We start from the raw sequence: 48,496 nt of genomic DNA, 5'->3' as shown, positions 1-48,496 counted from the left end.
TTGATCATTTGGCGAGTTTAAAAGTTGCGCTAGGTGGTATGCCGGGGAAATACATGGCTACTTCAGACCATCCCTAGCCCCATTAGTCTTGCTCCTCCAGCGAAGCGAGCTCGATGATGCTCTTGGCTTTGGTTCGATAGTAGGGACCCTGGCGCATTCTTGAAGATACGGGGTAGGAAACCCTCGTGATCGTGTTAGCGGATGGATTTTTTAAGTTGGTTGACAGGTTGACGTGGTTGACACCCATCACCATGGTTGACGCCATGCAGGTGTTCACTATCCGCAACAGATACAGCCACCTTTACCGAAGCTGTAACGATGGCCCTTTTTCTTCAAGATCCTTTCAATTTCAACGATTGAAATTTCAGTAACTTCCGGCACCTCCCACTAACTCGATCCCGCGGGTTTCATGCCCCGTACTGGAAGAAAAGCCTCAGGGTCCCCAGCAGCTTTTCAGCCCCGCCCACCTTCTGCACGAACGTAATGACACCGCCGAACGAGACACCGACTAGTATCAGAACCCAGAACGTTACTAACCAGAGGTAGGGAAAGCGCTATGGATATGGTTCGTGTCAACTCGTCGGCGATCACAGCTGTCGGCTACGACCCAGCTACAGGCAGGATGAAAATCACGTTCAAGCAAGGCCGTACTTACGACTACTGCCGCGTCCCGCCTAACATCCATCAAGGGTTGATGGGAGCGGGCTCGAAAGGCAGTTATTTCGATAGGATGATCAAGGATCGGTACCAGTGCTAAGCATGGGCATACAGGCGTATTTCAAGCCTAATGCACACCCAGCACTGGGGGCCGTGTATGCCCCTGTGTATGCCTAACCGACACACCACCACCATAACCCTTATAAACCGGGCACCTTACAGCCCAGTTCAAACGACGCCGGGGCACCATATAAAGATGAAAAAGCCCCAGGTCGAAAGATCTGGGGCTTTTTTGTGGCTGATTGGTTGATGGTTTTTTTGATGGGGGCAGCTCGCCGTGAGCATTGGGTTTGAACTGTCCGGAATTTCTGGATAGCTGTCTCTGGCAGAGCCAACCTCACAGATCATCTACCTGCCATCAGCTTAGGTTGAGCCTAACCACCTTCTCGTACCTCAGGCATGGGCACGAAAAAGAACTGATGACACACCCCCCCGGCGTGGACCTGGCGATTCAAACCAGAGCCCAGCACAACGTTAATAACCACCCCGATCCCCGAACACTGGGCTTACCGTATCTGGTACAGCACAGCAGCCCCTGGTTTGGGTTCGAAAGCCGGTACAGTGCGCTGCTGCAGTGGCATGCCCTTGGCATCCCAAACCAAGGTGTCCGATGGGTACTCGTCCTTGCGGGTCATGGCGTCGATTTGCTTGGCGATCACCTCCGAGCTTGCAGGCACTTCCGGGTTCCATTCGAATACGCCAACTCTGCCGTAGAACACAGCCGGCGCGTCGTTATCGAGGCGCCGGTCGGGGCACATGACCAAACCGCGGTCAAGCATAACCCGCAACGCGCCAACAGGTACCGCCTTCACCGTGGGCGTGGTGCGTTCGGTGCTGTGGCCTGGGCAGACATTGGCCGAGCGAGTAACCATCGCCTCGACCACTTCAAGATCGGATTGGGCCTGCGCCGAAACGGCAACGGCAGATAGGGCGAGCACTACCAGATTTGACTTCCAGGGCACGCTAAACCTCCTATGGAAAAAATACCCCAACGTTGCGGACTGCCCCCCACGTAAGAACAGTTCGTTGCCAGGAGGCACACTTGAGACCAACACGACATTTAGTTTGTTCCAGTTGCTGATTGATAGCCCTGGCTCTGACCGCGCAGAGCGCCTTTGCTCCTCATAACACAGGCAGCTATCGGCCAAAAATCGGACGCTTGTAAAGGGCAGACTCCAACTCAAGTTGCTGATCACCAGTGCCGGGCTGACCCAGGTTTGAAAGAAGCGCTCGGGACGGCATGGGCTAAGGGCCGGAGATGCCTTGCCGTCGATTATCTCCTCGCTGCCCATGACAACTTACCGCTACCGCCGCCGCCCCATCTTCTCTCCACGAATCCCCTGCCCCCGCCCTATAAAACGCAATCCCGGTAGTGCTGCTGGAACTCCCCCCTTGACCCAAGATGATCCGTCCACTGCCGGACAGGTTCGGCCTCTTGCTCGGTGAGTTTCATCTGCTGCAATTCATCATGAAGAAGGAACACAAAATCCTCTTCGTCCTGTATTCGCCGCACGTCCTGTAGGGTCCAGTGATGCTCGCTGATCAAATGGAGCCGAAGGTCGTCCATGGCTTCCAGTCTGGTCCAGATTGCCGTGCTGTCCTTGCGCATGCGCTCGGCGAAACACTTGAGTTTGTATAGCCCGAGTGCCATGCGGGTGTGTTGATCGCGCGGCTGCCCTTCCCAGCGGAGGTCGGGGTTTTCAATCAGGCGTTTCTCGTACTTATCAAGCGCCGCTACCCATTCACGATGGTGATTGAATTCTTGAACCATAGGCCGGGTCTCCACGACAGTCCTTTCGAGTGAAATCAAAACGATGTTACGGCTTGGCCTGACAGCTATTGGCGGCCAGGGTCAATTCCAGGCAGCAAAAAAGCCCGCATTCCAGGCTGTGTGGAACGCGCTCGGGCGCAGCTCAAAGTAAGTGCCCGACTCGTCGGGGTATTCGCTTTTCGGGGTGGCCGAGGGGCCTCCCCGAATAGCGGGCATCCGTCCTGTTTTCAGGTGGGAAGACAGCCCCTTGGGCTGTTGGGGAGCTTGACGGTGCAAGCTTCAGAATCGCCCACTGATGCCCAGCAAAGGCCCCTTCTGGACGATGTCGTAGACGAAGCCATCATGGCGATAATTCACCCCCATCGCCCGGTAACCGGCCACTGCTGAAAACCCGGGCCAAAACTCCCAGCCGGCCAGCGCTGCCAGGTCCCAGTCTTCCCGAGACTGCCCGGCACCCGCCATCCCCCAGGATGACAGCCAGAATCGATCGTTCACGGCATAGTGCCCACGCAGGCCTGCCATGGCGTCTGCCCATGTGGCGTTGTCAGAGCCGGATAAGCCACCGAGTGGTCCGCCATGGAAGGTGAGGGTGGTGCCGCTGTACCAGACACGTACGCCGCCGGCGACATCCAGTCGGCGGTTTTCATCACCCAGCACCGTGTAGCCGCCCCCCAGGAACCCGGAGGCTGTCTTGCTTTCGACCTCAAGCTTGGCGCCCCCCGGCAGGCGGTTGCGGGTGTCGGTGTCGATGTACATCAGGTCGGCGAGCACGCTGTAGGGGCCCCGACGCGCCTCCCCCATCAGCATCACCGACATATCGACCGTCTTGGCGATGTCGGAGAAGTCGGACTTTATGAACTGGGTGCCCGTGCTGCTATGACCCACGTGCCCACGAATGCCGGCGCCCCATACGTAAGGGCCGCCGTTGAACGTCCAGTCATCGTTGTCTGCCGCCATGGCGGGCCCGGCGGCGACAAAGGCGCCAGCCAGCAGCGCCAGATGGGCGTGCTTGCGCCACAAGGCCGAGCGGGGGTTGTCACTGTGCATGATGGTGTGTCCCTGATCAGTGCTGAGTCAGCGAGAGCGCCACGCCCTCGGCCGCACAGTCCTGTGTGGGCTTCAAGCCAGCTTTTTGTGCGGCCTTGACCTCTTCCTTCGCCGCCGCCAGATCCGCCAGGAACGCCGGATTGCTATGCAAGCTCGCAACCGTCGCAGCGCCCATGATGCGGCCCGCATCGACGTCGCTCTGCCAGTGGGCATCGCAGATGACGCGGCTCTGGCCGAATGACAACCCGCGGGTCATCAACTCGGTTGCACGGGCAGGCTGAATCTCGGCCAGCAACAGCCCCCAGGCCCAACCGGCGGCGGAGTGGCCGGAAGGCCAGGAACCATCCGTGCGCAGCAGCGGTTCCATGTCTTTGCGACAGGTCCCTTCGTTATGTGCCACGAAGGGTCGAGTGCGGTTGTAGGCATTCTTCCCGGCATAGGTGGAACCGCCCGCATCCGACAGGGTGCGCTGCATCAAGGTATAAAGATGCGGTGTATTTTTCTCGGTGATCGGCGTGCCCAGCGCACAGGCGAATGCGTTGGCCGGGCCTGGGAATGCCAGCTCCGCATCCGCCGCGGCGAGTTTCTCCCGAGCCGTACCGCGTAGCGACAGCGCTGCTCGCCGTGCCTCCTCATCCCGTGCCAGCGCCGCAGAGTCAGGCTTTGGTGGGGCGCCCAGCAACGCCAGGCGCAATGGCAGGTCTGCCGAGTTCAGATAGCCGGGGGCCAGCTTGAAGTGAGGGTCCGTGACCTTGGGCGCAGCATCGTCGGCAAGCACCAGCCCCGACCAGAGCAGGCCCGCCAGCCCCAACTGCTTATGTACTGTTTTCATCGGGTGTTCCCTTATCAAAACCGGTAAAGGGCATTCAGATAGGCGCCTGCGCCCACGTTCTCACCCGTCAGCGGGCTGTTGCGGGCGTCGGAGACCAGGGCGTAGGTCTTGATGCCGCCTTCCAACGCCAGCTGTGGCTGCCATTGCCAGGTGAGGCCCAGCTTCAGGGTCACGTCGCGCATCCCGCCACCTGGGTGATATTCCTCGAAGCCGGTACGCGCGGCTTGTTGGGCGGTGACGCCGAAGCGCGCCATCATGTCTTTCTCATTGCTCCAGGTGCCGTACAGGGTCGAGTCCAGGGTCAAGGTGGAAGACAGCGCGTAGGCTGTGGCGAAACCGGCTTCCAGGAATGCGGTACGCCCCAGGCTCTCGCCACCGTAATCCCGGCTCTGGCTGGCTTGCAGCCCACGAACAAACAGGCGGCCGGCCGGCAGCACCCAGTACGCTTCCGCCCCGACCAGGGCAGTGCTGTCCAGGTTACCCATGCCTTTGAGGTAGTCATCACGACCGCCCAGGGTGTGGATTCTTTCCTTGCGGCCCTGGTCGTAGCCCATCAGCAGGGCCACTCCAAAAGGTGACAGCCCCGGCAAGTCCCAACGCAGACCGTCGGGGAACGCGGCAGTAAACTTGCCCCAGTTTTCGGTAGGCAAAACCGCTTTGAGTTTCAGTGACGGGAACGCGGCGTAGTGTGAAGAACCTTCATACAAGGGGCCGACGGCGAGTCCGCCACCGACGGTCACCGAGGGCTCACTTGAGTCGTCTGCGTGCGCAGGCAACGCCATCGCAAAGGCGAGGGTCGCACTGGTCATGAGCGCCGCTTTATATTTGAAAGAGTTTGAACCACCGATGGTTGTCATTGCTTCTTTCCTTGGGTGTAAAACCAAACTTATTGGCGTGGGTGCCCAGTTATAAAAGTCGAACGTTATGAGTTAGAGCTCGACGGCCTGCGGCTTCGGGAAACTCCACTTTCCATTCAGAATTTGTTCTTTCGGCTGATAAAGCCTGACCGTGTAGTTCCAGCCAGGTGTGGTAGGCAGGCAATTAGCAATCTTCCCGTCGCAACCGCCGAACTGGATGACAATCGAGCCATCCTCACTTTTCCTCGCGGTGAGGTTGTTCAACGAATAGGCGTCATAGGGGTTCTTCTGGAAATAACCGTCGGCGTTATAAACACTGACAGACCAAAAACTATTGACCGGGACCTCTCCGACCTTGAGTCGGTAAATGGTTTTCCCATCGTTCTCAGGCATCACGCCGCCGAGGTAGATAGCGTCCTTGGCGGGGTTCCCACCCCAGCCCGTCGCGGTACCGATCAAGTGATGGATGGGATTGACCGCGCCCTTGGGGCCAAAGGACTGGTTGTAGTCAGGAATCGTCGAACCCAGGACCTCCAGCGCCTCACGCACCTTGGCCTGGCTCGCCGGGTCCCACTTAGGTACTACAAACTCGCCAACCTTGGCCTGGCTGACCGCGATGGAGTCCTGCAGTGCATGGACCTTTTCAAGGTCTTTGCGATCCGCGGGATCGAAGAACGTGCGCACAGCGACAAACACATAGCGTGTGCCGATGGCCTCTTTCGTCAGTGTCTGGCGGCCGGCGCCATAAGTGACGAGGGGCACGTAGTGGTCTTCATTGATCACCGCCATGGACATGAACCGCCCACCGGCCTCAGGCAAGGTGATCGTGACGGGGCCTGCATCGAGATCGAACACGGCTGACGAATAGAGCGTGTCGCGATTCATCCGGACCACATTCTGGGCGTCAATGGCCACCGCTTCGCGGCTATGAACAAAGCGGCCCAAACTGCCACTTGCGACCATTTTTCCCAAGTAGAGGTCGGACTCGGCACGGACAAAGTTATCTACACCTACCGGTATCGCCGCCTCCGGGGATGACTGAGCGTTCGCACTTCCAAAAACCACCAGCGCCATCGCAAGCGCACAGGCCGTGGATGAATGGGACATTTAAACCTCTTGGTTTTATTAGTTGGCGTTAATTTTTTGACTGTATAAGAACGCCTTGGCGCAAACTTGCCATTTGGTGCCAAAAGCAAGGTGAGCGCGTACGCGAAGGCCGCCCCGGAAAGGGGTGAAGTGTTTGAGGGGATGGGTGTTAGAAGAGGGGGTTAACGATCCTGTTTCAAGAGCGCGCGATAGTGCGACGGCGGGCTCCCGGTCCAACGCTTGAAGGCGCGGGTAAAGTGCGCTGGGTCGCTGTAGCCGACCATATAGGCAATTTCGGTCGCGCTGTATCTGCCGCTGGCAATCAACTGAAGGGCTTCACTGCGACGTGTCTCGTCACGTAAAGCGTCGAAGTCTATGCCGCAATGTTCGAGACGCCGCTGTAGCGTTCGAGCAGACAGCCCAATTTTTCTTGAAATAGAGGCAAGTTTGGAAAGCTCCTGATCGGCTATCTGCTGGGCGAGCACGTCAGCTGCGTCAGCGGTCGACTTCAAGGCTTGGGTGGTTTTCCAGGCAACATCTCGGAAAGGCTGCAGGGGGATCTCGAGCAACTCACGATCAAATTCGATCATGTTGTGCTCAGCGTTCATTACGAGGTTCGGCCCCAGGTGCTCTTCAAGCGCCTCGTCGCCTCGTTCTCGCGGATTTTTTAAATGTACGCGTATAGCGCCTGGCGCGCCGGACATGAGCGGCACTTTTCTAAGCACCGCCAGGGTACCGAAAATGACCTGCTTCGGATCAGCCCCGTGGTGCCCGGTAAAGTGTTGGATCAGTTTCGTCGTGCGCCCTTCGGTGACGATCTTTACTTCGCTTCCCTGATGCAGCAAATCCGTGTGCACCGCCGCCGCCGCACACGCCTGAGCGAGGTTCGTCGAGCCCAATATCAATTCGCCCCACATGCCGGTTGAGCGCATATCGGTGAGGTGCCCTATCATCGCCCCGCCGAAGGGGTCCTGTGCGATAGCGGCCATTTCATTGGCGATATGAAAGCAGGCCGCTCGCGGTACCCAAGCTTCTGGGTTTTGAAAAACATGCGGGGAAATACCGAACCGTCGAAAGAACTCCAGTGGCGACACCCCCCGCATACTCAGATAGGGGGCGACTTGCCTGAGTGTGCTGAGTCTGATGGCGGGCGCAGCATTCGTCATGGGTGTCCGTTCCTGGTTCTAAAGGCAATGCATTTGAAAACCGTCTTGGCATGCTGGCATAGCATAGGCAAATTGTTTGCCAAAATCGCGCGATCGACAGCACTGTCACCCTGAGCATCGATTCAGCGGCAAGCTCATCACTTACACACGAAAAAGCCCCAGGTCAAAGAACCTGGGGCTTTTGTAGAGGCGGGGCAAAGACCGCAACGCTCATCCTTCGCTTCAGACCCGAGCGGGTGACACGATGATTTTCACGTTGTGCTCCTTGTTTTTGACCAGTTCCTCGAAGCCCTGGCCCACGATCTGTTCCAACTGAATGCGCCCCGTCACCAGTGGCGTGATGTCCAGCCGACCATCGGCGATAAAAGCGATCACGTCAGCGAATTCACCGTTATAGGCCAGCGCGCCGAGTACCTGTTTTTCCGTCGCCACCAACTCGAAAAAGTTGAACTCACTGGGCTCCTCGAAGATGCCCACCAGTACGCACTTGCCGGCCTTGCGGATCAGGTCAATCGCGAGCTTGGCCGTGTGTTTGTTGCCGATGCATTCGAAACTGACATCCGCGCCGAGCCCGCCCGTCAGGCGTCGTACCTCGGCCAGGGCATCGCATTGATTGGGATCGAGCACATGGGTCGCCCCCACTTCCCGGGCCTTGGCCTTGCGCGCTCCGGACATCTCCAGGGCGATCACCTGAGCCGCACCCGCCGCCTTGGCGCACATGATGGTGCACAGGCCAATGGTGCCCGCGCCGACCACCACCACGTTTTGCCCCAGCAGGCTTCCGGCCTTTTTCACCGCGTGCATGCCCACCGCCAGAGGCTCGATCAGTGCGCCGGCTTCAGCCGGAAAGTTCGCCGGCAACTTGTACAGCAGGTTGGCTGGCACGTTGACCAGTTCGGCGAAGGCGCCGTTGTTCATCAGGCCGGTGAAAGCCAGGTTCTCGCAAATGTTGTATAGCCCGTGGGTGCAGTAGTAGCAGGTGCCGCAATGTTGGCATGCATCGGCCGCCACCGGCTCGCCGACGCTGAAGCCTTGCACGCCGGCACCGAGTTCGACGATCTCGCCACAAAACTCGTGACCGAGAATGCACTGGCCTTTTATCCCGGTCAGCGGGTGCGGGGCGTCAACCGGTATGAACACCGGGCCGGCCACGTACTCATGCAAATCCGAGCCGCAAATGCCGCACCATTGCACTCGGATCTGCACCCAACCGGCAGGCGGCGAAACGGGCAGTGGAACGTCTTCGACGCGGATATCGTTACGACCGTGCCAGACAGCGGCACGCATGCTGCGTTGCGAGTTGAGCGAAAGGGTCATAGCGAAGGCTCCTTGATACGGTTGGCACTGACGCGCCGGACGGTTTGCCAGAGCCAGAGCAAGGCCGGTGCCAGCTCCGCAAGAACGCCCGCACAGCCCTTTTTTAGAGCGGCCCAATGGAAACCACGGAGGGCCGCCATCGCGTTCAAATGAGACGCGCCATGCCAGACGGCACGCGATAGCGACGAGACCGTGAGACGTTGCGTCTCATCGCCAGCCCCGTTACCCACGATCGGCGCTCGATCAGGCCAAGCCACCGCTATGACGTTGTGTCAGCCCCCCGTTCCACCGCGCGCCCTGCTCCCGCCCGATCATCAGGCGCAGCCAACCAGCGCAACGACGCGCTCACCCGGTTGGCGTGTCCTGCAATGTCGCGCGCAGCACCTGCTCAAGCTGGGTAAAGAATGCGTGGATATGCGCCTGTTTCAACGCCTGGGGCCGGGTGACCAGGTAGACCTCCATCGGCGGCAGTTGAATCTCCTGGAACACTTCGCTCAGGCCCTCGGCCAGGATACGCGGCAGCACCGCCACGCCCATGCCGCGCCTCACCGATTCCAGCTGCACGGCAAATGAGTTCACGCGGATCGGCGCATGGTCCAGGCCGGCGGCCTTTGCCGCGCGCATTTGCGGCAGCAGGTCCAACGGCGGGAGCAAGGCGATACAGGCCGCCGTGGCCGGCGTCATCGCCGGAAAACGTTGCAGGTAACCGGCATCGGCGAAGACGCCATAGGCCAGCGTGCCCAGCGCTCGATAAATCAGCGAGGGCTCACCCAGATGCGCTGTGCGCACGGCGATGTCGGCCACGCCACGTACGATCTTGTGAAAGTCGGTGGTGATCTGCAGTTCCACCGAGCAGCCAGGGTGCAACGCGGTAAAACGATTCGCGGCCTCCAGTATGCAGGTCGCAAACCCTTCTCCCGCACTGATCAGCACGGTGCCGCTTAGCGCTGCCTGCGCCCCGCCCCCTGCCACCGTCGTCTGGCGGCGCAGGCCGGCTTCGGCCGCCAACGCCACGTCCACCAGGGATTGCCCCCGCGAGGTCAGCCAGCAGCCCTCGACCCCGCGCTCGACCAATGGCTCACCCAAGGCCGCTTCCAGTTGGCTCAGGCGTCGGGAAACGGTCGACGCAGCGACGCCGAGCAACTGGCCTGCCTGCAGAAAGCTGCCCCGCCGCGAGACCGCCAACAGCAGGCGCAGATCATCCCAATTTGCTTGCAGCGCCATATCCGTGTTCTTCCCTGGTCTGCAAATGTGCAAAGCCATTATGCAGCAGTCGCCGTTTTCCGAGCGCGGTCTCAGCGGTATATCTAGCGGCCTTTCAAACCATGGATATGGCCTGTATGAACACGAACCCCAACCGCTTGCGCAGCACCTTTGTGACAGGTGCCACCGGCTTGCTGGGCAACAACCTGGTCAGGGAGCTGGTCGCACGCGGCTATGCGGTCAAGGCGCTAGTGCGCTCGCAGGCCAAGGGCGAACAGCAGTTCAACGACCTGCCGAGCGTGGAACGGGTGGTGGGTGACATGGCTGACGTCGATACGTTTGCGGCGGCCCTGCAAGGCTGCGACACGGTGTTCCATTGCGCGGCGTTCTTTCGCGATAACTACAAGGGCGGCAGCCATTGGCAAGCCCTCGAAAGGATCAACGTAGTCGGCACCCGAGCGCTGCTCCAGCACGCCTATGACGCGGGTGTCAGAAGGTTTGTGCATACCTCTTCGATTGCCGTGCTCGACGGTGCGCCGGATACGCCTATCGATGAGACGTGCCTGCGGGCCGAAGCCAATGCGGACGACTACTACCGCAGCAAGATCCTCGCTGACCGTGAGGTGCTGGCGTTTCTTCAAACCCATCCGCAGATGCACGCGTGCATGGTGCTGCCCGGCTGGATGTGGGGGCCTGGCGACCGCGGGCCGACGTCCTCGGGACAATTGGTCAAGGACGTCATCAACGGCAAGCTTCCGGGGCTGATCCCCGGCACTTTTTCGCTGGTCGACGCCCGCGATGTGGCCTGGGCACTCATTGCCGCCGCCCAGAACGGGCGACGCGGCGAACGTTATCTCGCGGCTGGCCGCAACTTGACCATGCGCCAATTAATCCCGCTGCTGGGGCGTATCGCGGGCGTCAAGACACCTTCCCGGCAACTGCCCCTGCCGGCGCTTTACCTGTTGGCCGCCGTGCAAGAGACCTATGCCTACCTGACCGGCAAGCCCATTTTGCTGAGCATGGCGACCTTGCGACTATTGATACGAGAAGAGCACCGCACCTGCTTTAACCACCGCAAGAGTGAAGACGAGCTGGGCCTGAGTTTTCGTACCTTGGAACAGACCCTCACCGACACGGTGGCTTGGTACCAGCAACACGGCAGGGGGTAAAAACCAGGCCAAAAAGCCCAACGCCAGTCAGTTAAAGCTTTTCTGTAGGAGCGAGCTTGCTCGCTCCTACAGAAGACGATGTACGCTTAACTGGCTGGCATTATTTTTGGATCAACGCTTGCGCAACGCCTCCAACCGCGCCGGCAGGTCTTCCTCGGGGAATCGCTCATGCAAGGCCAGCAGCTTCTCATCCGCCGCCTTGGTTTCCCCTGCCAGACGCAGGTTCACAATCTCCTGCAACCCTTCCTCCAACGAAGGCACTGCCACCGGCGCGCGCTTGCTCAGCTTCACCGCCGATTGATCCGCCAGCGCTCCGGCAATCTCAGCCTGAACCGGCGCACGCTCAGCCTGGGGGGCGGCGGCGATTCGAGCCATCGGCGCAGGTGCAGGCAACGCTTGCGGCGCAGGGCGGGCAGCTTCTTCGTGCAGGGCGGAAAAGGTCGCCGTGGAGATTTCGGGTTGCGGCACTGGCGAGCGCATCACCACACCGATCATCAGCGCCAGGCCGGCCACGGTGGCGAATGCCATCTGCCAGCGCGGGCGTTGGCAGGCTTGCAACCAACGTTGCCACAAGCTCGGTTGCGGCGCTGGGGCCTCGCGGCGCGCGGCGTTGAGGATGAAGGCGTCGATGGACGCTGGCGGTTCGCCGCCGCTGTGCTGACGAAAATGCTGGAGCAGCAAGTCGTCGGGATCCGGGGTGTGTCGGGAGTCGGTCATGCGGGTATCTCCTCGGCCAGCAGGCGCCGGAGTTTCTGCTGGGCGTAACGCAGGCGGCTTTTTACGGTTTCCAGCGGGGCTTTGGTGAGGGCAGCGATTTGCGGCACTTCGAGGTCGCCATGCAAGCGCAGCAGGAAGACTTCGCGCTGGTCTTCGGGCAGGTCTTGCAGCGCGGCTTCGAGGCGCGCCTGGTCGCGGCTCAGGCTCAGTTGCTGCTCGGGGCCGGCCGTGTCGTCGGGCTGAGCATGCAACTGCTCATCGTAGCTGTCGTGCAACGGGTTGTGGATGCCGTGCTTGCGCCAATGGTCAATGAGGCGGTTGCGGGCGATCTGAAACAGCCATGTACGAAAACTCGCCCGGCCTTGTGGCTGGGTGGTGCTGCGGATCAGGCTGAGCCAGGTGTCCTGATAGATTTCCTCGGCCAGCTCGGCCTTGTTGCTCAGGGACACGAGGAAGCGATAGAGACCTTGGCGGTGCCGCGCGTACAAGGCTTCGAATGCGGCGGCGTCACCGGTTCGGTAGCGGGCCAGCAGCGATTCGTCGCTGGGTGAATCATCTGGAACAGCCATGTAGGGGGCGAACTCCTTTTTAAAGTTGAACCCGATCTAAATGTGGAAGGATCAAAACTTTTCCTTAAACAACCGCATTTTTGTGGCGAGCGGGCTTGCCCCGCGTTGGGCTGCGTAGCAGCCCCAATAAAAGCGCTGCAGTGTGTCAGGCAGCTCCGGGGCTGTGTTTTGGGGCTGCTGCGCAGCCCAACGCGGGGCAAGCCCGCTCGCCACAACAGCCCGCTCGCCACAGGCGATTCCAGTTTGCTGCGCCACAGCGCCAAGCCGGAGATTTATAGGGACCTGCCACATTTGATCAGTGTCATGTTCGAGATCAGGGTTTGAGACCTTGGGCCAGTTCCACCAGTTGCACGAACTCGTTGCGCAGCCCGAACGGGTCATCGCCACGGGCCGAGCGCGCCAGTGCGGCAGTGTCCTGCAAACTCATGCTGCCAGTGTAGCGGCCATCGCCCTTGAGCTGTTGGGCGAAGGCCGCCACGGCCGCGGAGAAGCGCAGGTCGTCACTGGCCTTGGTGGTTACGTTGCTGACGGGCCGTTCGATCAGTTGGCTGTCACCTCCCGCAGCAGGCTTGTAGCGCACACGCACCATGGCCAGTTCGCCCGTGTTGTGTTCAGCCTTCGGCTCGCGGGTGTAACGCAAAGGCTCCAACCAACCTTTCTCGCCCTTCGGCACAATTTCGTACAGCGCGGTAACCGTGTGCCCCGCGCCGATTTCGCCAGCGTCGACTTTGTCGTTGTTGAAATCCTCACGCTTCAGCGCACGGTTTTCATAGCCCAGCAGGCGATATTCACTGACACGCGCCGGGTTGAATTCCACCTGCAACTTCACATCCCGCGCCACCACCGACAGGGTCGAACTGAGTTGATCCACCAGCACTTTGCGGGCTTCACGCAGGTTGTCGATGTAGGCGTAGTTACCATCGCCCGCATCGGCCAGTTGTTCCATCAAGTGTTCGTTGTAGTTATCCACACCGAAGCCCAGGGTGGTCAGCGAAACGCCGCTTTTACGCTGGTCGACGGCCATTTGCTTGAGGCTGTCGAAGTCGCTGACGCCCACGTTGAAGTCACCGTCGGTGGCCAGCAGGATGCGGTTGATGCCCTTGTCGATAAACCCCTTGCGGGCCATCTGGTAGGCCAGTTCGATGCCGGATGCGCCGGCGGTGGCACCACCGGCAGTGAGCTGGTCGATAGCACTGCGGATCTTGGCCTTGTCGCGACCGGAAGTCGGTTCGAGCACCACGCGGGACTCGCCGGCGTAGACCACCAACGACACACGGTCCTGGTCGCGCAGTTGATCTACCAGCACTTTCAGGGTGCTTTTCACCAGAGGCAAACCTTCGCGGCGGTCCATGGAGCCGGACACATCCACCAGAAACACCAGATTGGCCGGCGCCAGGTCGGCCACAGCGCGGTCAGAGGCCTTGATGCCAATGCGCAGCAGTTGAGTGCGGGGGTTCCATGGGGTGGCGGCGACTTCGGTGGTCACGCCAAAGGGTGAGCCGTCGGTGGGCAACGCGTAGCTGTAGGGGAAATAGTTGACCATTTCCTCCAATCGCACAGCGCCTTCGGGCGGCAGGCTGCCTTGATTGAGGAAACGTCGTACGTTGGCGTAGCTGCCGGTGTCGACATCGACGCTGAACGTCGAGACGGGCGTTTCCGCCACACGGTGCACGGGGTTGTCCGGCAGGTTTTCGTATTGCTCACGGGGCTCGCTGCGATAGTCCAGCACGGCGGATTCCTGCACGAGCATCGGCGCAGGCATCGCCACGCGCTTGACCAAAGCGCCCTGGACCTGCGCGCTGTGCAGCTCGGCGATGGGCGCAGGCTCAATCGGCTGGGCGACCTCAGGGGCTGACGACAGCCCGCACCCGGCCAGTGTAACCAGCAAGGTAACGGCAAAGCCCTGGGCCGCAGGACGCAACAACAGCAGAGTGTGGGACATGAGCTGAACCTCGTGAATGAATAATCCGTTCACAAGGTCAGACGCAAGCTTAGGGCGGTTCGGGTTAATGCACGTTTACGAGATTGACCCGCCTCTCAAGGACAAGGACGATCCGCTGCCGGTGTCGACTGCATCGCCTGGGGGATGGCTTGGTTCGGCGCCTGCAACTCGTAGACAAAGAACGGGCAACGCACGCCCATCTTGCCCTCGACATCACCGCCGTAGACCATGCCGACATAGGCCTCGTACTGCCTGCCCTTTTCAAAGGTGTACACCCGCGACAGCGCCGGGCATTTGCTGTAGGTGCTGCCGTAGCTGCCCACCCCCAATTCTTCGCGTACCAACAGGAACGGCTTGCCCGCCGGCACCCGGTACTCGGCCACGATCTCGGCATACACCCCTTCGGCCATGCGGGTCATCCCCAGGTACTCGGCCATCTTCGGCAGCACGCGCGGCGCCATGCCTAACCGAGGCGGTACCAGGGGTGACTGTGGGTAGTTGATGCTCGGCTTGTCACCGTCATAAAAACGTCCGGCCTTGGCCAAGCCTTGCTCATTGCCCACACACCCCACATAGCTGCCGCCACGCACTTCGCCGTTGGTGATCACGCGTAACCGGGCGGTGTCAGTACCGCTGGCAGGCTCGACATAGGCCACCCAGGGTTGACGATTACAAGCGCCCAACAGCAAAAGTGAACTGATCAAGGCGAGGGACTTCAGCGTCATAGACAGGTTTCCATACAGTCAACGGGATGCAGTAGACGGTAGATCTCAGAGATTGATCACGATCGTCTTGGCCAACATATCGCCCAAGCGACGGCGCAGGCCGAACAGTACAAAAAGACCGTCCAGCACTATGAACAGCATCTTCGGAAAATTGCGCAGGAACGACTGGAACAGCGTGCAGTTCGTGGGGTACGGGTAACCCACAACGGCCGTGCGGCACACCCGCTTGCCCAGGCTCTGGCCATTGGGCAAGGCATCGCAAAACAAGTAGTACCCGAAGGCTGAAAACAGCAGCACATAGTGGAGGCCATCAAACAATGCCGGGCCTCCTGCAGACCCCAGATAGAAATAGGCATAGTCGAGGTTTCTGTTCAAAAACAGCAGGAAAAGCACCACCGCCATATCGATGAAATAGCCGAGCAGGCGCTTGCCTGGGCTGGCGAGGTTCCAGGTGCCTGCGGTCGATACTGATTCGCTCATACAGTCATTTATCCAAAAGTCGAAGAGATGTCATTGAGGCCGGCACATGTTGTACGTGCCCCGTTCGCGTCCATACGCTGTGGCTTTAACGTCATGGTGTTTGTGGCTGTTCTGTGGAAAAAGTGACGAAAAAGGGGACGGATTTATTTAGGTTTGGCGCTGGTCGGTATTAAATAAATCTGTCCACTTTTCTCCATCACTAGGCCAACAAAATCGAATAATTACAAAAAATAAATAATACTTTAAAAGAGCAATTCTGCTGAACTCTAAAAAGCGCAAAACCGTGGTCTGACCCCTATTTTTCCGATTCCCCGTTCCATTTAGTCCAGAACTGTTTCGATCTCTTGTCTTAAAAAGCGCGGAGCCGACGTAGTTGCATAGCGTTGTGCTATTTCGAATGGGTCGACGATTTTAGTTTTAACACCTGGTTTTGAAAAGTCGCCGACCACGTATCTGGCAAAAGAGGGGGACGACTGGTCCTCATCAAGTAGCCAATAGCCACCAAACAGGGAGATCAGGTATTCGCCGATGTAGTAGCCAATACGGGTAACAAACCAAACCCGATCTTCCTCATTGATGTCAGCGCGTTGAAAACCACTGTCCAGCTGGAATAAAAACCTTTTTGGCTCAATCAATACTTCATGTGGCTGATCAAATCCGAGACTTTCACAAAACTTATGCAGTACCGGCAGACGCTCAGATCTGAATGCCGGGAATTCAGCAGCGCGTCGGGCCAGCAGCATATCGGGCGTTTCGCCAGTATTCGCCATTGTCTACCTCAAAAACTAATTATGAATAATTACATCAATCTTGTTCAGCTCCAGCAATCTCGAAAGATTTTCTGCCGGGGGCGCTTCTAAAAATATCCATCTGGGTTGATAACCCTTCACTGTATCTCGAAGATAAAGATCTTTCTCAATCTGCTCATAAATTGGTCGGGAGCAGAAATAGGGGTCAGACCACCAATATCCATTGGTGCACTAATCGTGGTATGTCCCCAATTCTTGGCGGATCAACGAACATTAAAAAACCAAAGAACGAGACCTAGAATAAAGCCAGCCCCAGCTATTTCCAGATAGAGCGTCATATACTCTTTTAGAAGCCCGACAACGTCTTCACCACCACTCAACCAATACCCGGAAACCTGAAAGAACACACACATAAACAACAGGCCGAACGCACAGGCACAAGGAAGATAGATGGCGATCCACCAAGACTCATTTCTTTTCATTGCCAACCGAAACCATTACGTGCGCCACGCAACCAAGAGAAATTCGCCCCGCTTATTTGGGGGCTTTATAAAAATGTGGTCTGACCCCGATTACCGCTTGATCAAGTTTGGTATATGAAAATTACATCTATCGAGTATCAGATAAAAAATCATAAAATTCTTTTTCTGTCACCTCAAACTCTGGCCCTTCGACCATTGCCATTAGTGACAACAACGCAATGTCTAAAGCTTTTGTGAGAGAAAGTTTTGGATCTTGGTAAATATCAAGTGCCTCTTTTGATATTTTAAAAATATCAAATCCATCAGCAACTACTCTTCCAAGTCTGTCAGCCACTATGTCTTCCATGCTCATTGCTGCCCCCGAGAAATAGGGGTCAGACCACCAATATACATTGGTGCACTAATCGTGGTCTGCCCCCTATTTCCCTCTGGTGATCGACACACAAGCGCCCCTTGATGTTCTCTTTGACGCCGCCGCGTATCGCATTCGTGCGGTGACTCAGTTTTTGGAGAACCTCGCATTTCGGGAGGATATCAGCAGTGATGCGATAGTGCTTCACGACTTTGCGCTGTTGCTGGCCATTCCGCTGAGAGATGGTTGTGATTTGCTCGATGTGATTGGGCGGAAGTTGAATTCACAAATTTCATAAGTAAAAATGGGCGGTTATTTTCATAACCGCCTTATTTAAAAATTTCAAATAGATAAAAATAAAAACTAATTTTTAAAGATCGTAATATTGCAAGCTCAATTCCATAGACACTCAAACAAACGTTATCTGACCTCGATTACCCGCTCTACCACCCATCACGCCCGGACATAAAAGATTTCACATAATCCCACCGTGTAACTATCCAGTACACAGCAAATATTGCTGACAAGGGAAATCCAATCCAGATGAACACCCAGTTCGAATCTGTGCGAAGCAGTATACCAATCACTATGGCGACCATCATGCCGAAAAACGTACTCACCCCACACACCACCGCCAACAATGAAACTATCAGCAGCAGGGTATTTATAAGTTTACTTGCTCGCATCGACCGCCTCATTGTAAAGGCTATTGCCTTTCGCGCCCACGGACAGAAAATATAGCAACATTGCACCACCATACGGCGCCTTTTTACCAAGAATAAATTGGTTATTATCAAACTTTCTGACCGTCACATCAAATATTGATTTTTTCTTGTTCAAACCATCAGCCACCCCCATCTTCAGAGGCACTTTTACAAACCCCGAACCAATTGACAACGCGAAATCTGCGGCACTATATATCACCGGCCCATATCCGCCAGGAATCTGATCAAAAGTCTGTTTAACATGATTATAACTGCCCTCTTCATTATTAACATGGTTATAAAGTGCTGAGGTGCCCTCCTCAATATTCCCCAATCCGAATACAATCATAGGCCCACCGAAAAAGCACCCGGCCACTGTGCCGCATAATGTGCCCCCCGAGTAAACACTTGCCCCTCCCGTGACAGTCTTGGCGGTGTTAGCTACCACAGGAATGACATCACGCGTTCCCGCATCAAAAACCGAGTCAGTGAGCGAATAGTTAAACAGACCTTTATCCCTTTGCGCATCTGCCCATTCAAGCTCATTACTCAGCCCGACCATATCGGCTTCACTCAAGTATGCATCGTGATACTCCTTAGTCCCTCGCTCCAGATGAGCCCAGCACTTGATGATGTAACACATGGCCTTCTCCAGGTTCGCTTCCGTGAAGTCACCTTTCTGCGCCTCAGCCTTGATCGCCGCCACCTCCGCCTCATGAGCTGCTCGATTATAGACGTCCACCGACATCGCGTTTCCTCCCGCGACAACAGCACCTGAGGTACCTCTCCCAGAGCCAACCACGGCCCCGGCGCCTGCCGCGATCAAGGCGGCCATTGCATCTTGATCCACACCCTTGATGCCATTTTTCCCCAACGCGTCGGCAATGGTCGGCATCAATGCAGCCGATGTTCCCGCACCCAGCGCACCACTCTGCACATTGCCACTGGACAACCCAATAGCCGCCCCCGCCAACGCGTGCAACATCACACGTGCCGCACCGCCTTCAGCCCAAGCCGCCCGGGTGGCCGCATCCGACTTCGGATCAGTAGCACTCGACTGGGCATAATCGCCAATCTTGTTGAAGATATCGCTGGAGGCCGTGTTGGCGACAATACCAACCGTCGTTCCTACAGGCGCGCCACCCAGCCCTGCGGCGATTAGTCCGGACGCGATATCGGCCATTAAGCGTTTGTCGCCACCGACCTGCCAGCGCTGGGCTTCCGTATAAGCGGCATTCGCTGCAAGCACCGTTCCAGCGGCATCCGGCGAACCGGTTTCGGTTTGGGTTTTGGCTTTATCGGCCAGTGCTTTCGCTTCATCCGCCTTCGCCTTGCCTACCGCACTGATCACCCCACTGGCCAACTGCGCCGAGCTTTGGATCAGATCAATACGCTCCTGCATGGCCTTTTCATCAGGCCGGTCAAGTTTCTGATTGGCATTGGCGGTGTCACGGTTCAGCCCCACCAGGTCATTGGCGCCTTCGGCATTGCGAACCACAATCGTGCCTTCGCTGACCGCGCTACGGGTGTAGCTATGGTCTTTCTCCTTGAGCGCTATCGGGATGCTGCCGCCCATCGACGCACCGCTGGTACTGCTGGAAGACACCGAAATACCGGCAGACTGACTTTTGATTTCGCTGACATTCTTGATATCGCTGACGATCAGGCGGTCAGTGCTTAGGCGGTTCTTATCAGCTGACGCCTCACTGGCAATCACCGCGCCTTGCAGGGTGGTGTTCTTGCCGACATTGATGTCGTAGCCGCCCGTGCCCGCATACAAACCGCTCTGGTCGGTCACGCCCTTGTAGTCGCTGTTCATATTCGCGGCGGCAAGGTTCGCCGAGCCCGCTACGGTAGAGCCGTAGCAGAACGGAGGGACGCAGATACTGGCGCCGAAGCCTGCGCTGCTCTGTTTGCTGCGCGACGACTCGGTGTCCTGTAGGGAGATGATATTAAGGTTGCCGCCAATATCTGCCTTGATACGGTCCGCACGAACCTGGGCGCCTTTGAGGGTGGTATCGCCACCGCTTTGTAACAACAGGCTGCCTGTATCGAGGGTGCTATTGACCTGAGTGACGGAGTTACCGTTGCCATTGTTCTTGGCACCCTGCGCTCCGAGGTCGAGGGTGAAGCCGTTTTGCTCGCCAATATTGAAGCTGGCGCCAATGGCGGTTTTATTTTTCGACCCTTCGTTTTTGCGGTCGGTGGTGTTTTGTGCGCTTTGCATCAGCACATCGTTTTTGGCTAACAACAAGGTGTTGGCGGCTTTCAAGCTGCTGCCGGTGATCTGGATATCACCTTGAGTACCCGCCGTAGCGCCCGTGGCAACGATCGACAAGTCTTGCCCTGCGTTGAGCGTGCTCTGCTTGGCGGTGACGCTGTTGAATTCGCTGCTGTTCTTGCTGCGGTTATTGGCCAGTTCGGTGCCGATTTTGATCAGCGAACCGTTGCCGGGCGTGCCGCCGGTTTTATTTTTGAAACCGGAGCTTTGCGCATTGGCGTCCGAAGCCTGGCCGTTCAGGTTGTAGGCGGCGAGGGCAGCCTGGGCGATTTTGACTGCCTTGAGTCGTGGGTCATCAGCGCTACGGGCCGCTTTGACGGCGTCGCGCATGCTGGTGGCGGTGTCCACTACCGAGCCCGCGATCACGCGCCCTACCGCCAAGCTCTTGGAACTGTCCTTACTGGTCTGACTGGCCGTCTCCATCCCCGAAGTAACGGTGACATCAGCCCCACTCAACTCCATGTTCTTGGTGCTCACCAGATCACTGGCCACCACCTTCAACTCACGCCCCGCCGTCAACGACACATTGCCCGCGCTCGAACCAATGGTACTGCCGGTCAAGGTCATTTCATTGGCGGTGCCGTTGTGCTTCGAGCTGTTGATGTACAGCTTCTGGTTGCCGGTCATGTCATCCAGACCGAGCTTGTTGCCGGTCAGCACGCCGGTGAGGTCGCGATTTTTTTCCTTGTGCATGTCGGTGCGGGCGAAGGTGTTTTGCGCCGCGTCGATGGTCAGGTCGCGGCCGGCCTGGACGGCGAGGTCGCCGGTGCTGACCAGCGACGAGCCGGTGACCGTGGCATCGCGTTTGGCGGCGACGGTGACGGTTTCGCCGGAGACCATGCTGCCCATGGCGGTGGTGCGTTTTTCGTCGACTTTGTCCTGGACTTTGCTCGACTTGAGGCCGCCCCAACTGCTTTTGCTTTCCTTGCGTTCGTGACGGGCGCTGTCGGCGTTGCTGACGGCGAGGATGTTCACGTCCTGGCCGGCCACCAGTTGCGTGGCGCCTTTTTCAGCAGTGACGGCACTGCCAGCCAGCAGCAGGTCCGCACCAGCGACGACGGTGTTGTTGGTCCCCGCGCTGACCAGGCTGCCGACGTTGTTCACGACGTCGGTTTCATCCAGGCGGAATTTTTTGCCCTGGGAGGTTTTCTTGGTCTTGCTGTAGAAGCTGTAGCCCTGGTCTTCAGCGCTGCGCAGGCTGAGGTTTTTGCCGGACACCAGGTACGCCTCGTTGCCGGCATTCACCTGGCTGGCGACCAGTTGCAGGTTCTGCCCGGCGCTCAGGGTGGCGTCGCCGCCGGCCTTGAGCACGCTGGACACTTGCTGGACGTGGTCCTCAATGCTTTTGACCTTCTTCGAACTCGACGCCGAATGCTGCTCGTTGGCAGCCGAGACGGCGTTGAAGTCGCGCGTGGCGATCAGGTTGAGATCGCGCTTGGCTTCGACCTGGCTGGCACCGATGCTGATGTCACGCCCGGCAACCACATGCAGGTCGCGCCCCGCATCGACCACGGAGCCTTGTTGGGCGATGGTCATGAAGTTCGAGCGGCTGCCGATGTTGCCGCTGTCCAGGGTTTTCGAGGCGGTGATGTTCACGTCGCCCACGGCCTTGACCGTGGTGTCGGCACCGCTCTTGAGCACGCCGCCGACGTTGTTGAAATTGCCCCCGGCTTGCAGGGTCAAATCGTTGGCCGATTCGATGCGCGCGGCGCTGTCGACGAAGTCGCTGCGCTCGGTGCGGTAGCTGCTGGCGCTTTCGTGGGTGGTGACGCTGCGCTCGTTGAGCAGGTCGGCGCCAGCCGCGAGGTTGACGTTGCCCGCGCTGATCACACCGCCAGCGCGGTTGCTCAGGTTGTTGCCGGCCAGCAGATCGAGACGGCCAGCGGCCTCCGTCAAGCCGCTGTTGGTGAGGTTGCCGCCGACGTTCGCCAGCAGGTTGCCGGTGGCACGCAAGGTGCCGGCGTTGTTGAGGTTGCTGCCGGTGATCAGGTTGACGTCCGTGCCGGAAATCAACGCGCCGTTGGGTGCCAGGCGGTTGCTGGCCTGGGCCAGGTACAACACCGGCACCAGCACTTGTTGGCCGGCGACGGTGGCGTTTTCCAGCCACACGATGTCGTGGGTCAGGGCGGCGACTTGTTCGGCGGTGAGGCTTACGCCCACCGACAGGTTAAGCGCGGTTTTGCTGCCGATGGCGTTGTCCATCAGGTGCTTGAACAGGTCGGCGTCGCTGGTCTGGCCGTCGATGAAACGCTGGCCGGTGCGGGCGAGTACGGCTTGCTGGATCAGGCGCTGTTCGTAGAAACCATCGCCCAGGCGCTTTTGCGCGGTGTCGGGGTCATAGCCGAGCTTGGTCAGCAGGTAGTCCGAGCCCAGGAACTGACGCATATCCGTGAGCAGCGGGTTGGTTTCGATCAGGTACTTATGCGGGTTGGCCGCGAACTGGCTGGTGGGCAGGCCTTTGGCGCCATCGCTGTCGTTGAGGTGGAACAGGCCGTTCTGGCCGGTGGGCAGGTCGAAGCCTGGCAGGCCCAGCGGGTTGACCTGTTGCTGGGCAACGTCCGGTGGCAGTTGCGGGTTGAGGCTGACCAGGGTCGAGTAGCCCGGCGCATGGGTGTTGGCGCCGCTGCCGACGTAGGTGTAGCCACCGCGCACGACACTGTTGTCGATGCCGGCCTGGGCCTTCACATCCACGCTGCCGCCGGCTTGGATCACGGCGGCGTAACTTTGGTCTGGCGCGCTTAACTGGGTTGTCTTGCGCAGGCCGGTCTGCTCGCTTTCCATCTTGCCGATGAACGCGGCCATCGCGGCTTCGACACCGCTCATGTCCCCGCCTGCGGCATAGCGTTGGGTGAACGCCGCGGCCTCGCGATACCAGCCTTCAGGGTTGCGCTCGCGCTCGGAGGTGAAGATGCGGTCGTACTGGGTGTCGTGGGTCACGACACCGACATTGGTGAGCTGGTTGACGATGGCCGTGAGGTTGCCACCGGCTGCGATGCTACTGCTGCTGTTGAGCAACTCGCCGCCAGTGAGCAGCATGTTGCCGCCCGAGGTGATGCTGGAGCCCGCCGTGGCGTCGCTGACGATGATGCGGTCACGCTGGGTAATCTGGAACGGCCGGTTTTGCTTGCCGCCGTCACAGTCACCGCCGGTCACCCCTTCGATGCAGGCGGCGGGCGTGATGGAGGCGCTGTAGATGCCGGATTCGGTGGTGAGCACAGTACGGATATTCTGGATCGTACTGGCTGCCAGGATCAGGTTGCGCTCACTCTCGATGGTCCCCGAGCTGTTGATGATGCTGGTGGCCAGGCCGCCCTGGCCATCACGGTCGACGCGCAGGCTGCCCATGGCATAGATCGCGGCACCGAGGTTTTTCAGGCGGTCGACCTTGAGGCTCATGTCGCCGCCGCTGAAGATCAGGCCGTGGTCGTTGAGCAGACTGCCCACCGAAAGATCCAGGCTGCCCTGGCTGGCGACGCTACCGCCCACGGTCCAGTCCTGGCCGCTGCCGACCAGCGCACGGGTGCCGAGCAATTTGCCGGTGGCGGTCTGGTTCAGGGTTCCGACATTGACGGTCAGGCGCCCGGCCTGGATCGCGGTGCTATTGGTCCAGTTGGCTTTATCGAGGGTCAGGTCGCCGTTGGTCACCAGGCTGCCGCCGACATCGTCAAGGCTGATGCCATTGAGGTCGAGTACACCGGTGCCCACATGCAACACCTTGCCGCCGGTGTTCTGGAAGCGGGTGGCGGCCAGGCTCAATTGGTCGTTGGCGGTCTCCAGGCTGCCGCTGTTGTTGAGCAGGCCGCCGATGGCGTAGCGGGTTTTGCCGCCGGTGCCCAAGGCACGCATTTGCCCACTGTTGTTCAGGCTGGCGGTCTGGACATCGAGGGCCGTGGCGCTTTCGATCAGGCCACGGTTGGTCAGTGCGCCATTGAGGCTGACGTCGACCCGGTTGCCGGCGATCTCGCCGCCGTTATCCACATTCATACCGGTCAGGTGCACGCGATCCCGAGCAAACAGCGCGCCGCTGCCGTTGTTGAAGTCAGTGGCGTCGATCCGCGCATCACCGGCTTTGGCGGCGATGCGGCCACCGTTGTTGTCGAGGGTACCGGCGGTGAGGGTCACGCCCGACTTTTCACTGTGGATCAGGCCGTTGCCGCTGTTTTGCAACAGGCCGCTGGTGGTCAGGGCCAGGCCATCGTTGGCGGCCAGGGTGCCGGTGTTACGGTTGTCGATGCTGTTGGCGAATACCGTCAGCAAGCCCTGGCTGGCGAGCTTGCCGCCCTGGTTATCGAGATGCGCGGCGCGCTGGATCAACAACGGCCCGACGCTTGCCAGCTTGCCGTTGCGGTTGATCAGGTCGCCGATCAGATCCAGGGTGATCGCCCCGCCAGCGGTCAGGCTGCCGGCGCTGTTATCCAGGGTATTGCCGTTCAGGGTGAACGCACCGGTGCTGTCGATGATGCCGCCCTGGCTGTTGTCCAGCAGGCCGCTGACGTTGAGGGTCTGTGCGCCGTCGCTGAGCAGGCGACCTTTGTTGCGGTTGTCGACGCTGGCGGCGGTGACGTTCAGCGCCTGTTTGGCGCTCAAGGTAGCGCCCTGGTTATCCAGGCTTTGCGCGGTGGCGGTGAGGCTGCGATTGGCGATGACCGTGCCGGTATTGGTGATGTGTTGCGCGTCGAGCGTGACGTCGCCGTTAGCATTGCGGGTGTTGTCGGCGTTGACCCCGGCTTCGATGATGCCGCTGTTGGTCAGTTGGCCGTTGCTGGCCAGGGTGATGCTGTCGCGCGCGGCGAGGGTCTTGCTGTTTTTCAGTGTGCCCTTGGTCTGTGCCTTGAGGGTGGTGCCCGCGTACACGGCGCCGGTGGTCTCCAGGCTCGCGGCCTTGATGTCCACCGCACCGCTGGCGGCGGCCTGGGCCATGCTCAGGTGGCCGTTGGCGTCGAGCTGAATATCGCCACCACTGGCGGCCAGCGTGCCATCGAGCTTCACGCCCACGCCGGCTTCGGTGCCCACCAGTTTGATCGCACCGGCATACATGCCGCCCAAGGCCGACGAGTCGATGGCCAACTCAGGCTTGGCGCTGCCGTCGTCGGCACGCGCGGTGGTTTTCAGGCTTTGCGCATCGACGTCATTGCGCCCGGCGATCACTGTCAGCTGGCGCGCGTTGATCTGCGCATTGATCTTGGCCGAGCGGGTGATGATTTCGAAGCGGTCGACATTGCTCGCGTTCAAGCCTTTGCCATCGATGGTCACGGCGCCGCCGTCGACCTGATAGCTTTTCAGTTGCCCGGCCTGATCGATCACCGGTTTGCCGGTGGTCAGGGTGACGTTAGGGGTGTTGATGAACCCGCAACCGTTGCAGCTGATGCCGTAGGGGTTGGCGACGATGACCTTGGCCGACTGGCCCGCCACTTCGGTGTAGCCGCGCAATTGGCTGGGGCTACCGCCTTTGACTTCGTTGAGGATGACATTCGCCGCGCCGCCCTTGAGGTTCGGGTTGCCGACGATGATCCCGCCCAGTTGCGTGTTTTGCAGCGGGCCGCTGGCGTTGTTGAGGATCACGCCGTTGGGGCCGACGTTGTAGTCCTTGAATTGGTTATGGGACAGGCCACTGCCATTGGGCGTGGCAATGTTCACCACCGGTACGCCGTTGCCCGCCTGGCCGAGCGTGGTGCCCGGGCCACTGACCACGATGCCGTCGGCCTGGGCCAGCAGCGGCTGCCAGAACAGCGCGTTGGCCAGGATCAGCGCCAGGCCGCGTTGGCTCAGGCTTTTCAGGGCAGAAACGGGGCGAACGTCCATATTCAAAATCTCAAGGTTGCGGGCATTGAATTACAGGTAGAAATCCAGGCGGAAATAGATCGGCGCTTCACGCTCGCTCATCACCGCCGGTCGTTCCAGGGAGTGGGCAAAGGTCACGCTGGTGCTGACGTTTTTGCCGCGGGCGAACAGCTCGAGGGAGTTGCTCGAAACGCGCCCATGGAGGTTGTCGTTGTAGCGATCATTGCGGATCACACCCTGGTCGTAGCCGACGCTGGCGCCGTACTCCAGGAACGCCGGGCGCATCCAGTCCCAAGTCACCGGGCGCGCCCAGCGCACGTCATTGCGCCAGTAACCGCCGCTGTCGCCGGTCAATTGCTGGTCCTTGAAACCGCGGACCGACGCCGACCCGCCGAGGCTGATGCGCTGCGGGCTGAACAGCACGTCTTCACTGCGCTGCCCGGTGGCCAGGCTGGAAAAACTGAACGACTCACCCCACAGCGTGAACGGCTGCAGGTAGCTGACGGTGGCGGTGTATTTGCGGTAGTTCGGCGTGGGCGTGAGGTTGCCCTCGCGATCGCGTTCCTGGTCGTTGCTTTGCGCATCGAACGCGCCGATGCCGTTTTGCATGCCCAGGTCCACGTTGACGAAGGCACTGCCGATACGGCGCCCGTGGTTGATCCCCACCTGGAATTCGCTGAGGCGGTTGCTGCTGGTGTCCAGTCGCGCATCGAGCAGGTAGTTGTTGGTGCGCAAATGGGCAAGGCCGACGTTGACCGACGTCTTGCTCACGTCGTCACGATGGATCACGCGCTCGGCCCGCAGTTGGTGGTTCTGGCTGTCGCCGTACTGCTTGAGCTTGTAGCCATCGAGGTCGGCCAGGGTACGGTAGTCGCTCTCGCTGTAGGTGTAACTGAAGTTCCACCAGCCCCACGGCACGTTGTAGTAGAGCATGCTGTTTTTCGAGGTTTTCTGGTGGTCGCTGAGGGCATCGTGGCCGCCGCGCAGGATCAGTTGATCGGCCAGGCCCAGCGGGCTGTCCCATTCCAGGCCGGCGCCCCACTGCTGTTCGCCGGTGCTTTTCTGGCCGTCGTTGTTGCGCGACAGGCTGGCGCGCCAGGGCTTTTGCGGCTGGTTCTTGACCAGCACTTCGCTGCCACCGATCTGGGTGCCGGGGGTCAGTTCCATTTGCGCCTGCTTGGACGGCAAGCGGCTCAACTGGTCGACCAGTTGTTCGACTTCACGCAGGTTGAGCGACTCGCCGACCTTGCCCGGAAACGCCATGGCCAGCTCGCGGTCGGTGACCGTGCTGCCTTCGGCGCCCTTCAAGCCTTCGAGTTTGCCTTCCACCACCAGTACTTGGAGGTGGCCGCTGGAAAGGTCCTGTTGTGGCAGGTAGGCGCGGCTGGTGACGCGGCCTTTGCCGATGTAGTCATCGGTGATGGCCTTGAGCAGTTCATTGAGCTGCGCGACGCCCAGGCACTGGCCGATATAGGGCTTGAGCAGGCGCGCGCGATCGGCGGCTGACAGGCTGTCGGCGCCTTTGAGTTCGATGGTTTTGATCGGGAAGCAACGCGTGTCCGCGGGCGTGGCCGGGGCCTGGGGCCGGGTGCCCTTACCCGGCAGATCCTGCAGCTCTTCGAGGCGGCGGCGCTGCTCTTCGAGAAGACGGCTTTGCCGGTCACGGATCAGGTCCTGATCCCCGGGCGTGGGGGCGGCAGTGGCACTGTTCAGGCTCAAGTAAGTGAGCAGGAAAGTACACAGCAATAACCGAGTCCGTGGCAATAACAGAGACATGTTCGATCCGTCGAAAATCAAGGGGCCGCAAACTAACATCGAGCGTCGACTGATCCAAGAAACTGGCTTAGTCGAATGCTTTGGCTAATTAATCCTGCAAGCGCTTGATTACTAACAATAAAAAATTATCAAAAAGATGAGCGATCTATCGTCGGAACTATTATTCCGACAAACGGCAACTCTTTTGATAGTTATTCGAGCACAACTTAATAACGGCCACTAATTGGCCATCAAGTTGGCGTCGAGTTAGGTTAGTACCGGAAAAGATCGAAAAGTTCGCGGGGGTTTTGTGAATTGGATCCCATTTGTCGGGATCCGCAGGGTGAGACACCCGTGTGGGAGTGGGCAAGCCCTAATGCCGTTCAGTTAAGCGTACATCGCCTTTTGTAGGAGCGAGCTTGCTCGCGAAAAACGTCAACGATAACGCGTGTCTCCTGAATGAACGCGGCGCCTGTGAGTTTTTCGCGAGCAAGCTCGCTCCTACAAAAAAGCCTTAACTGAACGGCATTAGGGCAAGCCCGCTCGCCACAGTTACAGTGTTGCTCCCCCCTTGGATCGGGTTGACAACACTAGCCGGCGTCTTTGTTCTGGTCCTTGCCCGGCACCAGGGTCAACCCTGGTTTTTCCACGTCGCGGGAGACATGGGATTTCACTTCTTCCACGCCGCCGTCCTCGTCGTTGTGGATAACCAGCACACCCGGCCTGCGCAATTGCTCCAAGTCGCCCTCCCCCAGCTTGAAGCTTTCACTGAGGTTTTTATCACTGAGCGCATTGGCCTCGGCACGGCGCTGGGCGAACTTGCGCCCCTTGCGTTGCTGGTAACGCGCCCAGCTGATCAGGATCACCGCGTTGAACAACGCGATCCATAGGTAGATCTGCAGGGTATTGAGCGCCGCGAAGATCGGCGCCTCGATACGCGGGCCGCCATGGGTCTCCAGCATCGATGTGATCCCGCGCGCCAGCAGCCAGATCAGCCCGGCCCAGGCCAGCAGGGTCAACAGCACATCGATGACCCACATCACCGGGTGTTGACGAGTTCGCACCAGTTTCATGATTACGCGTCCTCATTGGCAGGTTTGATACCGCGATCCGGGCTGACCCAGCGCGCACGCTTCTGGTGCTGGTTGAACAGCACCTTGGGAAAGCTGACCAGCGTGGTGAACAGGCTGACCAGCCAGAACACCATCGGGTACCACACGGTCCAGAACAGGGTTTTCCACAGGTCCTTTTCGTAGCGCCGGTCAATCATGATGCTCACCGCAAACTGCACCAGGCACACCATCGCCAGGACCAGGCCGGTAAACGCCGGGGGCACCAGGGATTCCACCGCGATCGCCGGGGGCAGCACGATGAATTTACCCACGACCCAGAAGACCACCGAGAGCAGGAAGGTGAAGGCCCAGCCAGTGGACAGGCAGTATTCGAACAACAGCGGCCACAGGTAGCGATGCCGCCACTGCCAGATGCCCCGGATGTTCTTGAACAGCACTTCGGCGCCGCCCTGGGCCCAGCGCAGACGCTGTTTCCACAGGCCACCGACGGTTTCGGGCATGAGGATCCAGCACAGTGCGCGCGGCTCGTAGAAGATGCTCCAGTGATCGAGTTGCAGCTTCCAACTGACATCGATGTCCTCGGTGATCATGTCGGTGCTCCAGTAGTCGATGCGGTCCAGGGCTTTTTTGCGAAACGCCACCACCACGCCGGACACCGTGAAGATCCGCCCGAACACCCGTTGCGTACGCTTGATCAAGCCGATGATCGAGGAGAACTCGCCGACCTGCACGCGGCCGATCAAGGTCGAGCGCGTGCGGATACGCGGGTTGCCGGTCACCGCCCCCAGGCGCGGGTTGTCGAGCATCGGCGCGACCATATAGGCCGCCGCATTTTTATCGAGCAGCGCGTCGCCGTCGATGCACACCAGGTACTCGCTGCGCGCGGCCACCGCGCCCATGCGCAGGGCCACGGCCTTGCCTTGGTTCTGCGCCAGGTGCAGCACTCGCAGGCGGGGGTGCTCCAGCGCCAGGGCGTCAAGCACCGCGGCGGTGTTGTCCTTGGAGCCGTCGTTGACGGCGATCACTTCGATGTTCGGGTACAACTGGCCCAGCGCCGCATGGATGGTTTCGGCGGCGTTGTCGCCTTCGTTGTAGCAAGGAATGATGATCGAGATCAGCGGGTTGCCGGCCAGGGTCGGCGCCGGTGTGTCTTCTTCCCACGGCCAGTGGCGCTCCCAGTGCAGCCAGAAATACAAGCCGCCGGCGATCCACAGCGCCGACATGAACAGCGGGTAGAAAAATACGAAGTCCATCAGGAACTGCCCGGTGACCAGGAAGATCAGGCCCAGGGGCACACCCAACACCAGTGCCAGTACGAATAACGCCAGGATTCTGTCGAACATGGTCAAGGGTTCCATTGGTTGGAAAGGGCCGGACGCACGGTGTTCAGGTCCGGGGAGTTCTCCAGGAAGTTGTCCGGGTAGTAACCAAAACTCGTGACCCCCTGGCGTTTGAGCACACCCATCCATTCAGCCATCTGCGCCCCGTCGATATCGGGAGCAGCCTTGGTGCGCCAGTCTTTGGCTTGCAGTTCGAACACGGTACGCTCCAGTGCTCCGGGGCGCGCCTTGACCGTGGCGACCAGTTTTTCCAGCCAGGCGTTGGAGTTCTTCAGCGTCTGGCCTTCCATCAGTGGCATGGCCATGGGCGCGGTCCAGTCGTAGGTCTGGAGGAAATCATCCAGGTTCTGCGCGAACCAGGCTTCGCTGCCGGGGTTGAGCATCGGCTCGGCGAAGATATTGCGCGCGGTCAGTACCTGCGGCCCACCGACGGCGCGGACCTTGGCGGTCAGTTCGTTGGTGAAGTCGATCAGGTAGCGGCTCTTGAAGCGCGTCCAGCGTTGCATCACCGCCGGGTCGGCCCGCAGCGCGGCGATGGTGCCGGGCAGGCCATTGGCGGCATAGGCCTTGAGCGCGGCGGGGCTGGCGTCTTCGAAGTCCGACAGCACCGCGTCGTCGTGGTACAGCACGCCGTCGATGGCATTGTTGCGCGCCAGGTCTTCATAGAGCTCACCAATGATCTTGCGCACCTGCGGGTCGAACGGCGACAGGCGCTGGTATTGATCCGGGTCTGTGCCCACCTTGCCGGTTTCCGGGTCCCAGCGCGTTACGCGAGGCAGCTTGGGATCGAGGGCAAAACTCAACACCGGCATCCACGCATACACGGCGGCATGGGCACGGGTGTGCAACTGCCAGGAGACGCGGTTGAACAGGTCGGCGCGCACCGGCAAGTGACGGTTGGGGAAATACAGCTCGTGCACCAGGCCATCACCCTTGGGGTCGGCGAAGGCTTGCAGGAACACCGTCCCCGCGCCCATGTCCACTACACGCTGCACCAACTGGTCGAGGTTGCGCGCCTGTTGGGCCGGGTCCGGGTCGTAGACGTTGTCCAGGTCCACATGCAGCACCCGCAGCGGCGCAGGGGCCTGTACCGCGACGATGCTGTTGGCGAAATGTTCGCCGTCCGGGTCGGAGGCCACCAGGAAGCGCGGGCTGTTCATCAGCTTGCCGAGGTCGTCGAGGCCATCGTCCAGGGTCAGCGCCATCTGGTAACCCTGCTCGCCAACGACCGCCAGCGAGGTGCCCTTGGCCGCACCATACGGCCATACCCATACCCGTGGTTTCTTGCCGGTCACGGTCTGGATCTTGTTGGAGATCGCCACCACATCCGCCCGCATCCGCGCCTCGAACTGCGCTGGGGTTTCATAGCGGCCCGTAGCCGGGTCATAGCGTAGCGAGGTCGCCGCCGGTTCCAGGTTGCCCTGGGGGTTGGCCAGGATCCCGGTGTGACTGGCATCGGTATGCGCGGCGATTTCCACCAGGCCCGATTGCGACACTTCGCGGATCTGCTGCCAGGTGAGGAACTCGCCCCGTGGGCGTGGTGAGCCGGCGAAGTCCACCGGCTTGTTCATCGGTGTGTCGATCCAATAACCCACCGGCGCCAGCAAGGCCGGCCAGCGATAGGCGCGCAGGATCGGCATCACGCGGGTGTAGAAGCTGGAATAGCCGTCATCGAAACTGAGCATGATGGCTTTGGGCGGCAACGGTGTTCCACCACGGCGGGCAGTCAGGATCTGGTCGACGCTGACCGCCTGGTAGCCGTTCTCGCGCAGCCAGGCCAACTGTTCGATCAAACGCTCGGTGCGCACCGCTACCACCGCCTGGTCGGGGTCGCGATCCTCGACGTCGTGGTAGGCGATGCCCAGGAAATGGTTTTTCGGCCACGGCGCTTCATTGGCCGGGGTCGGCCGCTCGGCGGGTGGAGTGAATGGCGCGGGTTGCTGGGCGCAGGCACTGGCCAGCAATACACCCAGGACCAACAAGCAACGGCTGAGGACGGTCATGGTCAGGCTCTTCTAGAAACGGTAAGTGAGGTCGACGAGCAGGCGCAGATCGCGTTCGCGCTCACCGTCGTAAGGGCGGCTGATCAGGCTCAGGTTGGCGCCGGCTTCCAGGACATCGTTCCAGCGAAAGCGTTGGCCATAGCCCACCAGACCGATGCCACCGGTGGAATAATCCCGCTGGCTATACGTACCCGCACCGACCTGGAACTGCTGACTCCACTGGGTCTCGTAGCGGTGATAGAGCACATGGTTGATGTTGAGGACGGGCAACACGGTGAAATCCGACTTCGGGTTGAAGTACACCGTGTCTTCCTTGCTGTTGCGGCTGGCGCCGACTTCCAGGCCCAGGTCCACTTGCACTTTTGGCGAGCTGTAGAGGCCTTCGCGGCCGCTGAGCAAGGCTTCGACCCGGTCGTTGCCGTCGCTGAAATGGGACGGGCTGAGGGTCAGTTTCCATTCGCGGCTTTCGTTGGCGCGCCAGCGGATAAACCCGCTGCCGCCATTGGCCGTGACCCCGTCATTCAATGCGCGCAACGGCGTGGTGCTCAGCAGGTAGCCGAGGCTGCCGCCGTATTGCCAATTGTCGTTGATGTCGCGGGCAATCGAGATCGCGGCGCCTTGTTTGGAACCATCGCCGTAGGAATGGTTGGAGACCTCGGCTTCGATGGTCATGTCACGGGTACGCCGCTCTACCCCCACGCGCTGCCAACGGTGCTGGCCAGTGCCTTCGCTGAAGTCGGCGGTGGCATAGCCGGCGCCGGCGAACAGGCGCCAGTCTTCGTCGATGGGCGGGGTGTAGATCACACTTTCAATGCCCCAGTCACGGCTGCCGGACACCGCGCCGGCGTCTTGGTTGTTGCCGCCGCCGTAGCTTTTCCCGGTGTACGCCTCGACCCGCAGCTCAGCCATGTCGTGCACGTCCCGCAGGCGGCTGAGGCGTTGCACCTGGCGACTGTCCGGGTTGCGGGCCAGCACGTCATCGGTCAGCACATCCATCTGCCGCCACTCTTGCAGGTCCATGGCGGTATAGGCCTGGGACACTTCCAGGCTGATATCTCGTGGCGCCTGGGACTCGGTTTCCTTGAGGGCACTCTCGGACCGGCGCGGCCAATCCCGGGCCCGGTACATATTGGCTTGGGCCAGTTGAAGGCTGACGTTGCCCGGGGCTTTTCGCACCAGCGCTTCAAGGCCGGCTTCGCTGCCAGGCAGGTCATTGCTGTAGGTGCCCGCCTGGGCCGCCAGTTGCTGCGCGTCCATCCAGCTGTCGTTGGGGTTGCCGATGGGCAAGCCCTTGAGTTCTTCACGGGGGTTCTCGCTCTTGGCCAGATTGTCGGCGACTTCACGCGCATCCAGCGCTCTGTCGCTTTCCACCAGGGCATAGAACAGCGCCGTACTGTCTTCAACGCGGTCGGCCGGGTCAGCATCCGGCGCGGCCAGCGCCTGGCGATACAGCGGCTCGGCCTTTTCCGGCTCGCGCTGGTCAAGGTAAGAGGCGGCCACCCAACGCACGGCGTAGGTCGGCAATTGCACGCCTTCGCCTTTAAGGGTTTCGTATTCGCGAATCGCCTCGGCGGTGCGTGCCCGCGCCTTGAGTGCGCCCAGGCGGTCGATGCGCCAGCGCACCACGTCGTCGTGGGCAGTGGGGTCAGGGGTCCAGCGTGTGAGTAGCTTGTCGTAATCCTGGAGCGCACGGTCTGCGATGACGTAGCGCTCTTGTTCGGAGCGAGTGGCGAACTCGGCCATGCGCACGCGTTCAGCGGCAAGGTCGCCCTCCAGGCGACGCTGGGTTACCGCGTCGAGCAGGCCGGGGCGTTGGGCCGACAGGCGTAAGGCGGGTTCAGGCAGACGGGCCTTTTGCAGGGCGACGATGTACTCGCGGGCGACGTCAGGTTTGTCGCTGGCGCGGATAAAAGCCTGGTCGAACTCAAACAACGCGTCGTAATTCAGCCCCGCGCGAGCCAACGCGTAACCCAGGGCCATGCGTCGGGTGGGGTCGTCGGGTTTGGCGGCCACCAGCGCGCGAATGCGTTGCACGGCCTCACTGGCTTGGCCGCCGTCGGCCTGGGTCAGGGCCAGGCCCAGTTGCAGGTCGATATTGTTCGGTTCACGCAGCAGCGCTTGGCGATACACCGCTTCGGCCTGTGCCCACTGCCGCTGGTTGCGATAAGTGCGGGCGACGGTGGCCAATGCCTGGGTGGTCAGGTTGCGATGTTGCCCCTGAGCCTCATACACCTGCAGCACTTCGGCGTCCTGGCCGGCCCAACCGGCGATCACCAGGTGGTCGCTGACCTGGCCCGGCGTCTGGCGCTCGGAGGACAATTGACGCAGTTGGGTGAGGGCGGGGCTGAAGTTGCCGTTGCGCGCCTGGATGATCAGGGCGTCATAGGCCGGATCGGCCATGGCGAGGGTGGGCATCAGCAATTGGCTGCACAAGGCGACCCCGATGAGCAGTCGCAACCGGCCTGATGCACTGAGAGGGAGGTTTCGCAACATATCGTGAGCTTCCTTACACACGGAAAGCTTTAACGATAGGTGGTCCTGAGCGATTTGCTTCAGGTTGTCGGCGTCTTATGACCCGGCCTAGCTTTCCTGTCGCAACTATCGCCGAGGTGCGTACGAAAAAGGTCAATTCAGAACAATTGTTCAGAATTGCCATGCCCGGCGTAAATGTGAATGTGGGAGCGGACTTACCTGCGAAAAGGAGGTATCAACCGGCATCTACGCCGGCTGCTTGACTCCCTGCCGCGGGCACTCCCGCTCCCACACTGTTTATTTCAGGCTGGTGTAAAAAATACTTACTGCGCGCCGCTCATCGCGCCGACTTTTGCCATCACAAACCCGATGAATTGTTCGACGGTCATTTTCTGGCCGTTGAAGGTCACTTCATTGTTGGCGTAGTGCAGCTTGGACACCACGTCGCTGCCTACCAGGGTGGCGAGCTGAGTGCCAACCGCCATGCCGCTGACCATCTCGGACGCCATCTGGGATTGCTGCTCGATGGCTTGAGGATCGGTCACGCCACCCAACTGCGCCTGCAACGCGGAAACGTCGGCGATCATCGGCTTGGACAAGGTCAGGTTGGCATCCAGCTGCGAGACCATCTGCTTGCCCAGCTCAACCGGTGGCAGCTCCATGGAGGAAGGCTTGGCCAGGTCCAGCACCAGGTTGAATTTGCTTTCGCCATGGGTGGTTTTCAGGGACAGGTTTTCCAACGCGAGATGGGGCTTGGCGGCCAGTACCTGGTTGACGTTCGCCTCGGCCAGGGCCTGCTCGGCTTCGCTCAGTTGCAGCTCAGGTGTGGGTTGGCCCGCTGCGGCAGCGGCTTGCACCGGCTGCATCTTGTCCTGGTAGAGCTTGGTCAGCGCCAGCATGGCCGGGATGTCGACATTCTTCATGCTCAGGGCCATGGCCGCCGAGCCCACGGGTTTGCCCTGGTAACCGATCTCGTCGATCTTGTAGTCGACACGGCCGGCCAGGTTGTTGTCCTTGGTTTCGCTGGAGTCTTTCTGCTCGAAGCCTTTGACGGTCAGCACGGCTTTCTGCGGGCCGAAGGTGAACTTGCTGTCGGTCAGCTCAACGGTGTTTTGCCCGGTGTAGAAGCCAAAGGTGGATTTTTCCAGGTTGCTGGCGATGGTCAGGCCAGCCAGTTCGGCCTCGAAGGCGTCACCCTTGGCATCGACCGCTGCGATTTTGAGGCTGTTCATGAAGCCGTCGGCCTTGACCTTCTGGCCTTCGGCGGTGCTGTCGAAATTCATGTTGGCGCCGGAGAAGCTCACCGAAGACTTGTCGTCCTTGAACGCCAGGGGCAGCAATTCGATGTTGCCGTTGACCGAGCGGCTGTAGCCGATATTGGCCACGCCTTTAAGCGGCGACACGTCTTTGGCGGCGGCGAACCATTTCTCGGTGGTGGCGTTCTTTTCCAGTTCGTAGTGACTGGTGGCCATGACCGGCAGCCATTTGAGCGTGACCAGGCGCGAGATCGGCAGCGGGCCGTGTTCGATATGGTCGACGAAGAGCAATTCGGGGTTGGGGTTTTCTTCGCCAAACACCGAGCCTTGGCCCTTCAGGCGGTAGTGCGCGGTGCTGCTGAACACGCCACGCTCCAGGGACACCAGCTCCAGGGCCACGGTGCCGTCGACGCCAGCCATGGAGCGCTGCAGTTCCTTGTTGGCGTCCTGCACCGCCGTTTGCAGCACCGGCTCCAACTGTTTACCGGTGTACCAGGCGCCGCCTGCACTGACGACGCCAACGGCGACCACAAAACCCAAAAGAACGACTGCTGGCTTATTCATGAAGTGACCTGATCAAATCCTGTGAGAAGTGGGCTGTCTTCCTTGAACCCCGAGTGAGGTTGGCTCAAGCCCGCCGAAAAGCGGGGGGAAGATTAGCACTGGCGGCCGCGAACGGCCCAGCTTTTCAGAGGGGTAAGGTCGGCACTTGGTTCACGAGTACTCCAACTCGATTTCATCCAACTGGTGGTCAAAACTCTTCAGGCGCGCTGTCCAGGTGTACACCAGCACCTCGAATTCACGGTGAATCACCGCATTGCCGGGGGTGTCGGACTTGGGGTCGCAGAAGTCCAACTGATAGCGCTCCCGGGCCATCTGCGTGGCGACATCGGACAATTCCCGCGCGTTATTCAGCCAGTGCCTACCCTCGTCTACCTGCCGGTCGAGCAGCACGCATTGTTTCTTCAGGATTTCGAGGCTTTTTTCCAGAGGCGTGCCGGTGAGGTCCCCCATGACTTCCTGGAAAGTACGCCCGGGCTGCCAGTAGCTGCCCCAGAAATAGCGGTCGAACACGGTTTCGACACGGCGCAGGGCGACCTTGGTGTCCCAGATTGCAACCCGGGTCTTGCCCTGTTCGAGGAGTTTTTTCTTCACTCGTTGGTTCTGGTAGGACGCCCAGGCCACCACGCCGATGGACAAGGTGCCGATGACCAGGCAGGCACTGTCGAGAAACACCATGGCCTTGTCGAGTTGATGGGCGAGCATGACGCCGTAGAAATACGCGGCCGATAACAACACCAGTGCGAAAAGCACGCACCAGAAAGCGGGAGCATAAGGGTTTTTCATTATTGGAATCCCCATGAGCAAACGCGAGCAGTGTCAGGGGAGCGTCACCGCGCTCCACCTGACAAAGCATAGTCATTCGCTCAGGGTTTGCTGGCCTGTGAGGCTTGCGTTCGTCCGCTTTCCCAGCCGCCGCCCAGGGCCAGGAACAGATCGATCTGGCTCATGGCAACCTGGGTGTTCGCCGCCGCCAGTTGCGCGCGCATCGCGGTGTAGGTGCGGGTGGCTTGCAGGTCGGCGAGGAACGATTCGCGGCCGGCCTTGAAGAACCGGTGGGTCTGGTCCGCAGCCTCTTGGGCAGAGTGCTCGGCGTCAGCCAACGCCTCGCGCCGCTGCAAGACGGCGGTGTATTGCGCCAGGCCGGTCTGGGTTTCACGGATGGCGTTGAGCACCACGCCGTCGAAATGCGCCAGGGCGCCCTGGGTCGCGGCTTCGGCCTCGTGGATGCGCGCACGGGCGCCGTTGGTCGGCACCGTCCAGCTGATCATCGGGCCGAAGCCCCAGCGGTTGGTCGCGGGCTGGCCGAGGTTGTCGAGCAGGCCCACGGTGCCCACCGTGGCGCCGATGGCGATGTCCGGGTACAACGCGCCGGTGGCCACACCGATACGCGCGGTGGCGGCGGCCAGTTGGCGTTCGGCCTGGCGCACGTCGGGGCGACGCTTAAGCAGTGCCGCACCATCGCCCACCGGTAACAATTGAGCGATGTGCGGCAGCTGGGCGCAGGTGCCGGTACCCGCCGGCAGTTGGTCCACGGGCTTGGCCAGCAGCATCGACAGGCGGAACAGCCCGGCCTGGCGCGCCGCTTCGTAGCGCGGCATGTCGGCGCGCAAGGATTTGTACTCGGTTTGCGAACGGGTGACCTGGGTTTCATCGCCACGGCCCGCGTCGCGCAGGCGTTGGGTCAGCTGGGTACTCTGGGCTTGCAGGTCCAGGGACTCGTTGGCGATCGCCAGCTCTTCGTTGGCCGCGCAGACCTGGGTGTAGGAGCGCACCACATCGGCCACCAGGGTGATGCGCGCAATATCCACGGCGGCCTGGGCCGCATCGGCGCTGGCCTGGGCGCTTTCGATGCCACGTTGCAAGGTGCCGAACAGATCGAATTGATACGAGGTGGTAATGCCTACGCTGCCAATGTTATCCACCGGCACTTTGTCTGCCTGCAAAAACGCTTCGCCGGATTCCTGCAGGCGCTGCACCTCGGCCTTGGCGCCGGCACTCCAGCCGCCGGCGGACTCAGCCTGTTGGGTCTGATAACGCGAACGCTGCAGGTTGGCGGCAGCCACGCGCAGGTCGGTGTTGGAGGCCATGGCCTGGCGCACCAGCTCATCCAGGCGCGGGTCTTGGTACAGCTTCCACCAGTCCGCCGGCACCGGCGCCGACACCACGTTGTTGCCCTCCCCCAACAGTTGCCCTTGCAGGTCACCACGGTTGATGGCGGCCTTGTCCGGCAGTTGGTAATCCGGGCCGACCACCTGGCACGCCGACAGCAATACACCCAGCCCCGCGGTGGCCAACAGCGCCGCCGGTTTCATGGTTGTTCTCCCTGCTGCGCCTTGGCCGCGGGCTTGTCGCCGATGATCGACACTGTCGCCGTGCGCCCGGCGATCATGCGGAAGTCCGCCGGCACGTCATCGAACGCAATACGCACCGGAATCCGCTGGGCCAGGCGCACCCAGCTGAACGCCGGGTTGACGTTAGGCAGCAGGTTGGAGCCGCTGCTGCGGTCTCGGTCCTCGATCCCGGCAACAATGCTCTGCACGTGGCCGTGCAGGCGCGCGTTATCGCCGATCACGCGGATGTCGACGCCCATGCCGACGTGGATACCGTCGAGCTTGGTCTCTTCGAAGTAGCCGTCGATATGGAACGAGTTACTGTCCACCACCGACAACACCGGGCGGCCGGCGGTGACGAACTCCTGGGTACGCGGCGCGCGGTCGTTGACGTAGCCGTCGACCGGGCTGCGGATCACCGAGCGGTCGAGGTTGAGTTGGGCCGAATCCACCGTGACTTGCGCCTCGGCCAGGGCCGATTGGGCTCGGGCGACACGGGACTGGCTTTCTTCCAGCTGCTCGCTGGGCACCAGGTTGCCGAGGCCCCGGTTACGCTTGTACTCGCGCTGGGCCTGGGCCAGGGTTTCCTGGCGGTCGGCCACGGCAGCCTGGGCCTGGCGCAGCGCCAGCTTGAAACGGTCCTGGTCGACGGCGAACAGCACCTGGCCTTTGCTGACCAACTGGTTGTCACGCACGTCGACCCGCTGGATCAGCCCGGACACATCCGGGGCGATCTGCACGATGTCGGCGCGGATGTGGCCGTCACGGGTCCAGGGGGCAAACATGTAGTACATGACCATGCGCCACACGACGACGACCGCAAAGGTCACGATCAATAACGTCAGGACTACACGGCCGATGGTCAAAAAAGGTTTTTTCATGTCATCAGGTATCGACTGAGTGAGTCCACCGCGCCCAGCAACAGCGCGTAGAGCCCCACATTGAATAATGCCCGGTGCCAGACCAGGCGATAAAAGTGAATGCGCGTCAGCAAACCGTGCACCACCAGGAACAACACGTAGGTAATGCCCATCAGCACCAGCAACGTGGGCAGGAACACCCCGCTGATATCCAGATCACCGATCATAGAGGCGCTCCATCGGGCAACGGCGCCTCCATCTCCGTGCCGCCAATAAATTCCACGCCGGGCAACAGCGCCAGGCGCAGGCCAGCCAGTGCATGCAACAGATGCAGGCGGGTGTCGTCTTCGTCTTGCAGGCCTTGCCCGTTGAGGGCACGACGTGTGCGGTCGAGGGTCATCAGCAGACCGCTGGGCGCGGGCAAGCGTTCACCCGCCTTGAGGCAGGCCTTGAAGTAACCACCCACGCCGTCCACCACCTGGTTGAGCAGCACCCGAGGCACGCCGAGGATGCGCGGCGAATAGGCCAGCAGGTCGAGCAGGTTCAGCGCCACGCGCAGATCACGCAGGGCGATGCCGGTGTCCTGGCCGATGATGGCCAGGCGCGGCAGGTGCTGCATCAGGCGGTCGAGCATTTGCGCGGCCAGGTAACGTTGCTCGTTCAGGGTCGAGGGCTCGGTCATGCCGACGATGTCGTTCCAGCTGAAACGGGTCAGGCGCTTGGCCGCCAGTTCGGCGCCGAAGGGCCGGGAAACCAGGGTCCATACAAAGGCGAACAGCAGGCCCACGGGCCCGGCCAGGTTGACGTTGGCGAAGTTGAGGAAGTCCGCGTCGTAGGCACCCTGGATGCTGATGAACGATGAGGTATTCACCAGCGTCAACAGCATGCCCAGGTAAAAACGTGGCTGTACCGTGAGTGTGCCGATGCAGATAAAGGGCACGGCGAACGCCAGCACCAGCATCGGGAAATCGTGCAGGTTGGGCAACACCAGGAACAGGTACAGGCTGGCGAACAGCACCGACATGGCGGTCCAGAAAAAGAACCGGTAGATCTGCGGTGCCGGGTCGTCCATCGAGGCGAAGAAGCTGCAGGCGACGGCGGCCAGGATCACCGCACTGCCGCCGTCGGTCCAGCCCAGCAGTATCCACAGCACCGAGGCGACGATGATCGCGGTCACAGTGGAGAACGCCGAATAGAGCATCAGCCCACGGTCGAGGAATGGCGTCAGCCGGCCCAGGCGCCAGTGGCGGTAGACGGCGCGCCAGGTGTCCTGGCTTTCACACTGGATGGCCGCTTGCAGGCTGCGACAGTCTTGCCACAGGTCGATCCACTCGCCCAGGCGGTACAGGGCGTTGGAAAACAGCAGCGTATGGCGGTCGTCCAGCGCTTCACCGTGGGGTTGCAGGGCGTCGACCTGGTCGCGCAGGGCGCGCCAGCGGTCCAACGGCGCGGACTCGGTGGTACTTAGCAACCATTGTTCCGTCGCCTCCAGCAACGGCGCGAGCGCGGCGAGAAACTCCGGCGCTCGGTGCTCGATGGCGTACAGCGCATCGTCGAGCGCATCCACCACCGGCAGCAGATGAATCATCCGCCCGCGCAGTTCCTTGGTGTTGCGTACCGTCTGCGGCCGCGCGCCTTCATGGGGCAACTGGCCGATCATCAATTCGAGGGTGTTGAAGGTGGCGACCATGCCACCGCGCAAAGTGCTGACTTCTTCCGGCGTTATGTTGCGGGTGAGAAAGCGCTGGCTGTAGACCTGCGCATCGCTGAACCACTTGGCGACCGAGCCATCGAACACCGGCATCAGGCGCCGGGGCCAGAACATCGCGCCGACCACCGCGGCGACGGCGATGCCGAGGAATATTTCCTCGGTGCGCGCTTCAGCCACGTCCCACACCGCGAGCGGGTTATCCACCACCGGCAGGGCGATCAGCGGCAAGGTGTAGCCGGCCAGCATCAGCGCGTAGTTGTTGGCGGTACGCAGGTGCATGGAGAGAAACAACAAGGTGCCCGTCCACAAGGCAATCACCACCACCAGCAGGTAGGGTGACTGTACGAACATCGGCACGAACACCACCGCCGCCGCCGCGCCCATGAAGGTACCAATGGCACGGTAAAGCGCCTTGGAACTGGTGGGGCCGACAAACGGGCTGGAGACGATATACACCGTGGCCATTGCCCAATAGGGACGCGGCATTTGCATGAGCATGGCGATGTACAGCGCGATCATCGACGCCGCGAAAGTGCGTACGCCGTAGAACCAGTCCTTCGCCGGCGGCAGGCCGGTGAAAAAACCGCTCAAGATGTCACACCGGCAGGGTGTTGATGGGCCGCTTCAAAAGCACGCAGTACACGCAACGCAGCCTCCATGTCCGCAGGGGCAATCTCGGCCAGCACTTCGCGCCGCAGGCGCACCAGTTGCACCTCCACCGCCTGCACCAGCTCGCGACCGCGCTCGGTCAGGCTCAGGGCCTTGGCACGGCGATCGTGGACGTCTTCGGTGCGGCACACATAGCCGCTGCTGCACAACTGATCGAGCAGGCGCACCAGCGACGGGCTTTCCATCCCTGACGCCTGGGCGACTTTCACTTGGTGCACACCATCGCCCAGGCGACCGATCATCAGCAACGGCACGGCGCAGGCTTCTGAAATACCGTAGCTCACCAGCGTGTTCTGGCAGATTTTGCGCCAGTTACGGGCGCCCACCACCATGCTGCTGCTGAGGTTCATCTGGAGTTGTTCGAGGGATTGAGGCACTGGATAGTTCGCATACTGTTAGTTTGCTAACTATCAATATGGCGGAGAGATCAAATTGCGTCAAGTTTTGAAACAATTTAGCGGATAGGTGGTGGGAGGGTCGGATGTTCAGCAATCGCATAAGCCATGTGGGAGGGGGATTGCCCCCCTCCCACATTTGGATCGGTGTCGGCTTCAGACAACTTTCAAAAGATTTTTTTACCCTCCTCGCCCACTCCGCAACATCAGATTCAACTCATCCACCACTTCCGCCCAATCCGCGTCCTCGCAGATTTCATCGCGCAAAAACGCTCTCTGGCTGTCCGTCCAAAAAAACGCATCCGCCAGATGCAGCTCCGGCTTAAGCGGTGAATGAGCCGCCACAAACTGTTCGATACTGACCCGGTCATCGGCCAGCCCAAGCTGTTTGAACAGTGACGGCAAGCTGTGCACAGGCGATTCCATGGCGGGCTCCTAAGAAGACAATTCCCCAGAGTCTAGTTCAGGCGCCAGCCAGGCCAACAACCGTTCGACGCTCTGTTGTGTCGACAGCACGCCGGTGTCCAGTACCAGCGAAGCGTGGGGCGGTGGCTCGTAGGGCGAACCAATGCCGGTAAACCCCGGTAGCTCACCCCTGCGGGCGCGGGCGTAATGACCTTTGGGGTCGCGCCGCTCACAAACCGCCAGCGAGGCACTGCACCACACTTCCCGATAATCGGCCCCCAGGCGTTGGGCGAAGACCGCGCGCAATTGCACCAGGGGCGCAATCATCGCCAGGATCACGATTTGCCCGTTGTCCACCAGCAACGCCGCCAGTTCGCTGGCGCGGCGGATGTTTTCCAGACGGTCGCCGTCGGCAAAGCCCAGGTCTTTGTTGAGCCCGACGCGCAAGGCGTCGCCGTCGAGCACGATGCTCTGGCGGCCTTGTTCGAAGAACGCGGCCTGGAGGCCCTGGGCCAGGGTCGACTTGCCCGAGGCGGGCAGGCCGGTGAGCAGGATCGCCACACCCCGATGGCCATTGCGCGCCTCGCGTTGACGGCGGGTGATGCTCGCCGTGGGCGCCACCAGGTTATTGGGCGACGGCACGCGGCACCGGTGCGCTGATGTTGCCGGCGGCCCAGGCCGATTCACGGCTGGCCAGGGCGGTGGCGATGCTTTGCACGCGGTCGGAGTCCAGTTGCTCCGGCAGCGGGTCGAGACCGGCGCTGGCGAAGATCTGGCCGTAGGCGTTGCGCAGGTCGGCGTAAGCCAGGTCGCGGCGCAGGTCGGCTTGCAAGGTACTGAGCTCGCCCTGGATCAGGTCGAGTTCGCCCAGGCCAGCCGCTTCGTGTCGATTGCGCAACTGAGTGAGGATTTGCCCGTCAATATTGGCCAGTTGCTCGCTGGTCTTGAACTGGCGCACGGCGTCCTGGAAGTTGGCGTTGGCCACATAGATCTGCGCCAGCACCGCGATAGACATGGCCTGGCGCCTTGCGGTGGCGACTTCTTCACCGGCCTTGGCCACGTCGATGGCGGCGGGCGCGGACATCACGTTAAACAGGTTCCAGGTGATTTTGGCGCCGTAGTCGGCCCAGCGATTGTCCACCAGGAACGAGTTGCTGTCGTAGTGGCCACCGGCGGAGAACTCCAGGCCCGGCAGCAGGCGCAACATGGCCTTGCGGGTTTCGGCGGCGCTGATGCGGCTCTGGTAATCCTGCTCGCGCAATTCCGGCCGATTGGCCAGGGCTTCCTGTTCCAGGCTGGCCAGGTTGACCTTGAGCTGGGGCACGGTGTAGTCGTCCGGCGTGGCCAGCCTCAACTCAGTCCCCATGGGCAAGTTGATCAGGGTCGCCAGCTCGGTCTTGGCCAGGGACAAGGCACGGCGCTGTTCCTGTAATTGGCGTGTGGCTTCGATCAGCGAGCGTTGGTAGCCAAGGGCCTGGACCGGGTCGCCGATGCGCTGCTCGCTCATGCTTTGGCTATCGACCTGGGCTTTGTCGACCCGCGCCATCAGGCTATCGATCTGGGTCAGCAAGCGCTCGGCCGCCACGGCTCGCCAGTAGGCCGAGCGCACGTCCTGGACGATGGTGTTGATGACCTTGCGCCGACGTTCCTGGATGATCAGGCGCTGGTCACCTTGCTGCTTGGCGCTGATGTAGCTGACACCAAAGTCGAGTACGTTCCACACCATGGTCAGGTCCGCCACGCGACGATCGCGGTCCTGGGAGGTCGACGGCTCCAGGGACTGGGTACCGGTGAGCACGCTCTGGCTGCTGGAAGCGTTGGTGTTATTGCGTCCGGCATAGCCTGCGGACAAGGCCATGCGCGGCAGCATGTCGAAGCTGGAGAGATCCGATTGGCGTTTGGCCAGGGCCTCTTCCATCACCTTCAAACGACCTTCGAGGTTGTATTTGACGGCGCGGGCCATGGCCTGGTGCAGCGTCAACGCGCCGCTCAACGGCTCCTGATCCTTGTACATGCCGTGCAGGTCGTTGCGGGCTCGCTGCTCGCTGACACTGCGCTCAATCGGTTCGCTGGTGACTGCACAACCGCTGATCGCCAGCGCCAGCACACTGGCACCGAACAACATATGACGTGTCTTCATCCTTGTAATGCCCCTGTTACTACGCCTGGAGTTAAGTGTGTTCAAGCCTGCATTTCGCTGATGCCGACTTGTTGCAGTGCGTGCGCCAGGTCCATCACTTGGCGCTGTTCTGTGTCTTTGAGCTGCTGCAATTGCTGGCCGAGGCTCGGCGCGCCAAACATGCCGCGCGCCCCCTGGACCGGATCGCCCGGGCCTTTGATCGATTGGTTGTCGGACGCCTTGAGGGGGCTATCGTCACCGTGGGTTTCGCGATTGAACAGGCTCGACAAGGTGCTTGAACCAAACACCCCGCCATCGCCGCCGCCCAAGCCCAAAAAGCCGCTGGCGCTGCTGTCACCGGCCCTATCGGTGCCGAATACCTGGGCGATATAGCTGGGAGCCAAGGCACCGTTGCGCAGAAAGATGCTGCCCACCGGCGGCAAGCCCGCCCCCAGCTCACGTTGCTCGAACAACGGCGGGAAGCCGATGGGTGAACCGAGGACGCCCGTCGGCCGGCCAAACACGATCGGTTGCAAGGGTGGGTTCGGTGCGTCTTGAGGCGGTGCCGGATCGGTGACGCGGAACAATGGGTCGCCGGTCAGCGCTACCGTGTTGATCGCATAATTGTTGGAGTTGGCATAGCCGCTGCCCGCGTTGCCCGACAGGTCATTCACCAAGCGGTTATCGAGGGTGATGAAATTGCTCGGGTCATTGAGGTTGGCCGTTGGCGTCAAGGTCGCAGTCCAGGTCTTGCCACCGTCACCGGTGACCAGGTTGGACAAGCTGCCGTTGGCCACGCTCAGGGCATCCAGATTAAAGCCGCTGACTTTCTCGCTGAAGGTGAACGTCACGGTAGTCGTCTGGCCGACGGTCAAGTTCGGGTTGGCGATACTGATGGTCGCGGTAGGGCGCTCGCCATCGATCGCGTAGTTATTCGAGATCGCGATGCCGGTGCCAACGTTACCCGCCGTGTCGTTAACCTGGCCGGCATCCAGCACGATCAGGTTGGTCGCATCGGTGATGGCGGCGGTCGGCGTCAGGGTCGCGGTCCAGGTTTTGCCGCCATCATTGCTCGCCAGGTTGGATAGCACGGCATTGGCGACACTCAGGTCCGAAAGATCAAACCCGGTGACGGCCTCGCTGAAGGTGATGGTCACCAGCGAAGTGGCACCGATGTTCAGGCTGTCGTTGGTAACGACTATGGTTGCCGTCGGCCGCTGGGTATCGATGGCGTAGTTGTTGGAATCGGTGCTGCCGCTGCCGGTATTGCCCGAGCCGTTCTGAACGCCGCTGTTGTCGAGGGTAATCAGGTTGGTGGCGTCGGTGACGTTGCTGGTCGGCGTGAAAGTCGCCGTCCAGGTAACACCGCCGTCGCTGCTGCTCACAGTCGTCAAGGTGCCGTTGGCAATCGTCAGGTCGGCGTTGGTGAAGCCGCTGACCGCTTCGCTGAACGTGATGGTGACCAATGAGGTCTCGCCGATATTTAACGCATTGTCCGCCACCACGATGGTCGCGGTTGGGCGTACGGTGTCGACGGTGAAATTGACCGAGTTGGTGGTGCCTGTGCCGACGTTACCTGCCAGGTCGGCGATGCCCGTGTTGTTCAGGGTGATCAGGTTGGTGGTGTCCTTGATACCAGCGGTCGGAGTAAAGGTGGCGGTCCAGGTCACACCCCCATCGGCACTGCTCACCGCCGTGAGGGTGCCATTGGGCACGTTCAGGTCACTGTTGGTGAAACCGGTGACCGCCTCGCTGAACGTGATGGTCACCAGTGACGTTTCACCGGCGACCAACGCCGTATCAGCGAGCACGATGGTCGCGGTCGGCCGCTGGCTGTCGACGGCGTAGTTGTTCGAGTCGGTCGTACCGCTGCCGGCATTGCCCGCCAAATCGGTGACGCCGGTGTTATCCAGGGTGATGACGTTGTTTGCATGAGTCACCCCGTTCACAGGGGTCAGCGTCGCGGTCCAGGTGATGCCACCATCGTTGCTGCTCACCGCGCTCAATGTGCCGTTGGCAATCGTCAGGTCGGCATTGGTAAAGCCGGTGACCGCCTCGCTGAAGGTGATGGTCACCAGTGAGGTCTGGCCGATGCCGAGGGCTGAATCGGTAACCACAAGGGTGGCGGTTGGGCGCTGGGTATCGATGGCGTAGTTGTTCGAATCCGTGGTGCCCGTACCGACGTTACCGGCCAGGTCGTTGACGCCCGTGTTGTTCAGCGTGATGAGGTTGGTGGCGTCGGTGACGTTGCTGGTCGGCGTGAAAGTCGCCGTCCAGGTGATACCGCCGTCGTTGCTGCTCACCGCGCTCAACGTACCGTTGGCGACGCTCAGGTCGGCGTTGGTGAAACCGCTGACCGCTTCGCTGAACGTGATGGTCACCAGGGACGTGCCGCCGATGTTCAGCGCCGGGTCGGCAACGACGATGGTCGCGGTCGGCTGCGCGGTATCGATGGTGTAGTTGTTGGAGTCGGTCGTACCGCTGCCGGCGTTGCCCGCCAGGTCGGCGATGCCGGTGTTGTTCAAGGTGATGAGGTTGGTGGCGTCGGCGATGCTGGCACTCGGGGTGAACGTGCCTGTCCAGGTGATACCACCATCGTTGCTGGTCACCGCGCTCAACGTACCGTTGGCGACGCTCAGGTCGGCATTGGTGAAGCCGCTGACCGCTTCACTGAAGGTGATGGTGACCAGTGACGTGCCGCCGATGTTCAGCACCGGGTCGGCGACGACGATGGTCGCAGTGGGCCGCACGGTATCGATGGCGTAGTTGTTCGAGTCGGTGGTACCCGTGCCGGCATTGCCCGCCAGGTCGGCAATGCCGGTGTTATCCAGAGTGATGAGGTTGGTGGTGTCGGTGAGGCTGGCGCTCGGGGTGAACGTGCCTGTCCAGGTGATACCGCCATCGTTGCTGCTCACCGCGCTCAACGTGCCGTTGGCAATCGTCAGGTCGGCATTGGTGAAGCCGCTGACCGCTTCGCTGAAGGTGATGGTGACCAGGGAAGTGCCGCCGATGTTCAGCGCCGGGTCGGCGACGACAATGGTCGCGGTGGGCCGTACGGTATCGATGGCGTAGTTGTTGGAATCGGTCGTACCGCTGCCGGCATTGCCCGCCAGGTCGGCGATCCCGGTGTTGTTCAAGGTGATGAGGTTGGTGGCGTCGGTGAGGCTGGCGCTCGGGGTGAACGTGCCTGTCCAGGTAATACCGCCATCGTTGCTGGTCACCGCGCTCAACGTACCGTTGGCGACGCTCAGGTCGGCGTTGGTAAAGCCGGTGACTGCTTCGCTGAACGTGAATGTCACCAGCGACGTTTCGCCGATTTTCAGCGCCGGGTCGGCGACGACGATGGTCGCGGTGGGCCGTGCGGTATCGATGGTGTAGTTGTTGGAGTCGGTCGTACCGCTGCCGGCGTTGCCCGCCAAGTCGGCGATGCCGGTGTTGTTCAAGGTGATGAGGTTGGTGGTGTCGGTGATGCTGGCGCTCGGGGTGAATGTGCCTGTCCAGGTGATACCGCCATCGTTACTGGTCACCGCGCTCAACGTACCGTTGGCGACGCTCAGGTCGGCGTTGGTAAAGCCGGTGACTGCTTCGCTGAACGTG

General features: G+C 60.7%; 37 protein-coding genes. 3 read left to right on the top strand and 34 right to left on the bottom strand.

Annotation, left to right across the window (positions count from 1 at the left end):
* Window positions 1–556: 556 nt before the first annotated feature.
* Entirely contained in the window at window positions 557–757 is a 201-nt protein-coding gene (locus AC1Q6I_RS23980) for a KTSC domain-containing protein (RefSeq protein ID WP_102625788.1), read from the top strand.
* 466 nt (window positions 758–1,223) lie between these two features.
* On the opposite strand, the gene AC1Q6I_RS23975 is transcribed toward AC1Q6I_RS23980, so the two are convergent.
* From AC1Q6I_RS23975 to AC1Q6I_RS23935, 9 genes are all read right to left on the bottom strand, one after another.
* The gene (locus tag AC1Q6I_RS23975) at window positions 1,224–1,679 is read right to left on the bottom strand and encodes a hypothetical protein (protein WP_102625789.1); all 456 of its coding nucleotides are present in this window, start codon (window positions 1,677–1,679) and stop codon (window positions 1,224–1,226) included.
* A gap of 389 nt (window positions 1,680–2,068) precedes the next feature.
* Entirely contained in the window at window positions 2,069–2,488 is a 420-nt protein-coding gene (locus tag AC1Q6I_RS23970) for a hypothetical protein (RefSeq protein ID WP_102625230.1), read from the bottom strand.
* Window positions 2,489–2,767: 279 nt separating this feature from the next.
* Window positions 2,768–3,538 carry a hypothetical protein gene (locus tag AC1Q6I_RS23965; RefSeq protein WP_102625231.1) on the bottom strand — a complete coding sequence of 257 codons (771 nt, stop codon included), beginning with the start codon at window positions 3,536–3,538 and terminating at the stop codon, window positions 2,768–2,770.
* Between the two features lie 13 nt (window positions 3,539–3,551).
* On the bottom strand, window positions 3,552–4,367 hold the full coding sequence (locus AC1Q6I_RS23960) for an acid phosphatase (RefSeq protein WP_024072723.1): 816 nt from the start codon (window positions 4,365–4,367) through the stop codon (window positions 3,552–3,554).
* Between the two features lie 14 nt (window positions 4,368–4,381).
* Window positions 4,382–5,224: a MipA/OmpV family protein gene (locus AC1Q6I_RS23955; protein WP_102625232.1), complete on the bottom strand. Its 843-nt coding sequence runs from the start codon at window positions 5,222–5,224 to the stop codon at window positions 4,382–4,384.
* A 72-nt stretch (window positions 5,225–5,296) separates the two neighbouring features.
* The gene (locus tag AC1Q6I_RS23950) at window positions 5,297–6,331 is read right to left on the bottom strand and encodes a DUF1254 domain-containing protein (protein ID WP_069074992.1); all 1,035 of its coding nucleotides are present in this window, start codon (window positions 6,329–6,331) and stop codon (window positions 5,297–5,299) included.
* 161 nt (window positions 6,332–6,492) lie between these two features.
* Entirely contained in the window at window positions 6,493–7,476 is a 984-nt protein-coding gene (locus AC1Q6I_RS23945; protein WP_102625233.1) for a helix-turn-helix domain-containing protein, read from the bottom strand.
* A 222-nt stretch (window positions 7,477–7,698) separates the two neighbouring features.
* Window positions 7,699–8,763 carry a 2,3-butanediol dehydrogenase gene (locus AC1Q6I_RS23940; protein ID WP_223817903.1) on the bottom strand — a complete coding sequence of 355 codons (1,065 nt, stop codon included), beginning with the start codon at window positions 8,761–8,763 and terminating at the stop codon, window positions 7,699–7,701.
* Window positions 8,764–9,138: 375 nt separating this feature from the next.
* Window positions 9,139–10,017 carry a LysR family transcriptional regulator gene (locus tag AC1Q6I_RS23935; RefSeq protein ID WP_102625234.1) on the bottom strand — a complete coding sequence of 293 codons (879 nt, stop codon included), beginning with the start codon at window positions 10,015–10,017 and terminating at the stop codon, window positions 9,139–9,141.
* A gap of 116 nt (window positions 10,018–10,133) precedes the next feature.
* Here AC1Q6I_RS23935 and AC1Q6I_RS23930 point away from each other — a divergent pair, with 116 nt between their 5' ends.
* Window positions 10,134–11,165 carry an SDR family oxidoreductase gene (locus AC1Q6I_RS23930; protein WP_102625235.1) on the top strand — a complete coding sequence of 344 codons (1,032 nt, stop codon included), beginning with the start codon at window positions 10,134–10,136 and terminating at the stop codon, window positions 11,163–11,165.
* A 111-nt stretch (window positions 11,166–11,276) separates the two neighbouring features.
* On the opposite strand, the gene AC1Q6I_RS23925 is transcribed toward AC1Q6I_RS23930, so the two are convergent.
* From AC1Q6I_RS23925 to AC1Q6I_RS23890, 8 genes are all read right to left on the bottom strand, one after another.
* Window positions 11,277–11,882, bottom strand: coding sequence for a hypothetical protein (locus tag AC1Q6I_RS23925; RefSeq protein ID WP_069074988.1), 606 nt, complete (start codon window positions 11,880–11,882; stop codon window positions 11,277–11,279).
* The gene (locus tag AC1Q6I_RS23920; RefSeq protein ID WP_024072715.1) at window positions 11,879–12,451 is read right to left on the bottom strand and encodes an RNA polymerase sigma factor; all 573 of its coding nucleotides are present in this window, start codon (window positions 12,449–12,451) and stop codon (window positions 11,879–11,881) included. The genes AC1Q6I_RS23925 and AC1Q6I_RS23920 overlap by 4 nt, the downstream gene beginning before the upstream one ends.
* A gap of 313 nt (window positions 12,452–12,764) precedes the next feature.
* Complete coding sequence (locus tag AC1Q6I_RS23915; RefSeq protein ID WP_069074986.1) at window positions 12,765–14,393, bottom strand: vWA domain-containing protein; 1,629 nt, start codon at window positions 14,391–14,393, stop codon at window positions 12,765–12,767.
* A 95-nt stretch (window positions 14,394–14,488) separates the two neighbouring features.
* On the bottom strand, window positions 14,489–15,118 hold the full coding sequence (locus AC1Q6I_RS23910) for an amidase (RefSeq protein ID WP_102625236.1): 630 nt from the start codon (window positions 15,116–15,118) through the stop codon (window positions 14,489–14,491).
* A gap of 45 nt (window positions 15,119–15,163) precedes the next feature.
* Window positions 15,164–15,598, bottom strand: a complete 435-nt coding sequence (locus AC1Q6I_RS23905) for an RDD family protein (protein WP_069074983.1) — start codon at window positions 15,596–15,598, stop codon at window positions 15,164–15,166.
* Window positions 15,599–15,918: 320 nt separating this feature from the next.
* Complete coding sequence (locus AC1Q6I_RS23900; protein WP_102625237.1) at window positions 15,919–16,368, bottom strand: hypothetical protein; 450 nt, start codon at window positions 16,366–16,368, stop codon at window positions 15,919–15,921.
* A 242-nt stretch (window positions 16,369–16,610) separates the two neighbouring features.
* Window positions 16,611–16,829, bottom strand: a complete 219-nt coding sequence (locus tag AC1Q6I_RS23895; protein ID WP_143036975.1) for a hypothetical protein — start codon at window positions 16,827–16,829, stop codon at window positions 16,611–16,613.
* A gap of 127 nt (window positions 16,830–16,956) precedes the next feature.
* Entirely contained in the window at window positions 16,957–17,181 is a 225-nt protein-coding gene (locus tag AC1Q6I_RS23890) for a hypothetical protein (RefSeq protein WP_024072701.1), read from the bottom strand.
* A 76-nt stretch (window positions 17,182–17,257) separates the two neighbouring features.
* On the opposite strand from AC1Q6I_RS23890, the gene AC1Q6I_RS23885 reads away from it, so the two are divergent.
* Window positions 17,258–17,479, top strand: a complete 222-nt coding sequence (locus AC1Q6I_RS23885) for a hypothetical protein (protein WP_102625238.1) — start codon at window positions 17,258–17,260, stop codon at window positions 17,477–17,479.
* A 374-nt stretch (window positions 17,480–17,853) separates the two neighbouring features.
* Here the strand turns inward: AC1Q6I_RS23885 and AC1Q6I_RS23880 are convergent, their stop codons facing one another.
* The 17 genes from AC1Q6I_RS23880 to AC1Q6I_RS23800 form a co-directional block, all read right to left on the bottom strand.
* Window positions 17,854–25,968: a two-partner secretion domain-containing protein gene (locus tag AC1Q6I_RS23880; protein ID WP_256581307.1), complete on the bottom strand. Its 8,115-nt coding sequence runs from the start codon at window positions 25,966–25,968 to the stop codon at window positions 17,854–17,856.
* Window positions 25,969–25,998: 30 nt separating this feature from the next.
* Window positions 25,999–27,723: a ShlB/FhaC/HecB family hemolysin secretion/activation protein gene (locus AC1Q6I_RS23875; RefSeq protein WP_102625239.1), complete on the bottom strand. Its 1,725-nt coding sequence runs from the start codon at window positions 27,721–27,723 to the stop codon at window positions 25,999–26,001.
* 569 nt (window positions 27,724–28,292) lie between these two features.
* Window positions 28,293–28,775 (bottom strand): poly-beta-1,6-N-acetyl-D-glucosamine biosynthesis protein PgaD, encoded by a 483-nt coding sequence (gene pgaD, locus AC1Q6I_RS23870; RefSeq protein WP_102625407.1) that lies wholly within the window; start codon window positions 28,773–28,775, stop codon window positions 28,293–28,295.
* Window positions 28,776–28,777: 2 nt separating this feature from the next.
* Window positions 28,778–30,118: a poly-beta-1,6-N-acetyl-D-glucosamine synthase gene (gene pgaC / locus AC1Q6I_RS23865; protein ID WP_069074961.1), complete on the bottom strand. Its 1,341-nt coding sequence runs from the start codon at window positions 30,116–30,118 to the stop codon at window positions 28,778–28,780.
* 2 nt (window positions 30,119–30,120) lie between these two features.
* Entirely contained in the window at window positions 30,121–32,118 is a 1,998-nt protein-coding gene (pgaB, locus tag AC1Q6I_RS23860; RefSeq protein WP_024072695.1) for a poly-beta-1,6-N-acetyl-D-glucosamine N-deacetylase PgaB, read from the bottom strand.
* Between the two features lie 12 nt (window positions 32,119–32,130).
* The gene (gene pgaA / locus AC1Q6I_RS23855; RefSeq protein WP_102625408.1) at window positions 32,131–34,611 is read right to left on the bottom strand and encodes a poly-beta-1,6 N-acetyl-D-glucosamine export porin PgaA; all 2,481 of its coding nucleotides are present in this window, start codon (window positions 34,609–34,611) and stop codon (window positions 32,131–32,133) included.
* A gap of 302 nt (window positions 34,612–34,913) precedes the next feature.
* Window positions 34,914–36,410 (bottom strand): YdgA family protein, encoded by a 1,497-nt coding sequence (locus AC1Q6I_RS23850; RefSeq protein WP_024072693.1) that lies wholly within the window; start codon window positions 36,408–36,410, stop codon window positions 34,914–34,916.
* A gap of 150 nt (window positions 36,411–36,560) precedes the next feature.
* The gene (locus tag AC1Q6I_RS23845) at window positions 36,561–37,193 is read right to left on the bottom strand and encodes an NADH:ubiquinone oxidoreductase subunit N (RefSeq protein ID WP_069074964.1); all 633 of its coding nucleotides are present in this window, start codon (window positions 37,191–37,193) and stop codon (window positions 36,561–36,563) included.
* An 80-nt stretch (window positions 37,194–37,273) separates the two neighbouring features.
* A complete protein-coding gene (locus AC1Q6I_RS23840) occupies window positions 37,274–38,722 on the bottom strand; it encodes an efflux transporter outer membrane subunit (protein WP_024072691.1) in 1,449 nt (482 codons plus the stop codon).
* Window positions 38,719–39,621, bottom strand: coding sequence for an efflux RND transporter periplasmic adaptor subunit (locus AC1Q6I_RS23835; protein WP_024072690.1), 903 nt, complete (start codon window positions 39,619–39,621; stop codon window positions 38,719–38,721). Before AC1Q6I_RS23835 ends, AC1Q6I_RS23840 begins: the two co-directional genes overlap by 4 nt.
* Complete coding sequence (locus AC1Q6I_RS23830; RefSeq protein WP_016969155.1) at window positions 39,618–39,827, bottom strand: DUF1656 domain-containing protein; 210 nt, start codon at window positions 39,825–39,827, stop codon at window positions 39,618–39,620. The genes AC1Q6I_RS23835 and AC1Q6I_RS23830 overlap by 4 nt, the downstream gene beginning before the upstream one ends.
* Window positions 39,824–41,902 carry an FUSC family protein gene (locus tag AC1Q6I_RS23825; protein ID WP_102625409.1) on the bottom strand — a complete coding sequence of 693 codons (2,079 nt, stop codon included), beginning with the start codon at window positions 41,900–41,902 and terminating at the stop codon, window positions 39,824–39,826. The genes AC1Q6I_RS23830 and AC1Q6I_RS23825 overlap by 4 nt, the downstream gene beginning before the upstream one ends.
* Complete coding sequence (locus AC1Q6I_RS23820; protein ID WP_024072688.1) at window positions 41,899–42,330, bottom strand: MarR family winged helix-turn-helix transcriptional regulator; 432 nt, start codon at window positions 42,328–42,330, stop codon at window positions 41,899–41,901. Before AC1Q6I_RS23820 ends, AC1Q6I_RS23825 begins: the two co-directional genes overlap by 4 nt.
* Window positions 42,331–42,555: 225 nt before the next feature.
* Window positions 42,556–42,801, bottom strand: a complete 246-nt coding sequence (locus AC1Q6I_RS23815) for a DUF2789 domain-containing protein (RefSeq protein WP_024072687.1) — start codon at window positions 42,799–42,801, stop codon at window positions 42,556–42,558.
* Between the two features lie 9 nt (window positions 42,802–42,810).
* Entirely contained in the window at window positions 42,811–43,422 is a 612-nt protein-coding gene (gene cysC, locus AC1Q6I_RS23810; RefSeq protein WP_024072686.1) for an adenylyl-sulfate kinase, read from the bottom strand.
* The gene (locus tag AC1Q6I_RS23805) at window positions 43,406–44,920 is read right to left on the bottom strand and encodes a TolC family protein (protein WP_069074966.1); all 1,515 of its coding nucleotides are present in this window, start codon (window positions 44,918–44,920) and stop codon (window positions 43,406–43,408) included. The genes cysC and AC1Q6I_RS23805 overlap by 17 nt, the downstream gene beginning before the upstream one ends.
* 41 nt (window positions 44,921–44,961) lie before the next feature.
* Window positions 44,962–48,496, bottom strand: a 3,535-nt coding sequence (locus tag AC1Q6I_RS23800) for a beta strand repeat-containing protein (RefSeq protein ID WP_492618407.1), incomplete at its 5' end; no start/stop codon positions are given.

This window comes from Pseudomonas sp. MPR-R2A5 (assembly GCF_058793055.1).
This window is presented reverse-complemented; position numbering and strand designations above follow the sequence as displayed.

Bases quoted from the DNA above. Each gene is read 5' to 3' on its own strand.
- AC1Q6I_RS23980 (WP_102625788.1), top strand. From the start codon at position 557: ATGGATATGGTTCGTGTCAACTCGTCGGCGATCACAGCTGTCGGCTAC.
- AC1Q6I_RS23970 (WP_102625230.1), bottom strand. From the start codon at position 2,488: ATGGTTCAAGAATTCAATCACCATCGTGAATGGGTAGCGGCGCTTGAT.
- AC1Q6I_RS23960 (WP_024072723.1), bottom strand. From the start codon at position 4,367: ATGAAAACAGTACATAAGCAGTTGGGGCTGGCGGGCCTGCTCTGGTCG.
- AC1Q6I_RS23955 (WP_102625232.1), bottom strand. From the start codon at position 5,224: ATGACAACCATCGGTGGTTCAAACTCTTTCAAATATAAAGCGGCGCTC.
- AC1Q6I_RS23950 (WP_069074992.1), bottom strand. From the start codon at position 6,331: ATGTCCCATTCATCCACGGCCTGTGCGCTTGCGATGGCGCTGGTGGTT.
- AC1Q6I_RS23945 (WP_102625233.1), bottom strand. From the start codon at position 7,476: ATGACGAATGCTGCGCCCGCCATCAGACTCAGCACACTCAGGCAAGTC.
- AC1Q6I_RS23940 (WP_223817903.1), bottom strand. From the start codon at position 8,763: ATGCGTGCCGCTGTCTGGCACGGTCGTAACGATATCCGCGTCGAAGAC.
- AC1Q6I_RS23935 (WP_102625234.1), bottom strand. From the start codon at position 10,017: ATGGCGCTGCAAGCAAATTGGGATGATCTGCGCCTGCTGTTGGCGGTC.
- AC1Q6I_RS23930 (WP_102625235.1), top strand. From the start codon at position 10,134: ATGAACACGAACCCCAACCGCTTGCGCAGCACCTTTGTGACAGGTGCC.
- AC1Q6I_RS23925 (WP_069074988.1), bottom strand. From the start codon at position 11,882: ATGACCGACTCCCGACACACCCCGGATCCCGACGACTTGCTGCTCCAG.
- AC1Q6I_RS23920 (WP_024072715.1), bottom strand. From the start codon at position 12,451: ATGGCTGTTCCAGATGATTCACCCAGCGACGAATCGCTGCTGGCCCGC.
- AC1Q6I_RS23915 (WP_069074986.1), bottom strand. From the start codon at position 14,393: ATGTCCCACACTCTGCTGTTGTTGCGTCCTGCGGCCCAGGGCTTTGCC.
- AC1Q6I_RS23910 (WP_102625236.1), bottom strand. From the start codon at position 15,118: ATGACGCTGAAGTCCCTCGCCTTGATCAGTTCACTTTTGCTGTTGGGC.
- AC1Q6I_RS23905 (WP_069074983.1), bottom strand. From the start codon at position 15,598: ATGAGCGAATCAGTATCGACCGCAGGCACCTGGAACCTCGCCAGCCCA.
- AC1Q6I_RS23900 (WP_102625237.1), bottom strand. From the start codon at position 16,368: ATGGCGAATACTGGCGAAACGCCCGATATGCTGCTGGCCCGACGCGCT.
- AC1Q6I_RS23895 (WP_143036975.1), bottom strand. From the start codon at position 16,829: ATGAAAAGAAATGAGTCTTGGTGGATCGCCATCTATCTTCCTTGTGCC.
- AC1Q6I_RS23890 (WP_024072701.1), bottom strand. From the start codon at position 17,181: ATGAGCATGGAAGACATAGTGGCTGACAGACTTGGAAGAGTAGTTGCT.
- AC1Q6I_RS23880 (WP_256581307.1), bottom strand. From the start codon at position 25,968: ATGGACGTTCGCCCCGTTTCTGCCCTGAAAAGCCTGAGCCAACGCGGC.
- AC1Q6I_RS23875 (WP_102625239.1), bottom strand. From the start codon at position 27,723: ATGTCTCTGTTATTGCCACGGACTCGGTTATTGCTGTGTACTTTCCTG.
- pgaD (WP_102625407.1), bottom strand. From the start codon at position 28,775: ATGAAACTGGTGCGAACTCGTCAACACCCGGTGATGTGGGTCATCGAT.
- pgaC (WP_069074961.1), bottom strand. From the start codon at position 30,118: ATGTTCGACAGAATCCTGGCGTTATTCGTACTGGCACTGGTGTTGGGT.
- pgaB (WP_024072695.1), bottom strand. From the start codon at position 32,118: ATGACCGTCCTCAGCCGTTGCTTGTTGGTCCTGGGTGTATTGCTGGCC.
- pgaA (WP_102625408.1), bottom strand. From the start codon at position 34,611: ATGTTGCGAAACCTCCCTCTCAGTGCATCAGGCCGGTTGCGACTGCTC.
- AC1Q6I_RS23850 (WP_024072693.1), bottom strand. From the start codon at position 36,410: ATGAATAAGCCAGCAGTCGTTCTTTTGGGTTTTGTGGTCGCCGTTGGC.
- AC1Q6I_RS23845 (WP_069074964.1), bottom strand. From the start codon at position 37,193: ATGAAAAACCCTTATGCTCCCGCTTTCTGGTGCGTGCTTTTCGCACTG.
- AC1Q6I_RS23840 (WP_024072691.1), bottom strand. From the start codon at position 38,722: ATGAAACCGGCGGCGCTGTTGGCCACCGCGGGGCTGGGTGTATTGCTG.
- AC1Q6I_RS23835 (WP_024072690.1), bottom strand. From the start codon at position 39,621: ATGAAAAAACCTTTTTTGACCATCGGCCGTGTAGTCCTGACGTTATTG.
- AC1Q6I_RS23830 (WP_016969155.1), bottom strand. From the start codon at position 39,827: ATGATCGGTGATCTGGATATCAGCGGGGTGTTCCTGCCCACGTTGCTG.
- AC1Q6I_RS23820 (WP_024072688.1), bottom strand. From the start codon at position 42,330: ATGAACCTCAGCAGCAGCATGGTGGTGGGCGCCCGTAACTGGCGCAAA.
- AC1Q6I_RS23815 (WP_024072687.1), bottom strand. From the start codon at position 42,801: ATGGAATCGCCTGTGCACAGCTTGCCGTCACTGTTCAAACAGCTTGGG.
- AC1Q6I_RS23805 (WP_069074966.1), bottom strand. From the start codon at position 44,920: ATGAAGACACGTCATATGTTGTTCGGTGCCAGTGTGCTGGCGCTGGCG.